Source organism: Anaerolineae bacterium, assembly GCA_013178015.1.
In the GTDB taxonomy this organism is placed as follows: domain Bacteria; phylum Chloroflexota; class Anaerolineae; order DRVO01; family DRVO01; genus Ch71.
The window spans coordinates 1-44,318 of sequence record JABLXR010000051.1 but is presented as its reverse complement, the minus strand read 5'-3'; the positions used below and the strand labels follow the sequence as shown (position 1 = coordinate 44,318).

41 protein-coding genes, 1 pseudogene and 1 riboswitch are annotated in these 44,318 nt (G+C 67.0%); of the genes and pseudogenes, 37 read left to right on the top strand and 5 right to left on the bottom strand.

Annotation, left to right across the window (positions count from 1 at the left end):
• Window positions 1–198 precede the first annotated feature (198 nt).
• The 3 genes from HPY83_16585 to HPY83_16575 all read left to right on the top strand — a co-directional run bounded on the left by HPY83_16585 (window position 199) and on the right by HPY83_16575 (window position 3,035).
• Entirely contained in the window at window positions 199–450 is a 252-nt protein-coding gene (locus HPY83_16585; GenBank protein ID NPV09563.1) for a SelT/SelW/SelH family protein, read from the top strand.
• Between the two features lie 22 nt (window positions 451–472).
• On the top strand, window positions 473–2,491 hold the full coding sequence (mnmG, locus tag HPY83_16580; protein NPV09562.1) for a tRNA uridine-5-carboxymethylaminomethyl(34) synthesis enzyme MnmG: 2,019 nt from the start codon (window positions 473–475) through the stop codon (window positions 2,489–2,491).
• 82 nt (window positions 2,492–2,573) lie between these two features.
• Window positions 2,574–3,035 (top strand): dehydratase, encoded by a 462-nt coding sequence (locus tag HPY83_16575; GenBank protein ID NPV09561.1) that lies wholly within the window; start codon window positions 2,574–2,576, stop codon window positions 3,033–3,035.
• Window positions 3,036–3,156: 121 nt separating this feature from the next.
• On the opposite strand, the gene HPY83_16570 is transcribed toward HPY83_16575, so the two are convergent.
• The gene (locus tag HPY83_16570; GenBank protein NPV09560.1) at window positions 3,157–4,209 is read right to left on the bottom strand and encodes a prolyl oligopeptidase family serine peptidase; all 1,053 of its coding nucleotides are present in this window, start codon (window positions 4,207–4,209) and stop codon (window positions 3,157–3,159) included.
• Window positions 4,210–4,361: 152 nt separating this feature from the next.
• Complete coding sequence (locus tag HPY83_16565; protein NPV09559.1) at window positions 4,362–4,865, bottom strand: flavin reductase family protein; 504 nt, start codon at window positions 4,863–4,865, stop codon at window positions 4,362–4,364.
• Between the two features lie 134 nt (window positions 4,866–4,999).
• On the opposite strand from HPY83_16565, the gene HPY83_16560 reads away from it, so the two are divergent.
• The 12 genes from HPY83_16560 (at window position 5,000) to HPY83_16505 (ending at window position 13,914) form a co-directional block, all read left to right on the top strand.
• Window positions 5,000–5,683 carry a fused MFS/spermidine synthase gene (locus tag HPY83_16560; GenBank protein NPV09558.1) on the top strand — a complete coding sequence of 228 codons (684 nt, stop codon included), beginning with the start codon at window positions 5,000–5,002 and terminating at the stop codon, window positions 5,681–5,683.
• 43 nt (window positions 5,684–5,726) lie between these two features.
• The gene (locus HPY83_16555) at window positions 5,727–6,794 is read left to right on the top strand and encodes a Gfo/Idh/MocA family oxidoreductase (protein ID NPV09557.1); all 1,068 of its coding nucleotides are present in this window, start codon (window positions 5,727–5,729) and stop codon (window positions 6,792–6,794) included.
• 216 nt (window positions 6,795–7,010) lie between these two features.
• Window positions 7,011–7,136, top strand: a riboswitch (TPP riboswitch).
• A 52-nt stretch (window positions 7,137–7,188) separates the two neighbouring features.
• Entirely contained in the window at window positions 7,189–7,845 is a 657-nt protein-coding gene (locus HPY83_16550; protein ID NPV09556.1) for a thiamine diphosphokinase, read from the top strand.
• On the top strand, window positions 7,845–8,132 hold the full coding sequence (locus HPY83_16545) for a thiamine-binding protein (GenBank protein ID NPV09555.1): 288 nt from the start codon (window positions 7,845–7,847) through the stop codon (window positions 8,130–8,132). Before HPY83_16550 ends, HPY83_16545 begins: the two co-directional genes overlap by 1 nt.
• Window positions 8,132–8,947 (top strand): ABC transporter permease, encoded by an 816-nt coding sequence (locus HPY83_16540; protein ID NPV09554.1) that lies wholly within the window; start codon window positions 8,132–8,134, stop codon window positions 8,945–8,947. Before HPY83_16545 ends, HPY83_16540 begins: the two co-directional genes overlap by 1 nt.
• A 140-nt stretch (window positions 8,948–9,087) precedes the next feature.
• Window positions 9,088–10,035 (top strand): ABC transporter substrate-binding protein, encoded by a 948-nt coding sequence (locus HPY83_16535; protein NPV09553.1) that lies wholly within the window; start codon window positions 9,088–9,090, stop codon window positions 10,033–10,035.
• Entirely contained in the window at window positions 10,013–10,789 is a 777-nt protein-coding gene (locus tag HPY83_16530) for an ABC transporter ATP-binding protein (GenBank protein NPV09552.1), read from the top strand. The genes HPY83_16535 and HPY83_16530 overlap by 23 nt, the downstream gene beginning before the upstream one ends.
• 212 nt (window positions 10,790–11,001) lie before the next feature.
• The gene (locus tag HPY83_16525; protein ID NPV09551.1) at window positions 11,002–11,181 is read left to right on the top strand and encodes a 4Fe-4S binding protein; all 180 of its coding nucleotides are present in this window, start codon (window positions 11,002–11,004) and stop codon (window positions 11,179–11,181) included.
• A gap of 163 nt (window positions 11,182–11,344) precedes the next feature.
• The gene (locus tag HPY83_16520) at window positions 11,345–11,989 is read left to right on the top strand and encodes an energy-coupling factor ABC transporter permease (protein ID NPV09550.1); all 645 of its coding nucleotides are present in this window, start codon (window positions 11,345–11,347) and stop codon (window positions 11,987–11,989) included.
• Between the two features lie 49 nt (window positions 11,990–12,038).
• Window positions 12,039–12,323: a hypothetical protein gene (locus HPY83_16515; GenBank protein NPV09549.1), complete on the top strand. Its 285-nt coding sequence runs from the start codon at window positions 12,039–12,041 to the stop codon at window positions 12,321–12,323.
• Complete coding sequence (gene cbiQ / locus HPY83_16510; GenBank protein NPV09548.1) at window positions 12,320–13,108, top strand: cobalt ECF transporter T component CbiQ; 789 nt, start codon at window positions 12,320–12,322, stop codon at window positions 13,106–13,108. The genes HPY83_16515 and cbiQ overlap by 4 nt, the downstream gene beginning before the upstream one ends.
• Window positions 13,105–13,914, top strand: a complete 810-nt coding sequence (locus HPY83_16505; GenBank protein NPV09547.1) for an ABC transporter ATP-binding protein — start codon at window positions 13,105–13,107, stop codon at window positions 13,912–13,914. Before cbiQ ends, HPY83_16505 begins: the two co-directional genes overlap by 4 nt.
• A 401-nt stretch (window positions 13,915–14,315) precedes the next feature.
• Here HPY83_16505 and HPY83_16500 read toward each other — a convergent pair whose 3' ends face one another.
• Entirely contained in the window at window positions 14,316–15,107 is a 792-nt protein-coding gene (locus HPY83_16500; protein NPV09546.1) for an aldolase, read from the bottom strand.
• Entirely contained in the window at window positions 15,107–16,147 is a 1,041-nt protein-coding gene (locus HPY83_16495; protein ID NPV09545.1) for a dehydrogenase, read from the bottom strand. Before HPY83_16495 ends, HPY83_16500 begins: the two co-directional genes overlap by 1 nt.
• Window positions 16,148–16,314: 167 nt before the next feature.
• Between HPY83_16495 and HPY83_16490 the strand changes: the two genes are divergently transcribed.
• From HPY83_16490 to HPY83_16385, 22 genes and pseudogenes are all read left to right on the top strand, one after another.
• Window positions 16,315–17,727: an efflux RND transporter periplasmic adaptor subunit gene (locus HPY83_16490; protein NPV09544.1), complete on the top strand. Its 1,413-nt coding sequence runs from the start codon at window positions 16,315–16,317 to the stop codon at window positions 17,725–17,727.
• Window positions 17,727–18,513, top strand: a pseudogene (locus tag HPY83_16485) (ABC transporter ATP-binding protein). The gene HPY83_16490 and the pseudogene HPY83_16485 overlap by 1 nt, the downstream one beginning before the upstream one ends.
• Entirely contained in the window at window positions 18,497–19,750 is a 1,254-nt protein-coding gene (locus HPY83_16480) for an FtsX-like permease family protein (protein ID NPV09543.1), read from the top strand. Before HPY83_16485 ends, HPY83_16480 begins: the two are co-directional and overlap by 17 nt.
• A gap of 364 nt (window positions 19,751–20,114) precedes the next feature.
• On the top strand, window positions 20,115–21,461 hold the full coding sequence (locus HPY83_16475; GenBank protein ID NPV09542.1) for a LysM peptidoglycan-binding domain-containing protein: 1,347 nt from the start codon (window positions 20,115–20,117) through the stop codon (window positions 21,459–21,461).
• Between the two features lie 247 nt (window positions 21,462–21,708).
• Window positions 21,709–23,001, top strand: a complete 1,293-nt coding sequence (gene obgE, locus HPY83_16470; protein NPV09541.1) for a GTPase ObgE — start codon at window positions 21,709–21,711, stop codon at window positions 22,999–23,001.
• Window positions 22,989–23,633 (top strand): nicotinate (nicotinamide) nucleotide adenylyltransferase, encoded by a 645-nt coding sequence (nadD, locus tag HPY83_16465; protein ID NPV09540.1) that lies wholly within the window; start codon window positions 22,989–22,991, stop codon window positions 23,631–23,633. The genes obgE and nadD overlap by 13 nt, the downstream gene beginning before the upstream one ends.
• Before the next feature lies 1 nt (window position 23,634).
• The gene (locus tag HPY83_16460; GenBank protein ID NPV09539.1) at window positions 23,635–24,498 is read left to right on the top strand and encodes a sugar phosphate isomerase/epimerase; all 864 of its coding nucleotides are present in this window, start codon (window positions 23,635–23,637) and stop codon (window positions 24,496–24,498) included.
• A 72-nt stretch (window positions 24,499–24,570) separates the two neighbouring features.
• On the top strand, window positions 24,571–25,437 hold the full coding sequence (locus HPY83_16455) for a hypothetical protein (protein NPV09538.1): 867 nt from the start codon (window positions 24,571–24,573) through the stop codon (window positions 25,435–25,437).
• Window positions 25,438–25,686: 249 nt separating this feature from the next.
• Window positions 25,687–26,760, top strand: a complete 1,074-nt coding sequence (mtnA, locus tag HPY83_16450; protein NPV09537.1) for an S-methyl-5-thioribose-1-phosphate isomerase — start codon at window positions 25,687–25,689, stop codon at window positions 26,758–26,760.
• The gene (locus HPY83_16445) at window positions 26,757–27,752 is read left to right on the top strand and encodes a carbohydrate kinase family protein (GenBank protein ID NPV09536.1); all 996 of its coding nucleotides are present in this window, start codon (window positions 26,757–26,759) and stop codon (window positions 27,750–27,752) included. The genes mtnA and HPY83_16445 overlap by 4 nt, the downstream gene beginning before the upstream one ends.
• Window positions 27,753–27,769: 17 nt before the next feature.
• Window positions 27,770–29,032, top strand: coding sequence for an adenosylhomocysteinase (locus tag HPY83_16440; GenBank protein ID NPV09535.1), 1,263 nt, complete (start codon window positions 27,770–27,772; stop codon window positions 29,030–29,032).
• Window positions 29,033–29,200: 168 nt separating this feature from the next.
• Window positions 29,201–30,409: a methionine adenosyltransferase gene (locus HPY83_16435; GenBank protein ID NPV09534.1), complete on the top strand. Its 1,209-nt coding sequence runs from the start codon at window positions 29,201–29,203 to the stop codon at window positions 30,407–30,409.
• A gap of 222 nt (window positions 30,410–30,631) precedes the next feature.
• On the top strand, window positions 30,632–31,594 hold the full coding sequence (locus HPY83_16430) for a GDP-mannose 4,6-dehydratase (protein ID NPV09533.1): 963 nt from the start codon (window positions 30,632–30,634) through the stop codon (window positions 31,592–31,594).
• The gene (gene gmd / locus HPY83_16425; GenBank protein ID NPV09532.1) at window positions 31,595–32,572 is read left to right on the top strand and encodes a GDP-mannose 4,6-dehydratase; all 978 of its coding nucleotides are present in this window, start codon (window positions 31,595–31,597) and stop codon (window positions 32,570–32,572) included.
• 5 nt (window positions 32,573–32,577) lie between these two features.
• Window positions 32,578–33,351, top strand: coding sequence for a TatD family hydrolase (locus HPY83_16420; GenBank protein NPV09531.1), 774 nt, complete (start codon window positions 32,578–32,580; stop codon window positions 33,349–33,351).
• Window positions 33,329–34,330: a polyprenyl synthetase family protein gene (locus tag HPY83_16415; GenBank protein NPV09530.1), complete on the top strand. Its 1,002-nt coding sequence runs from the start codon at window positions 33,329–33,331 to the stop codon at window positions 34,328–34,330. Before HPY83_16420 ends, HPY83_16415 begins: the two co-directional genes overlap by 23 nt.
• Window positions 34,331–34,336: 6 nt before the next feature.
• Window positions 34,337–35,269 (top strand): glycosyltransferase family 2 protein, encoded by a 933-nt coding sequence (locus HPY83_16410; GenBank protein NPV09529.1) that lies wholly within the window; start codon window positions 34,337–34,339, stop codon window positions 35,267–35,269.
• Between the two features lie 41 nt (window positions 35,270–35,310).
• The gene (locus HPY83_16405) at window positions 35,311–36,465 is read left to right on the top strand and encodes a glycosyltransferase (protein ID NPV09528.1); all 1,155 of its coding nucleotides are present in this window, start codon (window positions 35,311–35,313) and stop codon (window positions 36,463–36,465) included.
• Window positions 36,466–36,685: 220 nt separating this feature from the next.
• Window positions 36,686–38,317, top strand: coding sequence for a hypothetical protein (locus HPY83_16400; protein NPV09527.1), 1,632 nt, complete (start codon window positions 36,686–36,688; stop codon window positions 38,315–38,317).
• Complete coding sequence (locus HPY83_16395) at window positions 38,314–39,519, top strand: mannitol-1-phosphate 5-dehydrogenase (protein ID NPV09526.1); 1,206 nt, start codon at window positions 38,314–38,316, stop codon at window positions 39,517–39,519. The genes HPY83_16400 and HPY83_16395 overlap by 4 nt, the downstream gene beginning before the upstream one ends.
• Window positions 39,520–39,537: 18 nt before the next feature.
• Window positions 39,538–41,613: a dehydrogenase gene (locus tag HPY83_16390; GenBank protein NPV09525.1), complete on the top strand. Its 2,076-nt coding sequence runs from the start codon at window positions 39,538–39,540 to the stop codon at window positions 41,611–41,613.
• Between the two features lie 10 nt (window positions 41,614–41,623).
• A complete protein-coding gene (locus tag HPY83_16385) occupies window positions 41,624–42,973 on the top strand; it encodes a 2-oxo acid dehydrogenase subunit E2 (protein ID NPV09524.1) in 1,350 nt (449 codons plus the stop codon).
• 167 nt (window positions 42,974–43,140) lie between these two features.
• Here the strand turns inward: HPY83_16385 and HPY83_16380 are convergent, their stop codons facing one another.
• The gene (locus HPY83_16380) at window positions 43,141–43,815 is read right to left on the bottom strand and encodes a RibD family protein (GenBank protein ID NPV09523.1); all 675 of its coding nucleotides are present in this window, start codon (window positions 43,813–43,815) and stop codon (window positions 43,141–43,143) included.
• Window positions 43,816–44,318: the final 503 nt, after the last annotated feature.

The following is a 44,318-nucleotide window of genomic DNA, read 5'->3' as shown; positions in this document are numbered from 1 at the left end:
CTGGCCAGCAACCACGGCCGGCCAGCGAGCAGGCGAGGAACAGAGGCGATGCAGCATCCGATAGCGCCCAGACTGGCTCTGATAGGCATCTCTGGTCGCTTGCCATAGGACTTTGAGAAAGCCCTGGGGTTGTCGCCGGTGCCTTGTAGGGCCGGTCTGACTGGGCTATAATGCACTGCGTTCGTGGACTACCGTGTGATCGCCAGAGGAGGTGAAGAAGTGAATATCCGCATCGAGTATTGCACTGCTTGAGGCTACCTGCCAAAAGCCGTCAGTTTGGCGGAGAAGCTTCTGAGTGCGTACAAGACTGGGATCCAGGAACTCACTCTGCAACCGTCCAGCGGCGGCCGGTTCGAGGTGTTCGTGGACGGGCAGCAGGTGTTCTCTAAAGCCGAGACGGGCAGGTTCCCCAAGGTGGATGAGATTCAGCAGGCGCTGCCGGTGAAGTAGTAGCCGGGCGGTTCGTTGTGCGATCCGTCCCTTCGAGGGACGACAGGAAGACGTTGAGGGTGCGGCGAGAGTCGCACCCTTGCCATTGCCTATCGGAAGGGAGCAGAAGCAGTTGAGGGAACAGGACTTCGACTGCGTGGTCATCGGCGGGGGCCACGCCGGCTGCGAGGCGGCCCTGGCGGCGGCCCGGATGGGCTGCCGCACCCTCCTGCTGACTAACAACCTGGAGCGGGTGGGGTACCTGTCCTGCAATCCCAGCATCGGGGGCCCGGCCAAGGGGCACTTGGTGCGGGAACTGGCGGCGTTGGGAGGCGAGATGCCTTACAACGCCGACCGCTGCTTCATCCAGGTCCGTATGCTCAACACCTCCAAGGGGCCGGCGGTGCAGGCGCTGCGAGTCCAGGCCGACAAGACCCTCTACCCCGCCTCGATGAAGGCGGCTCTGGAGCGGACGCCCGGCCTTCTGGTTCGGCAGGGTATGGCGGTGGCCATCGAGGTGGAGAGCGGGGCCGCGTCCGCGGTGCGCACGGCAGACGGGGCCCGCTTCGCAGCCCGCGCGGTGATCGTTACTACGGGCACGTTCCTGGAGGCCCGCATAGTGGCCGGCGAGTGGGAGATGCCGGCCGGTCGGCAGGGCGACCCACCGGCGGCGGGGCTCTCGGCGTCGCTGGAGGGCCTGGGCCTCCGGCTGACGCGCATGCAGACTAACACGCCGCCGCGGGTGGACGCCCGAACGGTGAATTTCGCCCTAACCGAGAGCCAGCCCGGTTCGGAGGAGCCGCTGTACTTCGGGCTCTACTACGACCGAGAGCCGCCGCCTCCGCCGTTCGCTCCCGGACGGATCCACCCCATCTACCCGATAGAGCGCCAGCCGCACTGGCGCACGCAGCTACCCTGCTACGTGGTTCGCACTAACGCGGAGACCCATCGAATCGGTCGGGAGAACCTGCACCTCTCCCCCATCGCCGCTGGCATCTCCCGGGGCGCCGGCCCTCGCTACTGCCCCTCCTTCGAGGAGAAGCTCATCCGCTATCCCGACCGGGACTCCCATCTGGTGTTCCTGGAGCCTGAAGGCCACGACACGGCGGAGATGTACGTCCAGGGCCTCTTCACCGCCTTGCCCCTGGCGGTACAGGAGGCGATGTTGCGGTCCATCCCCGCCCTGCGAGAGGTACACGTCACCCGGCCGGGCTACGCCGTGGAGTATGATGTGCTGGTGGCAGGCCAGTTCGACCCGTCGCTGCAGGCCCGGGCGGTGCGGGGGCTGTTCTTCGCTGGGCAGGTCAACGGTACCTCGGGCTACGAGGAGGCTGCCGGGCAGGGCTGGCTGGCCGGCGTTAACGCCGCCCTCACCGTCCGAGGCGAGGAGCCGGTCATGCTGCGGCGCGATCAGGCCTACATCGGGGTGATGGTGGACGACCTGATCACCAAGGAGCACACTGAGCCGTACCGGTTGTTCACCTCTCGGGCCGAGTTTCGGCTTCTCCTGCGCCAGGACAACGCCGACTTGCGGCTGACGGAGACTGCTGCGCGGCTAGGGCTGGTGTCGGAGAGGTTCCGGGACCGGGTAGAGCGCAAGCGGACGCAGGTACGCCAAGAACTGGGCCGGCTGGCCCGGGTGCGGGTCCCCGGTGAGGAGGCACGGAGGGCCTACGAGCGGCGGGGCTTGGAGCCTCCCTCTCAACCAATCTCGGGGCTGCAACTCCTGCGGTGGTCGGAGGTAGGTTACGACCTGATCGAGGAGCTGGCACCGCCACCGGAGAAGCTGGAGGACGAGGCCAGACAGACGCTAGAAGTCGAGGCCAAGTACGCCGGCTACCTGGAGCGGCAGGAGGCGGAGGTGGAACGACTCTCTCGGCTGGAGCGGCGCCGGCTGCCTTCGGGGCTCGACTACAGCCGGGTAGTAGGACTGCGCGCGGAGGCTCGGGAGAGGTTGCGCGACGTCAGGCCGCTCACGGTGGGGCAGGCGGCCCGGCTATCGGGGGTCAACCCGTCGGACGTGGCTGTCCTACTGGCGCACGTGGAGAGGGGTAGGTTCTAGGTTGCAGCGGATAGGAAGCAGGGTACAGATTGCCGCGCGAGGCTAACCGCGGCAGAGCGGGCACACCATCGAGGAGGGCGTAATGGCTGAGGCCCGGCGGGGGCTCTACTTCGAGGACTTCGAGATCGGCACCAGGATGGTCAGCCCGGCCCGGACCATCACCGAGGCGGACGTGGTGTGGTTTGCGGGGCTGTCGGGCGACTACAACCCGCTGCACACGGACGAGGTCTACGCCAGCCAGACCATGTTCGGGGGACGCATCGCCCACGGGCTGCTGGTGCTGAGCGTGGCCAGCGGGCTGGCGTCGCGCCTGGGCTTCCTGGAAGGGACGGTCCTAGCCTTCTTGGGGCTGGAGTGGAAGTTCCGGGAGCCGGTGCGGGCGGGGGACACAGTGCACGTGGAGGCTACCATCGCCGGCAAGAAGGCCATGCCACGACTGGGCGGCGGCATCGTGGACATAGAGGTGGCGGTGGTCAGGCAGGACGGCACCACCGCCCAGAAGGGCACCTGGCGCCTCCTCATGCGTGCGCGACCGCAGGACTAGCCACGGAGACACAGAGAAGGGCATAGACCAGAAAGGGGAGAAGCGAACTTCGGAGGCTCGTCAGTCTCCTGGCCTCCAGTACCTTTCTTGGCTTGTTCTCTGTGTCTCCCTGTCTCTGCGGCTATCTCAGCCACTGGTGCAGCCAGTCCCAGGCCACGGTGCCGTGCCATTCGTGCTGGCCCGGGTGCTCGTCGTAGGCCAGGCGATCGGAGGCGCCGGCGGCGGCGTAGATGCGGGCTAGCCGCTCATAGGCTACCCGGACGTCCTCGATGACGAAGCAATCGTCCCGAGTGCCGGCCTCGATGAGGAGCGGCTTGGGAGCGATGAGGCCCGCCATCTCGGGGATGTCGCCGTAGCGGAGCAAGCCGGGGACGTACTGGGCGCCGCAGAAGTTGCCCTTGCCCCGCATGGTGAGGGCGTCTCCCTTGACGGTGCTCAGGTAGCCGCTGATGACGGCCACCTTGACCCGAGGGTCGTTGATGGCCAGGTGGGTGGTCATGGTGCCGCCGTAGGAGAGACCGAGCACGGCCAGGCGGTCGGCGTCCACCTCCGGCCGAGCGGCGAGCAGGTCCAGGGCGCGCATGCCGTCCCAGACGTTCTGGGCCAGCAGGGTGTAGCCATAGTACTCCCAGGCCATGCTCACCACGTTGCAGGGGTCCCGGTTGGGGCGCGACCACTCCGCCGGAGGACGACGCTCGCCGAAGGGGATCCAGTCGGGGGCGATCACCACGTACCCGCGGCGGACGGCCTGGAGGCCATAGTCGTAGTTGAGGCTGCGGATGAGGGCGGTCCTCTCGTCCTTGCCCTGGTCCAGCCCGACGGCGTCGTCCTTGCCGTTGCCGTGACCGTGGGCCGCCAGGATGCCCGGGCGTCTCTCACCCTGCCCGATGCCCTTGGGGATGAGCAGGTAGGCAGGGACGGTGACGCCGGGGGAGGAGTGGAAGTAGAGTTTGAGGCGCACGTGATCTCCCATGTCCTCCTCCGAAGCGACTTCGCTCTCCGGATCCGCGGGTTCCGGCCAGGGGCCGAGGCAGCGGCGGTAGGCGTCGGCGAAGCGACTGCGCCAGGCGTGGTAGTCGGCGACGGTCTCGCCGTCGAAGCAGAGGACGGGCTCGATCAGCCGGCCCAAGGCCTGGATGGCATCGTAGGCGTTTGCGTTGGCTCGGTCGGCCATTTCTCCTCCCTAGGGCAGGTTACAGGTTATAGGGGATAGGTTATAGGTTGTAGGGAATAGGTATTGTGTAGGTATTTGCGTAGCTGCTTTCGGAACAAGGTGTACATCCGGGCGTCAGCGGGAAGCTGCGCCGTATCAGCGGCATCAGCGGCCTATCCTGCTGGGCGGGCGAGAGCGTAGCGGTTGCCGCCGAAGTTGACCAGGGGGCCGGGGACGTCGCCCATGTAGGAGGCAAGCACCTCGCCCACGAAGATGGTGTGGTCTCCGGCCTCGGTCGCGGTGGTGAGGCGGCACTCGAAGTTGATGAAGGCATCTTCGATGAGGGGGGTGCTCAGGACGCGGCCGGGCACCATCTTCAGGCCGCACCGCTCCACTTTGTCCATCTCGCGGCCGGAGTGGCTGCCGCAGATGGCGACCGTCTCGGCCATGTGGGCAGAGGGGAAGGCGAGGACGAACTCGCCTGCCTGCCGGACAAGCTCGTTGGTGTAGCGGCTGTGGCCGACCGAGACGGCGAACATGGGCGGAGTGCCGGAAACGCGCATGACCCAGCCCGCGGGCATGACGTCCACAAAGCCGTCCTCCCGGCGGGTGACGACGAGGACGATCCACTCGGGCCGCTGCGCGGCGATGGCTTCGCTGGCGGTGACTTCTCTCATGGTCCCTCCTCTTGGGCCGGCTGGGCTGGGTGCATGATAGAGGTGAGAGGTGGGGTGTCAACCTGAGGAGGCAGACTCAGGCTGGGAGGGAAGCCCTTTGACACCTTCGGGTCCGTCGCCCTATAGTCCCGCTAATGGATGGCCCTGCGACCCACACGGCTCGCCACCGGACCGCCACCGGCGCGTGGACGGTGTTCGCGGCCGTGGCCGTGGCCGGCGCCGGAGGCATGGCCCTGGAGATGACGGCCTCCCGCATGCTGCTGCCCTACTACGGCGACTCCTATCTGGTCTGGGCCAACTTGATCGGGCTGGTGCTGGCCGCTCTCTCTCTGGGCTATTATGTGGGTGGGGCGGTGGCGGACCGATGGCCGTCCTCTCGTCTGCTGGGCCTGGCTTTGCTGGGCGCCGGCACGTGGACGGCCGGGATCCCAGCGCTGGGTTCGGTCTGGCTCCCCTACCTAGACCGGGTCATGCCGGTGAGCCAGACGGGGTGCGTGGTGGGCTCGTTCCTGGCGGTCACCATCCTACTGGCGGCGCCCGTGCTGCTCCTGGGTCTGGTACCTCCGTTGGCCATTCGGCTGCTTTTGGAGGGTGTGGCGGTTGCGGGGAATCTGACGGGACGAGTGTACGCCGTCTCCACCGTGGGCAGCATGGTGGGCACGTTCGCTCCGGTCCTGTGGCTGATGCCCGCCTTTGGGGTGCGCGCGACCTTCGCCGTTGCGGCGGCGGTTCTGGGGCTTACAGGCCTGTTGGGCCTGGCTGCGAGTGTGAGGAGAGGGCGGGCAGGGTCGTTCGGCCCTGCCCGGGATGCTTGGTAGGGGCAGGCCACCGTGCCTGCCCCAGTCTGAGGAGGGTTCGGGAATGATGGAGAAGGTCAAGTGGGGTATCATCGGCACGGGTGTGATCGCGCCCAGCCACGCTAGCGCCATAGCGGCCTCCGACTATGCCGAGTTGGTGGCGGTCTGCGATATTGACGAGCCTAAGGCGCGCGAGTTCTCGGCCAAGTATGGCAGCGTGCCCGTCTACACCGACTACATCCAGATGTTGGAGGAGGCTGGCCTGGAGGCGGTGAGCATCTGCACTCCCTCCGGCCTGCACTCGGAGATGACCATCGAGGCGGCCGACCGGGGGGTGAACGTCCTGTGCGAGAAGCCCATGGCCATCACCCTGGAGCAGATGGACGCTATGGTGGAGGCGGTCAACCGGACTGGCATCAAGGCCGAGGTCGTGTTCCAACGACGCACCAGCCCCTTGTCGCAGAAGGTGCGGGAGGCAGTGCAGAGAGGCGATTTGGGGCAGATGGTCCTAGGAGACGCCTACCTCAAATACTACCGCTCCCCCGCCTACTACAAGAGCGCCGACTGGCGCGCCACCTGGGCCCTGGACGGGGGTGGCGCCCTCATGAACCAGGGCGTGCATGGGGTGGACTTGCTGCTGTGGATCATGGGCTCGCCGGTCAAGACGGTCTTTGGCAAGGCCGAGGCCAAGGTGCGCGACATCGAGGTCGAGGACACGGCGGTGGCGGTGCTCACCTTCGAGAACGGCGCTTACGGGGTCATCGAGGGCACCACTTCCTGTAACCCGGGCGAAACCACCACCTTCGCCCTCCACGGCGACCGGGGCACCATCATCTTCGGCGACAAAGGCCTCGAGAAGTGGGCAGTGGCTCCCAGCCGCGAGGAGGTGGCCCAGCCGGTGGAGGTGCAGATCGAGGAGCAGCCGGCTCTGCTCTCCAGCGCCGACCCTCGGGCCGTGGCGGTCCAGGGACATCGGTTCCACGTGGACGATCTGGCCCGGGCCATCCGCGAGAACAAGAAGCCCTTTGTCACCGTGGAGGAAGCTCGGGCGGCGGTGGAGCTCATCCTGGCCATCTACCAGTCGGCACGGACGGGTCGGGAAGTGGTGATGAAGGACTTCGTGGGCCGGTAGGGGGATGGACACGGAGACGCGGAGACACTGAGACGCGGAGACAGGGAGAGGGGGAGACAGGGAGACGCGGAGAAGGCTGTGACGCCTCCGCATCTCCCCTCTCAGGGTCTTCCCCTCTCCCCCTCTCCCCCTCTCCGTGTCTCCCCGTCTCCGTGTCTCAGTGGCCGAGGCGCTTGCTGCATCGCGAGGCGGTGCCTATACTGGACGCTAACTGAATAGAGCGGCTGGGGGAGCTCGGTGACACCGGGCTGAGAGGGTCGTGGCACCCGCGAGGGAGCTAGCGGCCGACCCCTGGAACCTGAACTGGGTAAGGCCAGCGTAGGGAAGCACGAGTCCACAGAGCGGCTACCCATGAGGCAGCCGCTCTCTTGGTTTTGGGGTGCCGGAGGTGGGAATGCTGGGGCTGGTAGTGTCGGGGGGTGACTGCGAGCCGCCTCATAGGCTCGAGGAGTGGTCCCGCCGGGCTGAGGTGGTGATCGCCGCCAACGGGGGAGCGGAGCACGCCCTGCGCCTGGGGCTGACGCCCTCTCTAGTAGTGGGCGATCTGGATTCCCTGTCGGCGCGTGTGCGGGAAAGGCTGGAGGCAGCGCCGGTCACGTTTATACGTCACCGCCCGGACAAGGACGAGACGGACACCGAGTTGGCCTTGCGGGCAGCCCTGGACGGCGGATGCGACGAAGTGGTGCTGCTTTGCGCCCTGGGCGGACGCCTGGACCACACTCTGGCGAACGTGTTTCTTTTGGCCCTGCCCGGAATGGACGATCGCGGCCTCCTGGCCTCCGGCGACACCGAGGTGCGACTAGTGCGTCGCACTGCCCGTCTCGAGGGGGCTGCGGGGGACCTGCTGACGCTCCTGCCTTTCGGGGCGGACGCAGTGGGGGTACGGACGGCCGGATTGGCGTATCCGCTCGACGGGGAGACCCTGCCGGTGGGTTTCGCCCGAGGGGTCAGCAACGTGTTCGAGGAAGACGTGGCCGAGGTCAGCCTGCAAGGGGGCGCCCTGCTGGCGGTGCACCTGCGGCGCGGTGGCAAGGCAAGGCAGGTAGACTGATGGCCAAGATGGTAATGGGGATCCAGGTGATCCCCCAGGCTGAGGACGTGTACGGTGTGGTCGACCGGGCCATAGAGGCGATCCGGGCCAGCGGCCTGCGCTACGAAGTGACGCCCATGGAGACGGTGGTGGAAGGGGAGCTGGACGAGCTGCTGGACGTGGCCAGAAGGGCGCACCGAGCCGCCCTGGAGGCAGGCGCCCGCAGTGTCCAGACTCACATCAAGCTGGCGGAACGGGGAGGGGGCCGCGACGTGAGCGTCGCCGACATCATGGCCCGATATCGCTGATGGCAGGCGGGAGTTCGGCCTTCCGCCGTCTGGCACAGCGCTGGCGGGAGTGGGCGCCAGCGGCACTACTCATCGCCGGGCTGCTGGCCGTATGGGAGGTAGCAGTGCGGGTCACGGGCACGCCGGAGTGGCTCCTGCCGGCCCCCAGTGCTATCGCCTCTGCTATGGTGGATTCGGCCGCCCTGCTAGCGGGCCACACGGAGCGGACTCTGGTGGAGACGGCTGTGGGGCTGGCAGCGTCGGTAGTGACGGGGGTGAGCCTGGCGGTGGCGGTGGACCTCCTACCCTCCTTGCGGCGGGCCATCTACCCCATCCTAGTGGTGTCCCAGACTATTCCCATAATCGCCTTGGCGCCGCTGCTGGTCGTCTGGTTCGGGTTTGGGCTCCTGCCCCGGGTACTAGTGGTGACGCTGGTCTGCTTCTTCCCCATTGCCATCAGCACCGCTCAGGGGCTGGCCGGGGCAGACCCGGACATGGTGGCCCTGTTGGCCTCAATGGGAGCGGGGCGCCTGCAGATCTTCCGCAAGGTGAGGCTGCCCGGGGCCCTGCCGGCGGCCTTCTCCGGGCTACGCATCGCCGCCACGTACGCCGTGATCGGCGCCGTCATCAGCGAGTGGGTGGGAGCGAGCCGGGGCCTAGGCATCTTCATGATCCGGTCGGCCAATTCCTACCTCACGGCCCGCCTGTTCTCGGCCATTGCCGTCACGTCGCTGTTGAGCATCGGCCTGTTCGGACTGGTGGTGCTATTGGAGAGGGTAGCATTGCCGTGGTACTACGCGGCCAGACGGGAGGAAAGATGGGAGGACCTGGGATGAAACTGGACATGACGCGGGCGAACACAAGGTTCGCTCCTAACGAGGCGAGGGCAGTGGTGAGGTGGGTCAAGACACCAGCAGATGCAACGTCAGCCCCGGCGGGGACGCGGACTGGGGCAAGGTGGATCGCCATTGCCTTGATGGCGGTCATGGTGCTGGCGCTGGCCGCCTGCCGGCCGACGCCGGCTGCGCAGCAGGTGGTGCTCATGCTGGACTGGGTGCCAAACACCAACCACACCGGCATCTACGTGGCCCTGGATAAGGGTTGGTACCGAGAACAAGGCATTGAGCTGGAGATCATCCAACCGGCGGAGGCTGGTGTGGAGCAGGTAGTGGGGGCGGGGCAGGCGCAGTTCGGCATCAGCTTCGCCGAGTGGCTCACGGCGGCGCGGGTGGAAGGGATTCCCATAGTGTCTCTCGCTGCCATCATCCAGCACAACACTTCCGGCTTTGCCTCGCCGGCCGAGAAGGGGCTGGAACGCCCTCGCGACCTGGAGGGGCATCGGTATGGGGGTGGCGGGCTGGAGATCGAGCGGGCCATGCTGCGGGCCCTCATGGAGTGCGACGGTGCCGATGTCGATCGGGTGGAATTCGTGGACGTGGGCTATGCCGACTTCTTCGTGGTCACCCAGCGGGAGGTGGACTTCACCTGGATCTACTACGCCTGGACCGGGATCGAGGCGGAGATTCGCCAGGTCCCCATCAACGTCATCTGGCTACGGGACTACGTCGAGTGCGTGCCCGACTACTACACGCCCATCATCATCACCAGCGAAGCTCTGATCGCTGAGGAGCCGGACCTGGTGCGCCGCTTCATGGCGGCCACGGCGCGAGGCTACCAGTACGCCATCGAGGACCCGGAGGGAGCGGCCGAGATTCTACTTGCGCACGCTGAGGCCGATGAGGAACTGGTGCGCCGCAGCCAGGAGTGGCTCAGCCCCCGCTATGCCGAGGACGCTCCCCGATGGGGCGAGCAGGACCTGGCCGTGTGGCAGCGGTTCACCGACTGGATGTACGAAAACGGGTTGATCGCTCAGCCTATCGAGGCCGAAGCTGCCTTCACCAATGACTTCCTTCCCCAGGAGTAGGCGCGCCGTCCAGGTGCAACACCTCAGCAAGTGGTACCGCGTGGACGGTCACGTGGTCCAGGCGCTGGCCGACGTGACGCTGGGGGCGGACGAGGGCGAGTTCGTTAGCATCGTCGGCCCCAGCGGCTGCGGCAAGACAACCCTTTTCAACCTGATCTGCGGGCTGAGTCGTCCCGACGGCGGCCGTATCCTTCTGGACGGCCGAGAGATGAGAGGGGAGCGAGGACGGGTGGCCTACATGCCCCAGAAAGACGTGCTCCTGCCTTGGCGGACGCTGTTGGAGAACGTGCTTCTGGGCGCCGAAGTGGATGGCCAGCCTATGCTCCAGGCGCGGCAGGAGGCGCTGGAGCTGATGTCCGCCTTCGGACTCGAGGGGTTCGAGCACCGCTATCCTCACGAGTTGTCCGGGGGTATGCGGCAGCGAGCGGCCCTCCTGCGCACTTACCTCTTTCACCGAGATGTGCTCCTGCTGGACGAGCCCTTCGGTGCCCTGGATGCCCTCACTCGACGGCAGATGCAGGTGTGGCTCATGTCGGTATGGGAGGAGCGCCGCAAGACCATCCTCTTCGTCACCCACGACGTGGAGGAGGCGGTGTTTCTGTCCGACCGGGTCTACGCCCTCACGCCTCGACCGGCCCGGGTCAGTCACGAGATGGAGGTGGACCTGCCCCGGCCGCGGAGGCCGGCACTACTGGCGGCACCGGAGTTCGTGGCCGCCCGAGCGGAGCTGCTGGGGGCGCTGCTGCCGGGGTGATCTAGCCGCGTAGAGCGGAGAGAAGGGCACGGGGGACAGGAGCAAAGGAGACGGGACAGCGGGGAGGGAACGCTCTTCGCCAGTTCCTGTTCGCTACTCGCCTATTCGCTTCTCTACGGTGAGTCCCCTTACGTGCTTGCTTCTTCCTCGGGCTTAGAGTAGCATTTGTATACCCCCTAGGGGTATACAGAGCACCATTCGAGAGAGCGACCATGGCCATAAGAGTAGTAGATACGCGTTGTCCTCAGAACCATAGGTGCCCGTCCGTGCGCCTATGCCCAGTGGGGGCGCTCAAGCAGGAGGGCTACTCCGCTCCCAGGGTGGACGAGGAGAAGTGCATAGACTGCGGCCGGTGCGTGCGGCACTGCCCTATGGGCGCTCTAAGGGAGTGAGTCCGCCCCCTACTCCGGCCGGCCATCGGCTCCGCCGGAGAGGTGTCTGGCCAAGGAAGGGGGCTGGCTGTCACTGCCAGGTGGGAGTGTTCGGTGAGGCGCCGCGCTTGCGAAGAACGGGCAGTCGGCGAATAATACTGCAAGTATTTGCAGGAGGGGCGCCATGCACATCCCCGATGGGTTTCTCAGTACTCCTGTAGCCGTTGGCAGTTGGGCGGTGTCGACCGGCGCTGTCGGTTATGCCGCGCGCCGGGCCGCCCGTGAGCTAGGTGACCGGCAGGTGCCTCTGATGGGGGTATCGGGGGCGTTCATATTCGCTGCCCAGATGCTCAACTTCCCTGTTGCCGGGGGAACATCTGGGCACTTGCTTGGGGGCGCGCTGGCGGCGATCTTGCTCGGCCCTTGGCAGGCAGCTCTTGCGCTCACTGCCGTTCTGGGAGTGCAGGCGCTGCTCTTCCAGGATGGCGGGCTGCTGGTGCTGGGAGCGAACGTCCTCAACATGGCGGTGGTGGGTGTGCTCACGGCCTGGCTGACCTACCGGGCCGGACTGGCCCTGCTGGGTAGCGGGCGGACCGCCTCTCTGGTGAGCACCTTCGTGGCTGCCTGGCTCTCGGTGGTGGTGGCATCGCTGCTCGCGGCGGTGGAGCTGGCCCTCTCCGGCGCTTACGCTGCCGGCGCGGTGTTGACGGCCATGGGTGGGGTGCACCTGCTGATCGGACTGGGCGAGGGACTGATCACCACCGCGGTGATCGCTTTCGTGACGGCGACTCGCCCGGGTCTGCTCGCCCTGCAGCCGGCTCGGGCTTAGGAGGAATCACGTGGCCAAGCGCACGCTCGCGGTCGGTCTGTTAGCGGCTATGCTTTTGGTACTCCTGTCGCCTCTGGCCTCTTCTTTCCCCGATGGGTTGGAGCGGGTGGCCGAGGACCTCGGCTTCATTGATCGGGCTCAAGATCCCGCCTACGAGACTCTTCCGGACTACACGGTGCCGGGGGTGGCCAGTGAGGGCCTCTCCACCATCCTGGCCGGGGCCATCGGCGTGACGGTCGTATTCGGCGTGACCTGGGGCATTGGCACCCTGCTGAAGCGGCCGAAGACTGCCGGTGAGACCGTGGCTCCCGGGCCGGGGCGTGAGACCGGTTGAGGGAGGCCCATCGTCTGGACCCGTACATCCCTGGATCCAGCCCGCTCCACCGAGCCGACGCCCGCCTGAAGCTGGTGGGTATGCTCGCATACGTGCTCCTGCTGGGGGCCATCCCCTGGCGGGCGTGGCCGGCCTATTCGGCGCTGGCTGCCCTGGCCGGGGCCGTCTGGGTGACATCCGGGATCGCTCCCCGTTCGCTTTTCCGCCGAGTGGCCCCCATAGTTCTCTTCGGCGGCCTCGCCGCGGTAGGGGCGCTGTTCCAGCCGGGCGACCACGCCTACCGGTTGGGCCGGGTCCTTTGGCTGGACTTCGTCGTATCGGAGGAGGGGGCGCGGCAGTGCGGTCTGCTGATAATGCGCTCGGCGCTGTCGGGCGCCCTGGTGGCGGTGTACATAGCGGTGACCCGCTTCGGGGATACGGTGCAGGCGTTGCGATGCCTGGGCGTCCCCGCCGTGCTGACCGCCACCCTGAGCTTCGTGTACCGTTACCTCTTCGTGCTGCTGGACGAGGCGTTCCGGCTGGATCGGGCCCGGGAGTCTAGGACGTTGCAGCCCCCCTCTCTGCGACGACTCGGCGCCCAGGTGCGGACCTACGCTCGGCTGGTGGGGACGCTGTTCCTGCGCGCCTACGACCGCAGTGAGCGGGTGCATCAGGCCATGTTGGCGCGCGGCTACACCGGAGAGTTCCGTCCTTTGGATCCGTCGCGCTGGACGGACGCCGACACTCGGGCAGGGGCGATCTGGGCCGCCGCCCTGGCGGCAGTGGCCTTGGCGGTCTGGCTATGACTGGCGCCCGAAGCCTCGGCGGGGAGCAGAGCCCCGACCTGGAGGTAAGCGGGCTGTCCTTCGCCTACCCCAGCGGGCAGGTAGCCCTCCGTGACGTCTCCCTGCGGGTGTGGCCGGGCGAGCGGGTGGCACTGGTGGGGCCCAACGGCGCGGGCAAGTCCACCCTCATGCTGCACCTCAACGGCATACTGGCCGGCACCGGTGAGGTGCGGGTCGGAGGGGTAGGCGTGAATGAGCGCACCAAGAGGGTGGTGCGGGCGATGGTCGGGCTGGTGTTTCAGGACCCGGATGACCAGCTCTTCTCGCTACGGGTGATCGAGGACGTGGCCTTCGGGCCGCTGCAAGAGGGGGCGACGCCGGCCGAGGCCCGGACTCGGGCCCTGTGGGCGCTGGAGCAGGTGGGAATGGCGGCCCTGGCGGAGCGGGCGCCGCACCAGCTCAGCCTGGGCGAGCGGAAGCGGGTGGCTGTCGCTACCGTGTTGGCCATGCGGCCGCGCCTCCTGGTGCTGGACGAGCCCACGGCCGGGCTCGATCCTCGGGGCCGCCGGGAGCTGATATCCCTGCTCCGGTCCATGCCCCAGACCATGTTGGTGGCGACGCACGACATGCGGCTGGTGTGGGAGCTCTGCCCGCGCACCGTCATCATGGACGGGGGCCGAGTGGTGGCTGACGGAGCCACCGCGGAGCTGCTGGCGGATGCTGAGCTGCTGGAGGCGCATGGGCTGGAGACGCCCTGGCAGGGAGCGCCCCCGGCTGGTATGGTACCGGGATCCGTCGCTGGGGGAGCGAGCCGGTGCCTGAGCTGACGCGGCACGTGGCCGTGCTGCTAGACATGGCCGGCTGCCCCAAATGCTGTCGTCAGTGCTGGCTTGGGGCAGAGCGTAACCGGCGGCTACCGGCCGAGGCCCTGAGGCAGGTGGCGGCCGAGTTCCGCGCCTGGCGGCGGCTCGGCTTCAGGGCTGACGAGACACCGGGTCAGCAGGCTTCGTTCCACATGCCGGTGGCCAGACCGGCGTGCTGCCACAGGCGACCGGAGAGCGGTCGCCTGTACACACGCAGGGATCTGGTGACTCGCTGGGTGCGGCAGTTGGCCGGGGAGGGTAAGCTGGGGCCGCGCCGAAGCCTCATGCCAGAGCTACCCAGCCGGCCGAAGGGCCGGCTGGGGATGAGCCCGCGAAGGCGGCTTCGCCTAGGTAGCCGGGGGCTTTCAGCCCTCGGCGCGTCCTGCCTCAAAGCCACGCACGGCCAGGAGGAACTCCCGCAGGGCCTGCTGATACAGCCTGATGTCGGTTCCCAGGGAGACCATGTTGTAGCCGGCCTCGAACCATTCTCGGGCCAGCGGCAACGTCGTAGGCTGGCAGCCGGCGCTCTTGTCGTGGGAGCGACAAGCCTCCGCCACCCGGCGGCGGGCGGCGATGTACCTGGGATCATCGAACTGGCCCAGGATGCCCATGTTCAGGGTCAGGTCGTTCTGACCTACCCATCCCACGTCTATCCCGGGTACGGAGAGGATGTCGTCAATGGCTTCCACCGCCTCGGGGCTCTCGATCTGGGCCACCAGAACCGTCTGCTCGTTGGCCCAGTCGGCATACTGACGCAAGTCGGGGAGCTGATACCCCGTCTGGGCCCCGCCCAGGCCCATGCCGCGGCTTCCCATGGGGGGATACTTAGCCGCCTCCACGAACCTCCGAGCCTCGTCGGCACTCCTGACGTTGGGCATCATGATCCCCATGGCGCCCAGGTCCAGACAGCGGGGGACGTAATGGCCCCAGGGGCCGGGCACCCGCACTATGGCGGGAAGGCCGATCGCGTGGCAGGAGGCCAGGATAGGAGCCAGCGTCTGCAGCGACAGGCCGGTGTGCTCCAAGTCTAGCAGGAGGAAGTCCAATCCCAGAGGCGCTAGGAGGTGAGCCACGTTAGGCACGGCGAACTCCATCACCATGTGCCCCAATACGAGCCGGCGCTGGGCCAGAGCCTGCTTCAGGGGATTGGGTTGCATCACGCCACTCCGCCGAAGCGCTCGAGCTTGGCCCGGAAGAGAGGATGGTCCAGGACGTTGGGGTTGGCGACGTGCTCGGGGACCTCGCCGCGGGCTACGGCGAGGCAGGCCTGGCAGGCCTCCTCGGTCAGGTCCCGCGTGAGCTCGGTGGTCCAGGCGATGGCGTGAGGGGCCAGTATGACGTTGTTCAGCTTAAGGATGGGATCGTCCGGGTCGGGCGGTTCCTTCTCCAGGACGTCCAGGCCTGCCCCGGCGAGGCGACCCTGGCGCAGGGCCTCGGTCAGCGCCGCCTGATCCACGATGGGGCCGCGGGCGGTGTTGACCAGGTAGGCGGTGGGCTTCATGAGGGCGAGCTCCCGAGCGCCGATGAGGTGGCGGGTCTGCTCGTTCAGGGGGCAGTTGATGGCCACCACGTCGCACTCGGCCATGAGGGTATCCAGGTCCACCAGTTCGACTCCGAGGGCTTCGGCCTTCTCCCGGGACACGAAGGGGTCGTGGGCCAGGAGGCGAGGGAAGCGGAACACCCCGGCCAGCCGCATGAACTCGCTGCCGATGTTGCCCAGCCCCACCGAGCCCAGGACTATGCCGCGGGTGCTATGACCGAACTCGGGCAGGTCGCCCCGCCAGAGCCCCTGCCGGACGGCCCGGTCCTTCTCCGGCAGGCGCTTCAGGAGGGCCAGCGTGAGAGTGAGGGCTCCCTCCGCCACCGAGGGGCCGATGGCCCTCGGAGCGATGGCGATGGCTACCCCGGCGGCGGTGCAGGCGTCCACGTCTATCATGTCGTAGCCCACGCCCCAGCGGGCGATGAGGGCCAGCCGTTGCACGCCCTCGAATGAGCGGGCCGAGTACCGGATGCCCAGGCTGAGCACGGCATCCACCCGCCCGATCTCCTCCGCCTGGGCAGTGTCGCCCATCTCCGGCAGCCAGACGTAGCGCATCCCCTCGTTGGCGCCTACCACGCTGCGGACGTAGTCCTCCACGTAGGCCAGACCCTCGCTCCTGAAGTCCGGAGACAACCCGATGATGAACTCCTGCGTCACAGGCCCTCCTCTGGGGGATACATTGGGCTCACTCATCCGGCGGATGTTACACCAGGAGGAGTGGGCGGCCAAGGGGCTTTTGCGCAGGCAGTGTGGGGGCGATACATTGGTGCAGATAGCGACCTGAGAAAGCTAGACAGGTCGGAAGGGCAGAAGGTGATGCAGTTATGAAGCGGGTAGCGCTCGTCGCGGTGTTGGTGGCGATGGCGGGTGTAATTGCCTACTTCCTGTGGCATCCCGGCGGAGGGGCGCGGGCCGCCGACGTTGGATCGGCGGAAACTGTGGTCGTGAGCCGACAGACCTTGACTAGCGAAGTGGCTGCTTCGGGCTCAGTCTCGGCCGAGCGGCAGGTGAGCCTTTCGTTCAAGACGCCCGCCCGGGTGGCCGAAGTGTACGTAGAGGAGGGCCAGCAGGTGGTGGCGGGCCAGCCGCTCGCGGCGCAGGAGACGGCCGAGCTGGAGTTGCAGCTGCAGTTGGCGCAGACGGCGCTGCGGTTAGCGGAGGCTCAGGCGGAAAGAAGCATGGCCCCCGCTGCTCAGGAGGACATCGCCGCGGCCCGCGCGGCGCTGCACTCAGCAAGGGCAGCGTACGACCGGGCCCTGGAAGGTCCCACAGCTGAGCAGATCACTATGGCCGAAGTCCAGCTCAAGAAGGCGGAGATCGCCCTGCAGCGAGCTCAGACGGCTTACGACGAGGTGAAGTGGGTGGGCGCCATAGCTGCACTGCCCCAGGCGCTCTCCCTGCAGGCGGCCACTCTGGACTACGAGGCTGCCAAAGCCAACTACGAATTGCAGACCCGGCAGGCCCAGCCGGCAGACCTGGCCGCTCTCGCTGCCCAGATCGCCCAGGCAGAGGCGCAGCTCGCCCGGCTCGAGCGTGGGCCCACGGCGGAGGACCGACGGGTTCTGGAGCTGCAGGTGGAGCAGGCTCGCCTGAACCTAGAGCAGGTCCAGCTGCAGCTGGACAACGCGGTCCTCAGGGCCCCCTTCGATGGCCTGGTAGCGACTGTGAATGTGGAGCCGGGGCAGATCGCTGCTACCGGCTTGCCGGCCATCACGCTGGTGGACTGCGGCCGATATCACATCAACGTCCAGGTGGACGAGGCCGACGTTGGACGGGTGGCAGTGGGGCAGCCCGCGGTAGTGGAGCCGGAAGCTTTTCCCGGTCTCTCGTTGCCGGGGCACGTGGCCAACATTGGTATCACCCGTACCGTAGCCGAAGAGGCCACCACGCTAGTCGGCGGAAGCGGAGTAGTGCAGTACGCCGTGCGGGTGGAAGTAGATGAGCCCTTCGATCGGCTGCGCCCGGGCATGACGGCCCAGGTGCTGATCCAAGTAGACAGACGGGAGGACGCCTTGGTGGTGCCCAACCGCGCCGTGCGACTGGACCGGGAGACAGGCATCACCTACGTCGAGAAGCTGGTCAACGGCGATCCCGTAAGGGCCGAGGTCATTCTGGGAGTGCAGGAGTTAGGGATGACCGAGGTGCTGGCCGGCCTGGAGGAGGGCGAGGTGGTGATCCTGCCTTCGTCGTCCTCGCTGGAGGAGCTGCGCCGCACCTTCATACCCACGGGGGACTGATGGCTGGCACAAACGCCGGTGCGCCTGTCATAGAAGTGAGGGGCGTCGGCAAGGTCTACTCCTTGGGCAAGGTTCAGGTGCGCGCCCTGGACAACGTCAGCCTCACCATATGGGCGGGAGAGTCGGTGGCCATCATGGGTCCGTCCGGCTCTGGGCAAGTCCACTCTGATGAACGTCATAGGCTGCCTGGACCAGGCCACCGATGGGCAGTATCTACTGCGGGGTGTGGATGTAAGCCGACTCAACGACAACCGGCTGGCCGAGGTCCGGAACCGGGAGATTGGCTTCGTCTTTCAGTCGTTCAACCTCTTGCCTCGGATATCGGCAGTAGAGAATGTGGAACTGCCGCTGGTGTATGCCGGCCAGGTCAGTGGCCGGCGGGCGCGGGCGGTGAGGGCGCTGGAGGCGGTGGGCCTGGGCCACCGGGTGCATCACAAACCCAACGAGTTGTCTGGCGGCGAGCGACAGCGGGTAGCCATCGCCCGGGCGCTGGTGAACGACCCCGCCATCATTCTGGCGGACGAGCCCACTGGGAACCTAGATAGCCGGTCCGGAGCGGAAGTGATGGGCATCTTTCGGCGCCTGAACGAGGAGGAAGGCATCACTATCGTGTTCGTGACCCATGACCCCGACATAGCCTGCTGCACTGGGCGCATCCTGCGGCTACGGGATGGCCGTCTGGTGGGGGAAGAGGCGGTGCCTGAGGACCAGCGGCGTGAGGTGTGGGAGGCAATGAGCACCACGCCCCGGGAAGCCGAGGTGGTGAGCGATGGTGCTGCTGGATAGCATCAGGATGGCCTTCTCTGCCCTCATGGGCAACAAGCTAAGGTCGGCCCTCACCATGCTGGGCATTGTCATCGGTGTGGGTGCGGTGATCGCCTTAGTGAGCCTGGGCGAGGGCGTGCGGGACTTGGTCTCCCGTCGGCTCCAGGCGATTGGGTCCAACCTGCTCTTCGTGGCCCCCGGGTCATTGAGTGAGCTAGGAGGCGGCGGGGCGGCATCGGTGCTGGGCTCCAACCGCGCCGTGCTCACCATGGGCGACGTGGAGGCGCTGATGGACCCGGCCGCTGCTCCGCACGTGGCCCAGGTCAGCCCGGAGATCAGCACCATAGCGGAGGTAGCCAGCGGGGGGGTGAGCAAGAGGGTGACAGCAGCTGGGGTGTGGCCCAATTACCCCGAAGTACGGAATCTCGTCGTTGCCTACGGGAGCTTCATCCTGGAGCGCGACGTGTCGAGCCGGGCCACGGTCTGCGTGCTCGGCCCCAAGATCGCCCGCGAGCTGTTCGGCGATAGGCTACCTCTGGGTGAGCGAGTGCGGATCCGGGGCGTGCCTTACACGGTGGTGGGGGTCCTGGAAGCCAAAGGTGGCTCAGCCTTCGCCGATGTGGATAGCTACGTTTACGTGCCTCTGTCTACGGCCCAGATACGGCTGCTCCCCCTGCGAGGGCAGGGCGGCCAACTGGGGGTGAGCACCATCTACGTCCAGGCTTCCAGCGAGGCCGACCTGGACCGAGCGGCAGATGAGATTGCCGCCATCCTGCGGTACCGTCACCGCATAGGTATCGGCGACGACGATGACTTCACCATCATCAACCAGGGGGACGTGACCGCCATCTTCGGGGAGATAACGGGCGTGCTCACTGCCTTCCTGGGGGCCATCGCCGGCATCTCCCTGCTGGTCGGCGGAATCGGGATAATGAACATAATGCTGGTCTCGGTGACCGAGCGCACCCGGGAGATCGGCATTCGCAAAGCAGTGGGCGCCAAGCGGCGGGACATCCTCACCCAGTTCATGGTGGAGGCGGTCTTCCTCTCTCTGGTGGGAGGGGTAGCCGGCATTGCCCTGGGCTGGCTGGTGGCTGTGCAAGCCGGGTCCTTCATCCAGGGCGTCAGGCCGCTGGTGACTCCTGAGACGGTGCTACTGGCTGCCGGAGTGTCGGCGGCGGTGGGCCTCTTCTTCGGCATCTACCCGGCCCGCCGAGCTGCCTCCCTGAACCCGATTGAGGCTCTACGGTACGAGTGAGGTCTTGGTGACCCGATTGGTGCGATCAGTCTGCTTCCGGTTGGCTCCGTGCCTATTGACCCTAATGGTGGCCTCCTGCGTCCCGGGTGGGTCGGGCGCTCCACCGACTCCCACGATCATGCGGCTGCCCGCTGAGACCAGAGCGGCAGTCCAGACGCAGCAGGCACAGCGGCGGTTCGGACAGGCCACGTTAGCGGCGACGGAGGCGCCCGTCCCCCCTCCTAGGGATAGCTCGACCTCAACCCCGGCCGCGGCTGAAGTCGCAGTAAGCCCAACTCTCACTCCTGCTGCGCCGACGATGGCGCCGCAATCACAGGGCAGCTCCGGCCCCACTGTGGTGAGCCCAGCCTCGGTCGGAGAGAGAGTGGAGCATGTGGTGCGGTGGGGTGAGCATCTTACCGCCATAGCTCGCCGATACGGGGTAACGGTGCAGGCCATCGTCGAGGCGAACGGTATCGCCAATCCTTCGGCTATCTACGCCGGCCAGGTCCTGGTGATCCCCGGGGCGGTTGAGGACGCGGCTGCGGTTGGGACGGCCGCCGCCACGATGGTGCCCGCGCCGACACCTACGCCCTTCGCCTCGCCCCGCCAGCCGACAGAGACGATCCCGGCCTCGAGAACGGTGGAGCACGTGGTGCGCGCTGGGGAGAACCTGACTTCTATCGCCCGCCGCTACGGGACCACTGTTCAGGCACTGGCTGAGGCCAACGGAATCGTCAATCCGTCGGCAATCTACATCGGCCAGGTTCTGGTCATCCCCGGGGCCACGTCGGATGTACCTCCGGCACCGATGGTCACGCCCACCGTGGCGCCGACACCGACACCGGCTGCGTCGGCTGAGGGGCAGGCGGAGATTGCTGGACGGCGAATCGCCTTTCAGGTAAGCAGTGGCGGCGACATCTGGTCCGTGGGAGCGGACGGCTCGGGCTTGGCGCGGCTGACGCACGGTCTCGACCCGGCCTGGTCGCCTGACGGACGGCAACTGGCCTTCGTGCGCTGGGACGAGCCGCGGGGGCTTTACGTTCTGGACGTAGGGGCGGGCCAGGAGAGGCTGGTGCGAGGTGGGAACCTGATCAAGCGTCCTACCTGGGCGCCGGGCGGGGATCTTCTAGCCTTTTCCTGGCAGTCGAGCGGCGCCGAACCCACTCGCCTCTGCTTCCCTGGCTTCGGCTGCATCGAACTGCCGGGCCAAGAGGTCTGGTCGCTGGCAGTAGTGGACCTGGAGGGCAACACCCGCACAGATCCCGCTGCCGACCAGCGTAGCTTCTGTCCCAGCTGGTCGCCCCGCGGCGACTGGATTGCCTACCAGGGCGAGAACGGCCTCAAGGCCACGGCTCCGGGTCAGCAGCCCTGGGTGATCCTGAACGATGTGGCCGCCGTGTGCCCCGAGGTGGCGCCTGACGGGCAGCGGCTGGTGTTCATGTATCGGCAGCACGATCACTGGGAGATATACACCGCCCTATCCGATGGCACTGGCTTGAGGCCGCTGACCCAGGCGTCGCCCCTGGCGGAGCGGCCAGCGGAGAATGTGGCGCCCACGTGGTCTCCCGATGGCAGCCAGGTGCTCTTCCTGAGCGACCGGGATGGGCGGTGGCGGCCTTATATCATGGAGGCGGACGGGTCGGGGCAGAGGCCGTTCCTGCCAGAGGTGTTCGATCGCTTCGACTTCCGGTATGAGTTCGCGGCCGAGCGTGTGTTCACCTGGCGCTAAGGTCGGCGATGGAACAGGATGCAGGCAAACGGGGTGCACGGGCGGTGTGGAACTGGGGCGTTCTGTCCAACGCGGTTCTGGCTTCCGTGCTCAAGCGGCGGCCTGTGTGTCGCTGGAACAGGGCCGAGCCTCGGGCTGAGGCCCTCCGCGCCGATTTTGGACCCGACCCTGGGGGCTGCTCTCTTGTGCCGGACTGCCCGAGGGTGGTTCTCGCACTGGTGGGCGGCCGCAGGTAGCCTGATGGACCATGTCTGAGCGATCGGAGAAGACTCTATTCGACGAGGCGCGTATCCACGTTGCAGCCGGCGACGGCGGCAACGGCATCGTGAGCTTCCGCCGGGAGAAGTATGTCCCTTTGGGAGGCCCCAACGGGGGCAGTGGTGGCCCGGGAGGCAGCGTGTACCTGCAGGCGGATGAAGGCCTGAACACGTTGGTGGGCCTGCGGAGCCAGAGCCACATCCGTGCCGGCCGGGGCGGACACGGGGGGAGCAAGAACAGGCAAGGGGCTGCCGGGAACGATGCGGTGGTGCGGGTTCCGCTAGGCACGGTGGTCTACGATGACGAGACGGGCAGAGTGCTGGGAGACCTCACCCAGCCCGGGCAGCGGCTGCTCGTGGCCCGAGGAGGCCGAGGAGGCCGAGGCAACGCTGCCTTCGCCACCCCCACAAACCAGGCCCCTCGCATCGCCGAGCGGGGTGACCCAGGGGAGCGGCGCTGGCTGCGCCTCGAGCTCAAGCTGATCGCCGACGTAGGGCTGGTGGGAATGCCCAATGCCGGCAAGTCCACTCTCCTGTCGGTGATTAGCTCCGCCCGCCCCAAGATCGCTGAGTACCCCTTTACTACGCTTCAGCCGAACCTGGGGGTGGTCCTCTTGGACGATGGCTACTCCTTTGTGGTGGCGGACCTGCCGGGCCTAATAGCGGGGGCGCATCAGGGAGCCGGCCTGGGTCACAGGTTCCTGCGGCATGTGGAGCGCACTCGGGTCATCATCCATATGGTTGATGGGTCCTCAGAAGACCCGCGGGAGGACTACCGGCAGATCCGGGAGGAGCTGGCGGCGTTCGACCAGGCCCTGGCGGAGAAGCCCGAGATCGTGGCGGTGAACAAGCTGGACCTGCCCGAGGCTCGAGAGAGATTCCCCGAGTTGCGCAGGAAGCTGGCAACCACGGGCGTGACCGTTCTCGGCATCTCGGCAGCCACCGGCGAGGGCGTTCGGGCGCTCTTGGCTGAGACCAGGCGCATGCTCGAGTCGCTGCCTCCTGAGGAGGTTCGCCCGGTTCTACCCGAGGTCCGGCCTCCGGCGGTGGACGAGAAGGAGGCGGCGGTACGAATCTTCCGTCGCTCCGATGGCGCCTGGATTGTGCGGGCGCCTTGGCTAGAGAGGCTAGCCCGGCGGACGGCGTGGGGCATGCCGGAAGCGGTGGAGCGCTTCCAGCGGACTCTGGACCGGTACGGCATCACCACTACGCTGGAAGAGGTGGGTGTGCGCCCGGGGGACACCGTCATCATCGGGGAGGCCGAGCTCGAATGGGAGCGCTAGAGCGGCTAGGGGTCCTGGGCGGCACCTTCGACCCCATACATGTGGGGCACCTGCTCATGGGCCAGACGGCCTATGAGGCTCTGGGCCTGGGCCTGGTGCTCTTCGTGCCCGCGGGAGTACCTCCACACAAGCGCAAGCTGGAGCGGGGCGAGGCCCAGGCGCGGCTGGCCATGACCCGGGCGGCGGTGGGAGGGGATGCCCGGTTCGCCGTCAGCACGGTGGACATGGAACGGCCGGCTCCTCATTACACCGTGGATACCCTGGCATTGCTGGCTGAGCAGTATAGCCTGGGGCCGGACTCCATCTATTTCATCATCGGTTCGGACTCGCTGGAACAGCTCCACACGTGGCATCGCGCGGGTGAGTTGGTGCAACGGTGCCTGCTAGCGGTGATCGGGCGGCCTGGGCACCCGATAGACCTGCCGGCCGTGTACGACAGAGTGCCCCAGGTGGAAGGGCGGCTGATGGTGCTAGACATGCCCGCGATCGGGATATCCTCTACCCTTCTACGGCGAATGGTCGCCTGTGGGCGTTCGATCCGGTACTGGGTGCCTCCGGGCGTGGAGAGGATCATCGAGGAGAGAGGTCTGTACTGCCGGCCGGTGGCACAGACGATGGGCGGCAGTCGCTAGCATGTCGGTCCTCTTCTCCACTGGCTCGCTCTATGGATTGCCATATCATCTGGCTTTCCGGCTGGCGTCGGCCGCCGGCTGCGACGGCGTGGAGCTGGTGCTCGACCCGTGGTCGCTGATGGCCGGGCCCAACGCAGTGCGCCAGTACGGACACCGGATGGCGTGCCCGATCCGGGCGCTACATCCCTCGCTCTTTGGTCTGCCGGGTTGGCGAACGGCCCCGGAGGCGTTCCCCCGTCTGGCCGAATGGGCGTTGGCGCTGGAGTGCCCTCTGGTGGTGGTGCACCCCCCTCGCTTCTCCGGGCTGGCGGAGAACATCCGTCTCTTCGATCAAGGGCTGGCCAGCTTCCGACGGGTGGCAGGGGAAGAAGTGGTCATCGGGTTGGAGAACTCGGCTGTCTTCTTCGAGCGCGACCGGCAACACCCGTATGTCTGGCCTGAACGCGTCGCTGCTTTCGCCCTCGAACGGGGGATGCCGGTGGTCTTCGACACTACCCACGCTGCCAGCACCGGCCTGGGGTTGGTAGAGGCGTATGACCAGGTGGCTGGCCTGGTGCGCCATGTGCACCTTAGCGATTTCCGCCAACCACACGCCTGGCTGGATCGTCCGTCGCTGGATACCTACTTCAAGCATCACCAGCTACCGGGAGAGGGCGAACTGGACTTGGCGTCGTTCTTCCGCCGGTTGGAGGAGGATGGCTACTCGGGGGCGGTCACGGTGGAGGTGAGCCCGGTGGCCCTGCGGATATGGCGGCCGTCCCTGGCGACGCAGTTGCTGCGCCATTCGGTGGACATGGTGCGGGGGTGGCGGGCGGTGGGAGGGCAGGCTACGCCGGTGCTGCCCCTGCGTGATGCCGCATCGTAGACAGGGCGGTGGGGGTGGCATTATTGGCTGCCCTGCCGCAGTTGCGGTTCAGGAGGAGGAGCTGATGGGGGAGTGGACGTGACCGGCGAGCAGTCCTACTCGAGCGCCCGCGGTGCCAGTCTGCTCACGGCAGAGCAGGTGGAGCGGATCGGAATCACCGTCTCCTGCATCGTGGCCCTCTTCCTGGCCTCGCCCTTGTTGAGCATGGTGAGGGTGGACATCCCCCTGGTGGCACTGGGTTCGCCTCTGCATCTGGGGATCTCCCGTGAGCTTCTGGTAGGGGTGATGGCGGGGGCAATGGCCTGGACGGGCATGTTCTCCCTCCTCACCGTGCACCCGGCCTACGAACGCGGAACGCGCATCTATACCCACCGCATCCTGCCGGCCGTCACTGCGGTGGCAGCCACGGTCTTCTGGCAGCGTCAGGCGGAGATACCCCTGGAGGGCCGCCTCATCGTGGCGGCCAGCATCGGCATGCTGCTGTCGCTGGTGATGCTGGGCCAGTACGTGGCGCTGACGGGGGAGTCCCCCTGGGTGCTGAGGTTGCGGACCGCACTGAGTGTGCTCAGCCTGGCGGTGGCGTTCTACCTGTGGATCGTCCTCTATGGCACTCGGGTGCGCAGCTTGGTGGCCGCCCCGGCCGCTTTCCTCATTGCTGCCTTCCTGGCCCTGGATCTGTTGCAGTACGAGGCCGCGGGCGAGTGGCGGACCGTCCGCGCCGTGCTGACCATCAGCCTGCTGGTGGGGGAGTGCGCCTGGGCGCTCAACTTCTGGCGGCTGAGCCCAGTGCAGGCCGGGTTCGTGCTGCTTATGGTAAGCTACGTCACTATCGGGCTGACGAGACGCCTGTTCCAGGGAAGCCTGAGCTGGATGGCGGTCCTGGAGCATGGTGCTATGGTCGCCCTGCTGATGCTGGTGATGCAGCGCTTCGGATTCTAGGGAGGTTGCCGCACAGGCACAGGGATCACAGAGGGGCAATGGCTGGGAGCAGTGGCAAGCTACCCGGCCGGCCAGATGGCCTGCTCCATGGTGTGTACCGTCTGACGTCTCTGTGGGCTCTGTGCCCGCTCATTTTGGCTTGCGCGGCCGGTGCTTTGACACGGCATGCCCGGGGTGCTACCATCTGCCTTCGCCCTGGGCACCCCACCGACCGCGCGGCAGCTGTCGCTTGGGAGGTATGACCGTAGCATGCCCGAGAGAGGTGACGAGCTGACCTGCATCCCCAAGACGGTGGAATGGCGCGACGGGGCCGTGCTCATGATAGACCAGCGGCGGCTCCCCCACGAACTGGAGATCGCCCGCTTCGAGGACTATCGCCAGGTGGCCGAGGCCATCCGGGACATGTGCGTGCGGGGTGCGCCGGCAATAGGGGCAGCAGCTGCCTTCGGCATGGCCCTGGCGGCGCGCGAGGCGGTCGGCACCGGCACGGACGTGCGCCAGGCTCTGGAAGATGCCGCCCGGGTGCTGCGGGGCACGCGGCCCACAGCGGTGAACCTGTTCTGGGCCATAGATCGGATGCTGGGCGCGGCGCGAGCTCTGGCGGGCCGGTCGCCGCAGGAGGTGGCCGACGGCCTGGTGGAGGAGGCACAGATCATAGCCGCTAAGGACGAAGAGGCCAACCGCCGGCTGGGTCGCTATGGCGCTCAGCTGCTGCCCGACCCGGCCACGGTCATCACCCACTGTAACGCCGGGGCCCTGGCCACTGTCGCCTATGGCACGGCGCTGGGAGTCATCCGGGCCGCTCATGAGATGGGCAAGGAGGTGCACGTCCTGGTGGACGAGACTCGTCCCCGGCTCCAGGGGGCCCACCTCACCACCTGGGAACTCATGCAGGAGGGCATAGATTGTACCCTCATCGCGGACAACGCGGCGGGGCTGTTCCTGCTCCGGGGCCAGGTGAGCGCTGTCATCTTTGGTGCCGACCGCATCGCCGCCAACGGAGACGTGGCCAACAAGATCGGCACCTACAAGCTGGCCCTGGCCGCCCACGAGAATGGGGTGCCGGTGTACTGCGCCGCTCCTCTGAGTACGGTGGATATGGCGTTGCCCCGGGGCTTGGACATACCGATCGAGGAACGGTCGCCAGATGAGGTGCTGTACATCTGCGGGCAGCGCATCGCCCCCGAAGGAGTGAAGGTGGCCAATCCGGCCTTTGACATAACTCCGGCCCGGTACATCACCGCCATCGTCACTGAGGCGGGGGTGTTGCGGCCGCCCTTCGAGGAGAGCCTGCGGCGGGCGGTAGAGGAGACGGGCCGATGAGGCTGGTCGTGGCGGGGTCCATCGCCTTCGACTACCTGATGCGCTTTCCCGGCCGTTTCCGGGAACACATCCTGCCCGACCAGCTGGACAGCCTGAGCGTCAGCTTCCTAGTGGACAGGATGCGACGCAGCTATGGGGGCGTGGGGGCCAACATCGCCTACAGCCTAGCGCTCCTGGGGGAGAAGCCCCTGCTGGTAGGAGCGGCGGGACAGGACTTCGGCGATTACCGGCGTCGGCTGGAGAACGTAGGGGTGGACACTAGCCACGTGCTGGTAAGAGAGGATGACTTCACTGCCTCCTTCTTTGTCAGCACCGACCTGGCCGGCAGCCAGATCGCCTCCTTCTACGTGGGCGCCATGGACTACGCCGACCAGATTTCGCTGGGCAGCCTGAACCTGACTGGCGAGGACATAGTGGTGGTCTCGCCTGACAAGCCGGAGGCCATGCTTCTGCACGCCGAGGAAGCGAAGGCGGCCGGGGCGCGCCTGGTGTTTGACCCCAGCCAGCAGATACCGCGGCTCAGTGGGGAGCAGCTGCTCGAGGCCATGCGGGGCGCCTATGCCCTGGCGGTGAACGAGTACGAGTACGCTCTGCTCAAGAGGAAGACCGGCTTGGATGATGCCGACGTGCTGAAGGCAGTGCAGGTCCTGCTGGTGACCAGGGGCGAGCGGGGCTCGCACATCTGGGCCGGAGGGGAGTGCCTCTCCATACCTTGTCTGCCGCCAGTCTCGGTGGTGGATCCGACCGGGGTGGGGGACGCTTACCGCGCCGGGGTGGTGAAGGGGCTGGCCCGTGGGCTGGACTGGGTCGTCTGCGGTAGGCTGGGGGCTCTGGCAGCCTGCTATGTCGTGGAGCATATGGGGACGCAGGAGCACACCTTCACGCCGGCCGAGTTCGTGGAGCGGTACGCTGCCGTCTTTGGAGCTGAGGCCGAGGTTAGAGCCTGCTTTGAGTCGCTGGAGAGCACGCAATCACACCCGTCGTCCGGGTGAGTCGGAGAGGAGTGAGAGTGGAGCAGACATACGATATTGCCGATCTGGCGCTGGCAGACGAGGGGCAGCGGCGCATCGAGTGGGCGGCCCATGAGATGCCGGTGCTAGCGCTCATCGCCGAGCGGTTTGCCGGCGAGCGCCCGCTGGCCGGCAAGCGGCTGGCCGCCTGCCTGCACGTGACTGCCGAGACCGCCAACCTCATGCGGGCCCTCAAGGCGGGTGGCGCTGAGGTGGCCCTGTGTGCTTCCAACCCCCTCTCCACTCAGGACGACGTAGCGGCAGCTCTGGTGAGGCACCTCGGAGTCCCCGTCTTCGCTATTCGGGGCGAGGACAGCGATACCTACTACCGGCACATTCGCGCCGTGCTGGATACCCGGCCGCACATGACTATGGACGACGGCGCCGATCTAGTTACCACTCTGCACCGGGAGCGCCAGGACCTGGTCGCGGGGGTGATGGGCGGGACCGAGGAAACCACCACCGGCGTGATCCGTCTGCGCGCGATGGCCGAGCAGGGGGTGCTGCGCTATCCTATCATCGCCGTGAACGACGCTCGCACCAAGTACCTGTTCGACAACCGCTATGGCACCGGGCAATCTACCATTGACGGGGTAATCCGGGCGACCAACATGCTACTGGCGGGCAAGACGTTCGTGGTGGCGGGCTACGGCTGGTGTGGACGGGGAATCGCCATGCGGGCCCGGGGCATGGGCTCGAACGTGGTGGTTACCGAAGTGGACCCGCTGCGGGCGCTGGAGGCGGTTATGGACGGCTTCCGGGTCATGCCCATGCTGGAGGCGGCGGCCATCGGGGACGTGTTCGTCACCGCCACGGGCGACGTGAACGTGCTAGACCGGGATCACTTCGAGCAGATGAAGGACGGGGCGGTGCTGGCGAACTCGGGCCACTTCAATGTGGAGATCAACCTCCCCGCCTTGCAGGAGATGGCTGAGTCGGTGGAGCGGGTACGACCGGCGGTACAGCAGTTCGTTCTGCCGGGGAGCAAGCGTCTGGCGCTGTTGGGCGAGGGGAGGCTGATCAACCTGGCCGCGGCTGAGGGGCATCCTCCTAGCGTCATGGACATGAGCTTCGCCAACCAGGCCCTGAGCGCCGAGTACCTGGTCACCCATGCGGGCGAGTTGGAGCGGCGGGTGTACACCATCCCGCCGGAGACGGACCTGGAGATAGCCAGGCTCAAGCTGCGGGCCATGGGGGTGGCCCACGATGAGCTGAGTGAGGAGCAGGAGCGATACCTTTCGTCTTGGGAGGCCGGGACCTAGGCCCGCCGACGGACTGGCCGCCTGTGCCGGGAGGCTCGACGTCTGGCGGTTCCCCTACGAGGCAGGGCCGCGCGGGTTGGCCCGTGTCGGTTTGCTGCGGCTCGCACCCGAGATCGAGCCACCGCCCCGGTCTCGCTGTGTGAGGAACCTAGAGCAAGAGGGATAGCGATGTCCACCACCTTCACTACCGCCGTCAAGTCGTACTTGACGTCCGAATCAGTCACCGAGGGGCACCCGGACAAGATCTGTGACCAGATCTCGGACGCCATTCTGGACAGCATCCTGGCCCAGGATCCCGTGGCCCGAGTGGCCTGCGAGACGGCGACGACCACCGGCCTGGTGCTCATCATGGGAGAGATCAGCACCTGCGGCTATTGCGACATGGCCCAGGTGGCGCGGGATACCATTCGGCGCATTGGCTACACCGACTCCGCCCTCGGATTCGATGCCGATACTTGCGGAGTGCTGCTGTCCATCAAAGAGCAGTCGGCGGATATTGCCCGGGGGGTGGACCAGGCCCTGGAGGCACGGCTGGGCGAGATGACGGACGAGAGCATCGAGGCCATCGGCGCTGGCGACCAGGGGATGATGATCGGGTTCGCCTGCAATGAGACCCCCGAGCTGATGCCGATGTCCATCGCCCTAGCACACCGCCTGTGCCGCCGCCTGGCCGAGGTGCGCAAGGACGGTACCCTCCCTTATCTCCGGCCGGATGGGAAGTCGCAGGTGACAGTGGAGTACCACTTCGGTGTGCCGGCGCGGGTGGACACGGTGGTCATCGCAGCGCAGCACAGCCCCGAGGTGAGCCAGGCGCAGATCGAAGCCGAAGTGTGCGAGCAGGTTGTACGCCACGTGGTGCGGGAGGATCTGCTTGAGGGGACCCGCTACCTGGTGAACCCTACCGGCCGCTTCGTGATCGGCGGCCCCAAGGGCGACGCTGGGCTGACCGGTCGCAAGATCATCGTGGACACCTACGGCGGGGTGGCCCGGCACGGCGGCGGCTGCTTCTCGGGCAAGGACCCCACCAAGGTGGACCGCTCGGGGGCCTACATGGCCCGTTACATAGCGAAGAACGTGGTGGCCGCCGGCATCGCCGAGCGGTTCGAGCTCCAGATATCTTACGCGATCGGGGTGGCGCGGCCTCTGTCTCTCCAGGTCGAGACCTTCGGCACCGGACGAATCCCGGATGCGACCATTCGCGACCTGATCAGGGAGAACTTCGACATGCGGCCGGCAGCTATCATCCGGGATCTGGACCTGCGCCGGCCCATCTACCTTCCCACGGCGGCCTATGGCCACTTCGGCCGGACCGACGTAGACCTGCCCTGGGAGAGAACTGACAAGGCAGATAGCTTGCGACAGCAGGCGGGGCTATAGAACGCTGAGGACGCTGATACTACACTGATCTGCGCTGGTGAAAGAGAGTGAAGTAAGAAGATCAGCGGCACTCGGCGTGGTGTCGGCGCCATCTGACCTGCACATGCGGAGCGTTTGCATCCTCTGTGGTGCCCGGCAGGGCATGGGCTCTGCGTTCAGCGCTCCTGTTGTGGCAGCCTGGTGATGCCTGTAATATGGGGGCACGAACCGAGGGTCAGGCAGTTGCGTGCATTGGTCACCGGCGCCTCCGGCTTCGTCGGAGGCCACCTAACCGGGTATCTCCTGGCCGAGGGCTGGGAAGTGTGGGGCTGCTCGATGCGGCCCCCTCTTGTGGTTGGCGATGCTCGGGGCGGGGCACGATTCCTGGTTGCCGACCTGCGGTGCGCGCGGGCGGCTCGGGCGGTGATACAGGAGGCCCGGCCGCAAGCGCTCTTCCACCTGGCGGCTCAGGCGGCTGTCGGTCCGTCTCACGAGGACCCCTGGGAGACGCTGAGCGCTAACATCTCTATGCAGACGCACGTGCTGGAGGCGGTGCGGCGCTATCATCCGGATTGTGCCGTGTTGGTGGTGGGCTCAGGCGAGGAATACGGCCTGGCCCGGCCGGAGGACCTGCCGCTGAACGAGGGGGCTCCCTTGCGGCCGGCCAGCCCCTACGCGGTGAGCAAGGTGGCCCAGGACTTCCTCGGGCTGCAGTACCACCTTTCCTACGGGGTCCGGACGGTGCGCGTGCGGCCCTTCAACCACGTAGGTCCAGGGCAGGGTCCTGGGTTTGTAGCGGCGGACTTCGCCCGGCAACTGGTGGAGGCGGAGATGGGCCTGCGGCCGGCGCGAATCACCGTGGGCAACCTGGAGGCTGAGCGTGACTTCACCGACGTGCGCGATGTGGTGCGCGCCTACGTAGGGCTGATCCAGAGTCAGCGCTGGGGGGAGGTGTTCAACGTCGCCTCCGGTCAGGCCGTGCCGGTGCGGCGTTTGCTCGACCTGATGCTGGCCGAGAGTCGCGTCCAGGTCGAGGTGCAGCCCGATCCGGCCCGTATGAGGCCGTCCGACGTACCGGTGTTGGTGGGGGATGCGGCGCGGCTGCGGGAAGCCATCGGATGGCAGCCCTCCATCAGCTTGGAGCAGACGGTCCGGGACGTGATGAACTACTGGCGGAAGGAGCTGGCGAGTGAGAGGGGGCAGTAGATGGCGAAGACGGCCCTGATCACAGGCATCACCGGCCAGGATGGCTCCTATCTGGCAGAGTTGCTGCTCCAGAAGGGGTACGAAGTGGTGGGCATGGTGCGCCGCACCAGCACCACCAACTTCGACCGCATTCGCCACATCCAGGACGACGTCACTCTGGTGCAGGGAGACCTGCTGGATCAGGCCTCGCTCATTGGGATCTTGGCGGAGCACCGGCCGGACGAGGTGTACAACCTGGCGGCTCAGTCGTTCGTGCCCACCTCGTGGCGGCAACCCGTCTTGACGGGCGAGTTCACTGCCTTGGGCGTCACCCGACTGCTGGATGCCATCCGGGTGGTCTACGGCCCGGGCAGGCACGTTCGCTTCTACCAGGCCTCGAGCTCCGAGATGTTCGGCAAGGTGCGGGAAGTGCCCCAGCGGGAGACCACACCCTTCTATCCTCGCAGCCCCTACGGTGTGGCCAAGGTCTACGGTCATTGGATTACCGTCAACTACCGCGAGAGCTACGACCTGTTTGCTTGTAGTGGGATATTGTTCAACCACGAAAGTCCTAGGCGCGGCTTGGAGTTCGTGACGCGTAAGGTCACCCACGGCGTGGCCAGGATCAAGTTGGGGCTCGACGATAAGCTGCCCTTGGGCAACTTGGAGGCCCAGCGAGACTGGGGGTTCGCGGGGGACTACGTGTGGGCCATGTGGCTCATGCTCCAGCAGGAGGAGCCTGACGACTACGTGGTGGCCACGGGGAAGACGCATTCGGTGCGGGAGCTTTGTCGGGTGGCCTTCGAGCACGCCGGCCTCGACTACCGCGACCATGTCACTGTAGACGAGCGGTTCCTGCGCCCGGCCGAGGTAGATCAGTTGGTGGGCGATGCCTCCAAGGCGAGGCGGGTATTGGGCTGGCAGCCGCGGGTTACCTTCGAGGACCTGGTGCGCATGATGGTGGACGCCGACCTCGAGCTCCTGCGCCAGAGGAACTAGCTCGGATGCTCCTGGCGGACACCCACGCTCACCTCTCCGATCCCCAGTTCGACTCCGACCGAGTTCAGGTGATCGAGAGGGCGCGCCGGGCCGGTGTGGTGCTGGTGGTGGACGTGGGTTCCGACGTGGCTACCAGTGAGCGAGCGGTGGCGCTGGCGGCAGAGCCGGGAGTGTGGGCCGCTGTGGGAATCCACCCCCACAACGCCCGCGGCGCCGACGCCGCCGCCTTGGCGCGCATTGAGGAGTTCTCCGCCCAACCGGGCGTGGTGGCCGTGGGGGAGACGGGCCTGGACTTCTACCGGGATCACTCGCCGCGATCGGCTCAGATCGCTGCCTTTGAGGCCCACCTAGCCCTGGCCCACCGGGTGGGGAAGCCGGTAGTGGTCCACAGCAGAGAGGCGGACGCCGAGCTGATGGCGCGGTTGCGGCCCTGGGCGGGGAAGGTACGGGCGGTCTTGCACTGCTTCTCCGGTAGCGAAGCGATGCTGGAAGAGGCAGTGCAGCTCGGGTTCTCGATCTCCTTCGCAGGCACCGTCACCTATCCCAAGGCCGAGCGGCAGCGAAGCCTGGTGCGCCTGGTACCTCAGGCGCTGCTACTGGCGGAAACCGACTGCCCGTACCTGGCGCCGATGCCCAGGCGGGGCCAGCGCAATGAGCCCGCCTACGTGGCCCATACCGTGTCCGCCCTGGCGGAGGCTCGCGGAGTGCCTGTCGGGGATCTGGCGACGGCCATCTTCGAGAACGCGGAGGCTTTCTTTGGCATCGCACGCGGACATTAGCGTGCAGGGTGGTGAAGTGGTCCCCGGCGACCTGGAGCGGCTGCTGGCTCCGGTGCGGGATGCTCTAGGGCTGGTGGAGCGGCGCATTGCGCTGGCCATTCAGACGGAACAACCTGACCTAACCGAGGCCTATGCCGCGCTCTTCTCCGGGGGCAAGCGGATCCGCCCGGCGGTGACTCTGCTGTGTGCCGGTCCGGAGAGGGCTTGCTCCGAAACGGTGGTGGCCTTGGGGGCGGCTCTGGAGATGCTGCATTCGGCCACCCTAATCCACGACGACATCATAGACAAAGCCGACAGGCGGCGGGGGAAGCCCACGATCTCCGCCACTCAGGGGCCGGACGCGGCCATCTTGGCCGGCGATCATCTCTTCGCTCGGGCTGCGGTGGTGGTAACCGAGACGCAGGACCTGGAGGCGCTGCGCATCTTCGCCCAGACGCTGGTGACCATATCGGCGGGCGAACTGGAGCAGATTCGGCGCCGGAAGAGCCTTCCCTCGCGCGAGGACTACTTGCGCCTCATCCACGCCAAGACTGCCTGCCTCTTCGAGTCGGCAGCACTGGGAGGGGCGCTGCTGGCGGGCCGCCCCCAGGAGGAGGTGCGTCGGTTCGGGCTCTACGGCCGGAACCTAGGCCTGGCTTTCCAGATTGCCGATGACGTGCTGGACTATGTGGGGGATTCCTCGCGGCTGGGCAAGCCTACGCTCAACGACATCAGGCGGGGGGTGCTCACCCTGCCGGCCCTCCTATACGCCTGGGAGCGGGACGACTGGCAGAGCGCTTCCGTGCCCGATCGAGTGCCTCAGCGACAGGTAGGGCGGCTGGTGCAGCGGGTGATCGAGGGTGGCTACGTGGAGCGGGCCTTGGCTATGGCGAGGGAGTACGCCGAGGCTGCCTGGCGAAGTGTCGAGTCCCTCACCGATGGACGCTACGGCGAGTCTCTGCGGGGTCTAAGCCTGTTCGCGCTGGAGCGGGTTGACTGAGAGCCGATGGCTGCGCCCCTTGCCGGCCTCTCTGCGGTGATTGTGAGCTGGAACGTTCTGCCCCTGTTGCGGGAATGCCTCGATTCGCTGCTGCCTCAGCTCCGCCCAGGCGATGAAGCTCTTGTGGTGGACAATGCTTCTCAGGACGGCACCGAGGCTGCCGTTGCCACTGACTATCCCCAGGTGCAGCTGATCCAGGCGGGGTCCAACCTGGGCTTCTGTGGCGGCGTCAATCTGGGGCTGAGTCGCGCCCGAGGAAGCCTCCTCCTGATCCTGAACCCCGACACCCGGCTCGCGCCGGGGGCCGTGGAGGCGATGCGACGCCTGCCGGAGCGGGACGCATCCGTAGCCGTGGTCGGGCCACGGCTGGTGGACGCGGAGGGCTCGATCCAGCCGTCCCGGCGGCGGTTTCCCACCGTCGGCACCTTGTTCGTGGAGAGTACCCCGGCTCAGCGACTGCCCCTCCTGGATCGGATACCGCGCCGCTTTCGCCTGGAGGACCGCTCCGACGCCCACGTTCAGGGGGTGGACTGGGTAGGGGGGGCCTGCTTCCTGCTGCGGCGGGAGGCGCTGCAGGAGGTGGGGGGCCTGGATGGGACCTTCTTCATGTACTCCGAAGAAGTGGACCTGTGCCGACGGTTGGGCCAGTTAGGATGGGAGGCGGTCTTCGAGCCGGCGGCCGAGGTCGTGCACCATGAGGGCAAGAGCAGCGAGCAGGTGCCGGCGGCCCGGCTGGTGCGGTTCAACCGGAGCAAGGTTCTGTACGCCGAGAAGCACTTCAGCCGAGGGGTGGCGGAGGCGCTCCGGCTCTACCTCCTGGGCACGTTTGCCTGGGAGATGGGCCTGGAGGGGATCAAGCTGGCCCTCGGGCACAGAAGGGATCTGAGGCGGGAGCGACTGGGTCTCTACCGGCAGGCACTGGCCTCCGGCCTGAGGTAGAGGGCGTGAGGGTGCTCTTGGTGGCAGGAGAGTTTCCGCCCATGCAGGGGGGCCTGGGCGACTTCTCGCGCTGTCTGACTCAGGCCCTGGCGGACGAGGGTTGCGCCGTTACCGTCTTGGCGCCCGCTGAGGCCGTGCCTCGTGACCCGACGTGGCCCTTCGAGGTGCGGGCGGAGGCGCGCGGCTGGGGTCTGCGCGACCTGGATCGGATTAGGCGTCTCGCCTCAGAGTACGACGTCCTCAACCTGCAGTATCAGGCGGCCGCATACGGCATGAGGCTGCCCGTTCACCTCCTTCCTCTCTTCTCCCGAGGGACCCCGCTGGTGACCACCTTCCACGACCTGCGGGTGCCCTATCTCTTTCCCAAGGCGGGACCGCTGCGGCAGTGGTCCGTTCGGGGGCTGCTTCGGGGCAGTTGCGCCGCCATCCTCACAAACGAGGAGGACCTGGCTCGAGCTCGCATCATGGCGCCACGCGGCAACCTACACCTGGTCCGGATCGGGAGTAACGTGTCCCCCGTATCGGTGACACCGGAGCGGCGGCGGCAGTTCCGAGAGGCGCTCGGGGTGCCGCAGGAAGCCACGCTGGCGTGCTACTTCGCCTTCCTAAACGTCACCAAGGGGGGCTTGGACCTGGTGCGGGCGGTGGCGCGAGCGCGGGAGATGGGTGACGACGTCCGCCTGCTGTTCATCGGCGGGGACGTGGGAGCCTCCGATCCCACCAATGCCGCGTACGCCCGCGAGGTGTTCCAGGAGGTTGACCGGTTGGGCCTGCAGAGGTGGGTGTCCCGGACCGGGTTTCTGGAGCCGGAGGGGGTCTCTGTAGCTTTCGCGGCGAGCGACCTGTGCGTGCTGCCTTTCCGAGACGGGGCCTCCTACCGCCGGGGCAGCCTGATGGCGGCCCTGGCGCACGGCGTGCCCACCATCACCACCCAGCCGGCCGTCCCGGTCGCCGGACTCTCCGAAGGAGAGAACGTGCGGCTGGTGGCGCCCGGGGACGTAGAAGGGCTGGCCGAGGCGCTGCTGGAGCTATCTCGGAACCCGGAGGAGCGTCGCCGCCTGGGGGAGGCGGCTAGGCGGCTGTCGCGGCAGTTCCAATGGCCGGACATCGCTCGCCGGACGATAGAGGTCTACGAGAGCGTTCAGCTGATCTCGCCGCAGAGAGCGCAGAGGCCACGGAGGAAGGACAAGGGGTGAGCCAGCCAAGTGGGTAGGTGACGGAGGGCCAAGTCGTCGCACCGCCCACATTCAAGGTCTCATTCTGCCTGTCTCTCGACAGGCCTCTGCCCTGTCCTCTTTCCCCTGCGACCTCTACGGCCTCGGCGGTGGTATCCCTTCACTGGCCGCCGGCTCTGGCTGAAGTCTGCAACTTGGGACAATGGTGGTAGAATGGGCAGGCGAAGCGGAGCCGATGCGAATGCACATGAACCTGGCTGGCAACGTTCTGGAAGATGCACTCCTTCAGCGAGGGGGAAAGAACCTCTACGTGGTTCTTCTGTGCGTCGCCGGAGCGGTGCTGGCGGGCGTGGCCGTGGCCGGCCTGGGGCTACTGGCGTTCGTGGTAGCACTGGCGGTGCCTGTAGGGCTGGTGGTGCTGCGCGACGTGCGCTACTTCCTCTGGGGTAGCCTGGCGGTGATCACTCTGCTGCCCTTCGCCACCCTCCCGGTGGACATTGGAGTGACTCCCACCCTGCTGGAGGTGGCTTTACTGGGCACGACAGCGCTGGCCCTGGTGCGCTACGTCTACCTGCGTCGCTCTCGCGCTGATGTGACTCCGGTGGGCGTGGCCTTGCTTCTCTTCATAGGACTCATGCTGGCTTCCTTTGTCCTGGGGGTGGCGCACTCTCGGCCTACCGTCACTTCCCTGCGCCGTTTCGCTGATCTGGTCCTGGCGCTGGGCTTCTTCTTCGTGGCCGTCAACGTCCTGGAGGGCAGGCTGGTACGGCAGACCTTTCGCCTACTACTGGCTCTGGGGGCCGTGGCGGCGCTGGTCGGGGTGGCTCTGTACATGGCCCCGCGGGAGCTGGCGGAAGCGTTTCTGGGGCGCCTGGGGGTGGTGGGGTACCCCACTGGCAACGTCCTGCGCTACGTGGAGGACAACCCCGAACTGGCCCTGCGGGCCATCGGCACTTCCGTGGACCCAAACGTGTTCGGGGGAATGCTGGCCATCCTGGGCGGGCTCGCGGCTCCCCAGTTGTTCGTGCCTGGGCCGCGTCGGGACAGGCTGTTCGCCGCAGGGGTGGCGGGCGCGGTGGCGCTGGCCCTGTTGCTGACCTACTCGCGCGGTTCCATGTTCGGTCTGGCGATGGCGTTGGGAATGCTAGGCCTAGTCCGTCATCGCCGCATTCTGTGGCTGCTGGCCGCCGGGCTGCTTCTAGTCCTAGTGTTACCCATGACCAGGGACTACGTTCAGCACTTTATCGAGGGGCTGAGGGGGCAGGACGTGGCCACCCAGATGCGCTTCGGCGAGTACAAGGATGCCTTTCTGCTCATCTCTCGCTACCCTTGGTTTGGGGTGGGGTTCACTGGAGTCCCGGACGTGGACATCTACCTAGGGGTGTCCTGCGTCTACCTCCTGATCGCCGAGGAGATGGGCCTGGTGGGCGTGGCGGCGTTCCTGCTCGCTCTCGGAGTCTTCTTCGCCTACGTGTGGCCGCGAAGCCGGGCGGTGCGTCAGTCGGACCCGCAGCTGGAAGGTCTTATGCTGGGAGCCCAGACGGGCGTGGTCGCCGGGATGGTGGCCGGTGTGCTGGACCACTACCTGTTCAACCTTGCCTTCCCCCATGCAGCCACTCTGTTGTGGCTGGTGGTGGCCCTGGGAGTGGCGGCCGCCCTGGAGGCGGAGGGCGGGCGTGGTAGCCTGCCCCTACCACCGGGCGATGGCGGAGTGAGTCAAGAACTCTGTGGCGCAGCGGAGGGCAGGGACGGTGGTCTACCCCTGCCACTGGTAGGCGGCACAGGAGCGGATGCACCGGCGATGGGCCATGTTGGGAGCGGGCGATCCTGGCCGCCTGAGGGGGCGGGGAAGCTCAACCGGAGGACAACATGAGAGCCGAGCCGCTGAGCGTGGTGTTCGGCGCCGGGAACGTCGGACGCGGCTTCCTGGGCCAACTGCTGACTGAGTCCGGCTATAGGGTGCTGTTTGTGGACGTGGTGGAGCCGCTGGTGCGAGCGCTGGCCGAGCGGGGCCGCTATACGTTGCAGTTGGTGACGGACTCAGAGGTGGAGGAGCTGGAGATCTCCGGCGTGAGCGCTGTGATGGCCGGAGAGACGGAAGAGGTGGCCCAGGCGATCGCTGGGTGCGACCTGGCGGCCACCGCGGTGGGCGTGCCCGCCCTGCCCAAGGTAGCGCCGGTGATAGCGGCGGGGTTGGAGCGCCGTCGGCGAGAAGGGGGCGGTCCCCTCAATCTCATTGTGTGCGAGAACCTGAGGAACGCCCCGGACGTGTTCGCGGACATGCTGCGGGAGCACCTCTCGCCGGAGGGTCGAGCCTATCTGGAAGAACAGGTAGGGCTGGTGGACGCCGTGATCGCCCGCATGGTTCCGTTGATTCCGCCCGAGATCAGTCGGGAGGACCCCTCCTTCATCATGGCCGAGCCGTACAAGGTTCTGCCAGTCAATCGGGCGCGGTTCAAGGGCGAGATCCCCCGGGTGGTGGGGATGGAGCCGCGGGACAACTTCGCTGCCTACGTGGACCAGAAGCTCTTCACTCACAACGCTGGCCACGCGATGATCGCCTACCTGGGCTACCTCAACGACTACGAGTACGGGTACGAGGCCCTCGATGACCCGCTGGTGGCCGAGCTGACCGAGCAGGCGCTGGAGGAATCGAGCGAGGCCCTCATTCGAAGGCATGGGCTCAACCCCTCGGAGCAGTACGCTTTGGTGGAGGACCTGATGCGCCGCTTCCGCAACCACCGACTGGGAGACACCATCTTCCGGCTGGGGCGGGACCCTATCCGCAAGCTGGGCCCGAACGACCGATTGGCAGGCGCGGCGCGGCTGGTGGTAGAGACGGCCGGCCGGCCGGAGGCGCTGGCATGGGGCATAGCGGCGGCGCTGCTATTCGACCCGCCCGAGGACGAGAGCGCTCGTCGCCTTCAGGCTATGTTGCGGGACGCTCCCGTCTCTCAGGTGCTATACGAGGTAAGCGGGATTGAGCCGGGTAGCCAGCTGAGCGAAATGGTGACGGATCGTTACCAGTCGCTCTCCAACGGCGCCTGGCCTGAGATATCGGGCGTCAGCGACTGACACCAGGAGGTCATCGGTATGAGCGAAAGACCCGCCGGTGCCGACGTGGCCAGTGTGGCTCTGCCCTCCAAGGATGAGCTCATGACCATGCTGCGGCAGATGTGGGAAATCCGGATCTTCGAAGACACGGTCTACGATTTGCTGGGCCGGGACCTGATCAAGGGCGCTTCGCACCTGTACGCGGGTGAAGAGGCGGTGGCGGTGGGCGCCATGTCCGCCATTGGCGAGAATGACCTCATCACTAGCACCCATCGGGGGCACGGTCACTGCCACGCCCACGGCGACAAGCACGCTAAGGGCCCGCAGGCCAAGCAGGAGCACCTGAACCGCATGATGGCCGAGCTGTGTGGGCGGGCCACCGGCTACTGCCGGGGTCGCGGGGGGTCCATGCACATCGCCGACGTGTCTAAGGGCAACCTGGGTGCCACTGGCATCGTGGGGGGCAACATACCAGTGGCTACGGGAGCCGGGTTGTCGGTGAAGATGCGAGGGACGGACCAGGTGGTGCTGTGCTTCTTCGGCGACGGTGCCTCCAACACGGGCAACTTCCACGAGTCTCTCAACATGGCCTCCACCTGGAAGCTACCGGTGGTGTATGTGGTGGAGAACAACCTGTACGGTATGTCCGTCCCCTTCTGCAACGCCGCCGCCTGCCCCGACGTGGCTCGCCGGGCGGCCGCGTACGAGATGCCCGGGGTGATCGTCGACGGGATGGACGTGCTGGCGGTTAGGGAAGCGGTGGCTGAAGCCGTGGAGCGCGCCCGCCGGGGCGAGGGACCCAGCCTCATCGAGGCCAAGACCTACCGCTACTACGGACACTCGCGCAGCGACCCGCGTGCCTACCGTACCAAGGAAGAGGAGCAAGCCTGGCGGGAGCGTGACCCCATCCAGCGCCTGAGGCGACTCCTCCTGGAGGAGGGCATCGCCACGCAGGAGGAGCTGGACGAGGTGGAGCAGCGGGCTCAGGAGGCCATTGACAAAGCCGTCGAGTTCGCTCTAGCCAGCCCCATGCCCTCACCGGACGAGCTGTACCAGGACGTCTACGCCCCTCTGACCTACCCGCCCGAGGTCCTGCAGCGCGACGCCGAGCTGCGGGCTCGGGTGCACCGGGGCGAGGGGGGGCGAGTCATCACCTACGGCCAGGCGCTCAATGAGGCCTTGCGGGAAGAGATGAAGCGCGACGAGCGAGTCTTCATCATGGGAGAGGACGTGGGCCTCTACGGAGGCGCCTACGCCGTCACTAAGGGGCTGTTCCAGGAGTTCGGCCCTGAACGGGTCCGCGACACCGCCATTTCCGAGGCGGCCATCGGTGGCGCCGGCGTGGGAGCGGCCATGTCGGGGATGCGACCGGTGATCGAGATCATGTACGTGGACTTCACTCCTCTGGCCATGGACCAGTTGGCCAACCAGGGGGCCAAAAACCGCTACATGTTCGGGGGGAAGACTACCGTGCCCCTGGTGGTGCGGACAGAAGGTGGCGCCGGCCGCAGCATCGCCGCCCACCACTCGCAGAGCTTAGAAGCGCTCTGGGTGCACTTCCCCGGCATCTATGTGGTCATGCCCTGCACCCCCTACGATGCCAAGGGACTGCTCAAGGCGGCCATCCGACAGGACAACCCCGTCATGTTTATCGAACACAAGATGCTCTACCGGGTGCAGGGCCCGGTGCCTGAAGAGGATTACATCGTGCCGCTGGGGGTGGCCGACGTTAAGCGGGAGGGGACGGACGCCACCGTGGTGGCCTATTCCCGCATGCTGCACACGGCCCTGCAGGCTGCCGAGCAGTTAGCAGCGGACGGGGTGAGCGTCGAAGTGATCGACCCACGCAGCCTAAAGCCGCTCGACCTGGACACCATCGTGGACTCAGTGAAGAAGACGGGCCGGTTGGTGGTGGTGACGGAGGCCTACAAGACCGGGGCCTTCACCAGCGAACTGGTAACCCTGGTCAACGAAGCGGCTTTCGATTGGCTGGACGCTCCCATCGAGCGGGTGTGCGGTGCTGACGTGCCCGTGCCCATGGCCGAGTCGCTCGAGGACGCGGCCATTCCCAACGCGGACCGAATCGCCGCGGCCATCCGCAAGGTGATCCGCTAGGAGGAGGCGCATGGCCACGGAAGTCATCATGCCCAAGCTGGGCCAGACCATGGAGAAGGGCACCATCACCGAGTGGCTGGTGAAGGAAGGCCAGCCGGTTCGCCGGGGAGAGCCGCTGTTCAAGATCGAGTCGGACAAGGCGGTCCTGGATGTCAACGCTCCGGCCACCGGTGTCTTGCGCAAGATACTGGTGCCGAAGGGCGGGTCGGCGCCCATTCTCTCCCGCGTGGGAGTGATCGCCCGGGAGGACGAGGACATCGCAGCTCTTGTGGGGGAGGCGTCGCCCGGCGGTGCTGCGTCCAAGGCAGAGCGCGCCCCGGAAGTGGAGGCGGCACCGGCGGCGGGGCCCCAGGAGGCAGCGGCGGAGCGGCCGGCTGGGGAGCGGGTGGTCGCCTCTCCCCGAGCTCGACGACTGGCGCGGCTAGAAGGAGTGGACCTGGCTGCCGTCACCGGCAGCGGCCCGGAGGGCCGCATCGTGGAGAGGGACGTCCAGGCGTACCTGGAGAGCCTGCCTCGCGTGACGCCCGCGGCCCGGGAGGCGGCTCGATCCTTGGGAGTGGAGCTGACCTCCTTGCCTCGCCCGCAGGCCGGAGACCGCCTGACGCGAGAGGACATTCTGCGCACCGTGGAGCCGGTGCGCGCGGCCGGGGATGGCGGCCCCGAGAGGCCGAAGCCGGAGGAGGAACGGCAGCCGCTGACCGGAGTGCGCGCACTGATTGCGGAGAGGATGGTGGCCAGCGTGCACACCACGGCGGCTTACACCCTCACCACCGAGGCTGATGCTACGGCCCTGGTGGCCTGGCGCGAGAGGCTAAAGGCGCGAGCGCGGGCGGGCGAGCGCGTTCCGACATACAACGATCTGTTAGTACGGCTGCTGGCGCGGGCTCTGGTGGAGTACCCTGACCTGAACGCCCACCTCGAGGGCGATGAGATCGTCCGTTCGGGCTCGGTGAACGTGGGCCTGGCGGTGGACACTGAACGGGGGCTGGTAGTGCCCGTGCTGCGTGACGCTCAGCGGCTGACCCTGAGCGAGATCGCCGAGGGCAGCGCCGAGTTGGTGGCGAAGGCCCGGGCGGGGCAGCTCACCCCGGATGATATGTCGGGGGGTACGTTTACCATCTCTAACCTGGGCATGTTCGAGATAGACGTGTTCACTCCCATCATCAACGTGCCTGAGGTGGCCATCCTGGGGGTGGGCCGGATCGCCGAGCGACCCATGGTACACCAGGGCGCCATCGTGGCGCGTCCCACGGTGGTGCTCAGTCTCACGGCGGACCATCGGCTGGTGGATGGGGCGCCGGGGGCGCGGTTCCTCCAGCGGGTGAAGCAATTGGTGGAGGATCCGCTGCTGGCGCTGTAACGATGTGCGCCCGGGAGGTCGGCTGTGGCGGCCTCCCGGGTCAAGTGGGTCGCTTACGCAGTCTCGCGCAGGGGCGGCGTGCAGGGCCTGAGACCGAACCTCCGCTCCTGCGCCCGTGTCCCGGCCTACCGAACGTGTGCCTCTCTGTCGCCCCGGCAGCTGCCTCCCTATGCTTCTGCGGCGATCTCGTAGCGAAGCCAGACGACGTCGCCGGGTAGCTGCTCCACTTGGACCAGCCGGAGGCCGATGGCACTGCCTAGCGGGCCCGGGTCGACGGAGCGAAAGAGCGGACGCGGCTCGGTGCCGCCCACCAGGTAAGGGGACAGCAGCAGGCTGATCTCCTGGACCAGCCCGCCGCTCAGAAGGGCAGCAGTCAGGGTGCCGCCGCTGTCGGCGTGTACCAGACGGACGCCGAAGTGCCGGGTCAGTTCCTCCAGGGCCGCCCGCAGGTCTACCCTATCCTCGCCGGCAATGATGGCGTGGACGCGTGAGCGGCGCAGGTAGTCGAGGTACTCCTCCGGGGTAGCGCGGGAGCAGAGGGCTACCTGGCCCCGCCAGTAGGGCATCGAGCGGAGTTGCTGCCAGTGCCGGATGCGGCCCCGGCTGTCGGTGACGACCAAGAGGGGTCGAGTGTCATTGGGCTCTGGTTCGGGCCCGGCACACTCCGCCTCACCGTCGGGCTGGAGGGGTTGGTCGCCGCTGAGCAGGGTGTCAGCGCCCGTCAGGTGAGCGTCCACGTTCCAGCGGCCGGCCAGGGAGTAGTAGAGGGCGGGGTCGGCCGGGAAGCCCTCTATCCGCCCGTCAAGGCTCACCTGATTGTGGATGAAGACTCTCGGCAGCATGGCGTACCTCCAGATGGAGATTCCTCGCGAGTCCACGTCGGCCGGCAACGGCAGAAACACCAAGCATAGCATCCGTCCCGGGGGCACGGCGAATTGGGGCCCTGCCAGCGGCCGAGCCCGCAATGAGGAGCGAGCCCCCAGGCGTGGGGTGGCTGCCTGTTGAGGTCCGGTCGCGCGTGGGCGCGCGAACTCCTCGTGTGGCGGACGTTCGGCAGCCAGGTGCGACCTGCATCGGAGAGTGGCTGGGAGAGTGGCTGGGAGAGTGATTGCGCGTGGTGGGGGCGCTATGCCTCTCGAAGCCCGCTCGCGCGTGGGCGCGCGAACTCCTCGCGTGGTGGCGGTTGAGCGCCCACGTGCGGTCGGCCTGACGCCAGGTGTAGGGCTTTCTCATGTTTGCGGTGAGGAGGTGAGGAGGGCAAGGGCGTAGGCCAGGTGAGCAGCGCAGTAGCGGCGGGCAGCGGCGAGGTTGGTGAAGCCAGCTAGGCGCAGCAGCCCAATGACGA

Coding starts and splice junctions, on each gene's coding strand:
- HPY83_16575 (NPV09561.1), top strand. CDS start 2,574: ATGGCTGAGGCCCGGCGGGGGCTCTACTTCGAGGACTTCGAGATCGGC.
- HPY83_16570 (NPV09560.1), bottom strand. CDS start 4,209: ATGGCCGACCGAGCCAACGCAAACGCCTACGATGCCATCCAGGCCTTG.
- HPY83_16565 (NPV09559.1), bottom strand. CDS start 4,865: ATGAGAGAAGTCACCGCCAGCGAAGCCATCGCCGCGCAGCGGCCCGAG.
- HPY83_16560 (NPV09558.1), top strand. CDS start 5,000: ATGGATGGCCCTGCGACCCACACGGCTCGCCACCGGACCGCCACCGGC.
- HPY83_16555 (NPV09557.1), top strand. CDS start 5,727: ATGATGGAGAAGGTCAAGTGGGGTATCATCGGCACGGGTGTGATCGCG.
- HPY83_16550 (NPV09556.1), top strand. CDS start 7,189: ATGCTGGGGCTGGTAGTGTCGGGGGGTGACTGCGAGCCGCCTCATAGG.
- HPY83_16545 (NPV09555.1), top strand. CDS start 7,845: ATGGCCAAGATGGTAATGGGGATCCAGGTGATCCCCCAGGCTGAGGAC.
- HPY83_16540 (NPV09554.1), top strand. CDS start 8,132: ATGGCAGGCGGGAGTTCGGCCTTCCGCCGTCTGGCACAGCGCTGGCGG.
- HPY83_16535 (NPV09553.1), top strand. CDS start 9,088: ATGGCGGTCATGGTGCTGGCGCTGGCCGCCTGCCGGCCGACGCCGGCT.
- HPY83_16530 (NPV09552.1), top strand. CDS start 10,013: ATGACTTCCTTCCCCAGGAGTAGGCGCGCCGTCCAGGTGCAACACCTC.
- HPY83_16525 (NPV09551.1), top strand. CDS start 11,002: ATGGCCATAAGAGTAGTAGATACGCGTTGTCCTCAGAACCATAGGTGC.
- HPY83_16520 (NPV09550.1), top strand. CDS start 11,345: ATGCACATCCCCGATGGGTTTCTCAGTACTCCTGTAGCCGTTGGCAGT.
- HPY83_16515 (NPV09549.1), top strand. CDS start 12,039: ATGCTTTTGGTACTCCTGTCGCCTCTGGCCTCTTCTTTCCCCGATGGG.
- HPY83_16505 (NPV09547.1), top strand. CDS start 13,105: ATGACTGGCGCCCGAAGCCTCGGCGGGGAGCAGAGCCCCGACCTGGAG.
- HPY83_16500 (NPV09546.1), bottom strand. CDS start 15,107: ATGCAACCCAATCCCCTGAAGCAGGCTCTGGCCCAGCGCCGGCTCGTA.
- HPY83_16490 (NPV09544.1), top strand. CDS start 16,315: ATGAAGCGGGTAGCGCTCGTCGCGGTGTTGGTGGCGATGGCGGGTGTA.
- HPY83_16480 (NPV09543.1), top strand. CDS start 18,497: ATGGTGCTGCTGGATAGCATCAGGATGGCCTTCTCTGCCCTCATGGGC.
- obgE (NPV09541.1), top strand. CDS start 21,709: ATGTCTGAGCGATCGGAGAAGACTCTATTCGACGAGGCGCGTATCCAC.
- nadD (NPV09540.1), top strand. CDS start 22,989: ATGGGAGCGCTAGAGCGGCTAGGGGTCCTGGGCGGCACCTTCGACCCC.
- HPY83_16460 (NPV09539.1), top strand. CDS start 23,635: ATGTCGGTCCTCTTCTCCACTGGCTCGCTCTATGGATTGCCATATCAT.
- mtnA (NPV09537.1), top strand. CDS start 25,687: ATGCCCGAGAGAGGTGACGAGCTGACCTGCATCCCCAAGACGGTGGAA.
- HPY83_16445 (NPV09536.1), top strand. CDS start 26,757: ATGAGGCTGGTCGTGGCGGGGTCCATCGCCTTCGACTACCTGATGCGC.
- HPY83_16435 (NPV09534.1), top strand. CDS start 29,201: ATGTCCACCACCTTCACTACCGCCGTCAAGTCGTACTTGACGTCCGAA.
- gmd (NPV09532.1), top strand. CDS start 31,595: ATGGCGAAGACGGCCCTGATCACAGGCATCACCGGCCAGGATGGCTCC.
- HPY83_16420 (NPV09531.1), top strand. CDS start 32,578: ATGCTCCTGGCGGACACCCACGCTCACCTCTCCGATCCCCAGTTCGAC.
- HPY83_16410 (NPV09529.1), top strand. CDS start 34,337: ATGGCTGCGCCCCTTGCCGGCCTCTCTGCGGTGATTGTGAGCTGGAAC.
- HPY83_16405 (NPV09528.1), top strand. CDS start 35,311: ATGCAGGGGGGCCTGGGCGACTTCTCGCGCTGTCTGACTCAGGCCCTG.
- HPY83_16400 (NPV09527.1), top strand. CDS start 36,686: ATGCACATGAACCTGGCTGGCAACGTTCTGGAAGATGCACTCCTTCAG.
- HPY83_16395 (NPV09526.1), top strand. CDS start 38,314: ATGAGAGCCGAGCCGCTGAGCGTGGTGTTCGGCGCCGGGAACGTCGGA.
- HPY83_16390 (NPV09525.1), top strand. CDS start 39,538: ATGAGCGAAAGACCCGCCGGTGCCGACGTGGCCAGTGTGGCTCTGCCC.
- HPY83_16385 (NPV09524.1), top strand. CDS start 41,624: ATGGCCACGGAAGTCATCATGCCCAAGCTGGGCCAGACCATGGAGAAG.
- HPY83_16380 (NPV09523.1), bottom strand. CDS start 43,815: ATGCTGCCGAGAGTCTTCATCCACAATCAGGTGAGCCTTGACGGGCGG.